Source organism: Maricaulis sp. W15 (assembly GCF_001924955.1).
Taxonomy (GTDB): domain Bacteria; phylum Pseudomonadota; class Alphaproteobacteria; order Caulobacterales; family Maricaulaceae; genus Maricaulis; species Maricaulis maris.
On record NZ_LQXG01000021.1, the window covers coordinates 113,075 to 169,687 of the forward strand.

General features: G+C 61.3%; 56 protein-coding genes, 1 tRNA gene and 1 pseudogene (2 of these 58 only partly in view). 30 read left to right on the forward strand and 28 right to left on the reverse strand.

Going from position 1 to position 56,613, the window contains the following annotated elements:
* Positions 1 to 76, forward strand: partial view of a relaxase gene (locus AWH62_RS15610; RefSeq protein ID WP_075191417.1) — the final stretch only. 1,232 nt of this gene lie to the left of the window's left edge; the window shows 76 of its 1,308 coding nt (coding positions 1,233-1,308); its start codon lies beyond the left edge, outside the window; its stop codon occupies positions 74 to 76.
* A 22-nt stretch (positions 77 to 98) separates the two neighbouring features.
* Here the strand turns inward: AWH62_RS15610 and AWH62_RS15615 are convergent, their stop codons facing one another.
* The 5 genes from AWH62_RS15615 to AWH62_RS15635 are packed head-to-tail and all read right to left on the reverse strand — an operon-like array spanning position 99 to position 5,450.
* Complete coding sequence (locus AWH62_RS15615) at positions 99 to 941, reverse strand: DUF3883 domain-containing protein (RefSeq protein WP_075191418.1); 843 nt, start codon at positions 939 to 941, stop codon at positions 99 to 101.
* On the reverse strand, positions 938 to 2,845 hold the full coding sequence (locus AWH62_RS15620) for a DEAD/DEAH box helicase (RefSeq protein WP_075191419.1): 1,908 nt from the start codon (positions 2,843 to 2,845) through the stop codon (positions 938 to 940). Before AWH62_RS15620 ends, AWH62_RS15615 begins: the two co-directional genes overlap by 4 nt.
* An 8-nt stretch (positions 2,846 to 2,853) precedes the next feature.
* Entirely contained in the window at positions 2,854 to 4,191 is a 1,338-nt protein-coding gene (locus AWH62_RS15625; protein ID WP_075191420.1) for a hypothetical protein, read from the reverse strand.
* Positions 4,192 to 4,203: 12 nt separating this feature from the next.
* Positions 4,204 to 4,668 (reverse strand): restriction endonuclease, encoded by a 465-nt coding sequence (locus AWH62_RS15630; RefSeq protein ID WP_075191421.1) that lies wholly within the window; start codon positions 4,666 to 4,668, stop codon positions 4,204 to 4,206.
* On the reverse strand, positions 4,668 to 5,450 hold the full coding sequence (locus AWH62_RS15635; RefSeq protein ID WP_369823730.1) for a site-specific DNA-methyltransferase: 783 nt from the start codon (positions 5,448 to 5,450) through the stop codon (positions 4,668 to 4,670). The genes AWH62_RS15630 and AWH62_RS15635 overlap by 1 nt, the downstream gene beginning before the upstream one ends.
* A gap of 1,113 nt (positions 5,451 to 6,563) precedes the next feature.
* On the opposite strand from AWH62_RS15635, the gene AWH62_RS15640 reads away from it, so the two are divergent.
* Positions 6,564 to 7,490 (forward strand): hypothetical protein, encoded by a 927-nt coding sequence (locus tag AWH62_RS15640; RefSeq protein WP_143743101.1) that lies wholly within the window; start codon positions 6,564 to 6,566, stop codon positions 7,488 to 7,490.
* A complete protein-coding gene (locus AWH62_RS15645; RefSeq protein WP_075191424.1) occupies positions 7,487 to 9,637 on the forward strand; it encodes a CHAT domain-containing protein in 2,151 nt (716 codons plus the stop codon). Before AWH62_RS15640 ends, AWH62_RS15645 begins: the two co-directional genes overlap by 4 nt.
* 6 nt (positions 9,638 to 9,643) lie before the next feature.
* On the opposite strand, the gene AWH62_RS15650 is transcribed toward AWH62_RS15645, so the two are convergent.
* On the reverse strand, positions 9,644 to 11,110 hold the full coding sequence (locus AWH62_RS15650) for a hypothetical protein (protein ID WP_143743102.1): 1,467 nt from the start codon (positions 11,108 to 11,110) through the stop codon (positions 9,644 to 9,646).
* Between the two features lie 59 nt (positions 11,111 to 11,169).
* Complete coding sequence (locus tag AWH62_RS15660; RefSeq protein WP_143743103.1) at positions 11,170 to 11,565, reverse strand: hypothetical protein; 396 nt, start codon at positions 11,563 to 11,565, stop codon at positions 11,170 to 11,172.
* Positions 11,566 to 11,925: 360 nt separating this feature from the next.
* Here AWH62_RS15660 and AWH62_RS15665 point away from each other — a divergent pair, with 360 nt between their 5' ends.
* The gene (locus AWH62_RS15665; protein ID WP_075191428.1) at positions 11,926 to 12,363 is read left to right on the forward strand and encodes a hypothetical protein; all 438 of its coding nucleotides are present in this window, start codon (positions 11,926 to 11,928) and stop codon (positions 12,361 to 12,363) included.
* Here the strand turns inward: AWH62_RS15665 and AWH62_RS15670 are convergent.
* Positions 12,360 to 12,653, reverse strand: coding sequence for a type II toxin-antitoxin system RelE/ParE family toxin (locus AWH62_RS15670; protein ID WP_075191429.1), 294 nt, complete (start codon positions 12,651 to 12,653; stop codon positions 12,360 to 12,362). The two genes, AWH62_RS15665 and AWH62_RS15670, sit on opposite strands and share 4 nt — an antisense overlap.
* On the reverse strand, positions 12,640 to 12,897 hold the full coding sequence (locus tag AWH62_RS15675) for a type II toxin-antitoxin system ParD family antitoxin (RefSeq protein WP_075191430.1): 258 nt from the start codon (positions 12,895 to 12,897) through the stop codon (positions 12,640 to 12,642). Before AWH62_RS15675 ends, AWH62_RS15670 begins: the two co-directional genes overlap by 14 nt.
* Before the next feature lie 201 nt (positions 12,898 to 13,098).
* On the opposite strand from AWH62_RS15675, the gene AWH62_RS15680 reads away from it, so the two are divergent.
* A complete protein-coding gene (locus AWH62_RS15680) occupies positions 13,099 to 13,899 on the forward strand; it encodes a hypothetical protein (protein ID WP_075191431.1) in 801 nt (266 codons plus the stop codon).
* Position 13,900: 1 nt separating this feature from the next.
* Here the strand turns inward: AWH62_RS15680 and AWH62_RS16905 are convergent, their stop codons facing one another.
* On the reverse strand, positions 13,901 to 14,473 hold the full coding sequence (locus tag AWH62_RS16905) for a hypothetical protein (RefSeq protein WP_143743104.1): 573 nt from the start codon (positions 14,471 to 14,473) through the stop codon (positions 13,901 to 13,903).
* A gap of 188 nt (positions 14,474 to 14,661) precedes the next feature.
* Between AWH62_RS16905 and AWH62_RS15690 the strand changes: the two genes are divergently transcribed.
* Positions 14,662 to 15,246: a recombinase family protein gene (locus tag AWH62_RS15690; RefSeq protein ID WP_075191433.1), complete on the forward strand. Its 585-nt coding sequence runs from the start codon at positions 14,662 to 14,664 to the stop codon at positions 15,244 to 15,246.
* Positions 15,247 to 15,254: 8 nt separating this feature from the next.
* Here the strand turns inward: AWH62_RS15690 and AWH62_RS15695 are convergent, their stop codons facing one another.
* Positions 15,255 to 15,560 carry a hypothetical protein gene (locus AWH62_RS15695; protein ID WP_075191434.1) on the reverse strand — a complete coding sequence of 102 codons (306 nt, stop codon included), beginning with the start codon at positions 15,558 to 15,560 and terminating at the stop codon, positions 15,255 to 15,257.
* A 2-nt stretch (positions 15,561 to 15,562) separates the two neighbouring features.
* Entirely contained in the window at positions 15,563 to 16,084 is a 522-nt protein-coding gene (locus tag AWH62_RS15700; RefSeq protein ID WP_075191435.1) for an antirestriction protein ArdA, read from the reverse strand.
* 699 nt (positions 16,085 to 16,783) lie between these two features.
* On the opposite strand from AWH62_RS15700, the gene AWH62_RS17055 reads away from it, so the two are divergent.
* The 5 genes and pseudogenes from AWH62_RS17055 to AWH62_RS17275 all read left to right on the forward strand — a co-directional run.
* Positions 16,784 to 16,921: a hypothetical protein gene (locus AWH62_RS17055; RefSeq protein ID WP_158025649.1), complete on the forward strand. Its 138-nt coding sequence runs from the start codon at positions 16,784 to 16,786 to the stop codon at positions 16,919 to 16,921.
* Positions 16,922 to 16,988: 67 nt separating this feature from the next.
* Complete coding sequence (locus AWH62_RS15710; protein ID WP_075191437.1) at positions 16,989 to 18,605, forward strand: type IV secretory system conjugative DNA transfer family protein; 1,617 nt, start codon at positions 16,989 to 16,991, stop codon at positions 18,603 to 18,605.
* A gap of 14 nt (positions 18,606 to 18,619) precedes the next feature.
* A complete protein-coding gene (locus tag AWH62_RS15715; RefSeq protein ID WP_083635256.1) occupies positions 18,620 to 18,955 on the forward strand; it encodes a hypothetical protein in 336 nt (111 codons plus the stop codon).
* Positions 18,956 to 19,362: 407 nt separating this feature from the next.
* Positions 19,363 to 19,680, forward strand: coding sequence for a hypothetical protein (locus AWH62_RS15720; protein ID WP_075191438.1), 318 nt, complete (start codon positions 19,363 to 19,365; stop codon positions 19,678 to 19,680).
* Positions 19,677 to 20,717 (forward strand): annotated as a pseudogene (locus AWH62_RS17275) (recombinase family protein); the annotation flags it as partial. The gene AWH62_RS15720 and the pseudogene AWH62_RS17275, both read left to right, overlap by 4 nt.
* Before the next feature lie 493 nt (positions 20,718 to 21,210).
* Here the strand turns inward: AWH62_RS17275 and AWH62_RS15730 are convergent.
* Positions 21,211 to 21,286, reverse strand: a tRNA-Ala gene (locus AWH62_RS15730).
* Positions 21,287 to 21,407: 121 nt separating this feature from the next.
* The gene (locus AWH62_RS15735) at positions 21,408 to 21,860 is read right to left on the reverse strand and encodes a TIGR02300 family protein (RefSeq protein ID WP_075191439.1); all 453 of its coding nucleotides are present in this window, start codon (positions 21,858 to 21,860) and stop codon (positions 21,408 to 21,410) included.
* Between the two features lie 111 nt (positions 21,861 to 21,971).
* Here AWH62_RS15735 and aroA point away from each other — a divergent pair, with 111 nt between their 5' ends.
* From aroA to AWH62_RS15805, 14 genes are all read left to right on the forward strand, one after another.
* Positions 21,972 to 23,315: a 3-phosphoshikimate 1-carboxyvinyltransferase gene (gene aroA, locus AWH62_RS15740; RefSeq protein WP_075191440.1), complete on the forward strand. Its 1,344-nt coding sequence runs from the start codon at positions 21,972 to 21,974 to the stop codon at positions 23,313 to 23,315.
* On the forward strand, positions 23,312 to 23,938 hold the full coding sequence (cmk, locus tag AWH62_RS15745; protein WP_075191441.1) for a (d)CMP kinase: 627 nt from the start codon (positions 23,312 to 23,314) through the stop codon (positions 23,936 to 23,938). Before aroA ends, cmk begins: the two co-directional genes overlap by 4 nt.
* Positions 23,939 to 24,069: 131 nt before the next feature.
* The gene (gene rpsA / locus AWH62_RS15750; protein ID WP_304441960.1) at positions 24,070 to 25,821 is read left to right on the forward strand and encodes a 30S ribosomal protein S1; all 1,752 of its coding nucleotides are present in this window, start codon (positions 24,070 to 24,072) and stop codon (positions 25,819 to 25,821) included.
* A gap of 139 nt (positions 25,822 to 25,960) precedes the next feature.
* Positions 25,961 to 26,266 carry an integration host factor subunit beta gene (locus AWH62_RS15755; RefSeq protein ID WP_075191443.1) on the forward strand — a complete coding sequence of 102 codons (306 nt, stop codon included), beginning with the start codon at positions 25,961 to 25,963 and terminating at the stop codon, positions 26,264 to 26,266.
* An 88-nt stretch (positions 26,267 to 26,354) separates the two neighbouring features.
* Positions 26,355 to 27,146, forward strand: a complete 792-nt coding sequence (locus tag AWH62_RS15760; protein ID WP_198928915.1) for a putative metalloprotease CJM1_0395 family protein — start codon at positions 26,355 to 26,357, stop codon at positions 27,144 to 27,146.
* 160 nt (positions 27,147 to 27,306) lie between these two features.
* Entirely contained in the window at positions 27,307 to 28,263 is a 957-nt protein-coding gene (locus AWH62_RS15765) for a LysR substrate-binding domain-containing protein (RefSeq protein WP_075191445.1), read from the forward strand.
* A 121-nt stretch (positions 28,264 to 28,384) separates the two neighbouring features.
* Complete coding sequence (locus tag AWH62_RS15770) at positions 28,385 to 29,020, forward strand: phosphoribosylanthranilate isomerase (protein WP_075191446.1); 636 nt, start codon at positions 28,385 to 28,387, stop codon at positions 29,018 to 29,020.
* 28 nt (positions 29,021 to 29,048) lie between these two features.
* Complete coding sequence (gene trpB, locus AWH62_RS15775; protein ID WP_075191447.1) at positions 29,049 to 30,281, forward strand: tryptophan synthase subunit beta; 1,233 nt, start codon at positions 29,049 to 29,051, stop codon at positions 30,279 to 30,281.
* Positions 30,282 to 30,339: 58 nt separating this feature from the next.
* Complete coding sequence (locus AWH62_RS15780) at positions 30,340 to 30,624, forward strand: BrnT family toxin (protein ID WP_075191448.1); 285 nt, start codon at positions 30,340 to 30,342, stop codon at positions 30,622 to 30,624.
* A complete protein-coding gene (locus AWH62_RS15785) occupies positions 30,596 to 30,880 on the forward strand; it encodes a BrnA antitoxin family protein (RefSeq protein ID WP_075191449.1) in 285 nt (94 codons plus the stop codon). Before AWH62_RS15780 ends, AWH62_RS15785 begins: the two co-directional genes overlap by 29 nt.
* Positions 30,881 to 31,007: 127 nt before the next feature.
* Positions 31,008 to 31,403, forward strand: a complete 396-nt coding sequence (locus tag AWH62_RS16910; RefSeq protein ID WP_143743106.1) for a hypothetical protein — start codon at positions 31,008 to 31,010, stop codon at positions 31,401 to 31,403.
* A gap of 7 nt (positions 31,404 to 31,410) precedes the next feature.
* Entirely contained in the window at positions 31,411 to 32,205 is a 795-nt protein-coding gene (gene trpA / locus AWH62_RS15795; RefSeq protein WP_075191451.1) for a tryptophan synthase subunit alpha, read from the forward strand.
* A 60-nt stretch (positions 32,206 to 32,265) separates the two neighbouring features.
* Entirely contained in the window at positions 32,266 to 33,180 is a 915-nt protein-coding gene (gene accD, locus AWH62_RS15800; RefSeq protein ID WP_170150466.1) for an acetyl-CoA carboxylase, carboxyltransferase subunit beta, read from the forward strand.
* Positions 33,176 to 34,498, forward strand: a complete 1,323-nt coding sequence (locus AWH62_RS15805) for a folylpolyglutamate synthase/dihydrofolate synthase family protein (RefSeq protein WP_075191453.1) — start codon at positions 33,176 to 33,178, stop codon at positions 34,496 to 34,498. The genes accD and AWH62_RS15805 overlap by 5 nt, the downstream gene beginning before the upstream one ends.
* An 88-nt stretch (positions 34,499 to 34,586) precedes the next feature.
* Here the strand turns inward: AWH62_RS15805 and trxA are convergent, their stop codons facing one another.
* From trxA to tsaE, 6 genes are all read right to left on the reverse strand, one after another.
* A complete protein-coding gene (gene trxA, locus AWH62_RS15810) occupies positions 34,587 to 34,907 on the reverse strand; it encodes a thioredoxin TrxA (RefSeq protein WP_075191454.1) in 321 nt (106 codons plus the stop codon).
* A gap of 80 nt (positions 34,908 to 34,987) precedes the next feature.
* A complete protein-coding gene (gene addA / locus AWH62_RS15815) occupies positions 34,988 to 38,539 on the reverse strand; it encodes a double-strand break repair helicase AddA (protein ID WP_075191455.1) in 3,552 nt (1,183 codons plus the stop codon).
* A complete protein-coding gene (addB, locus tag AWH62_RS15820; RefSeq protein ID WP_075191456.1) occupies positions 38,536 to 41,586 on the reverse strand; it encodes a double-strand break repair protein AddB in 3,051 nt (1,016 codons plus the stop codon). The genes addA and addB overlap by 4 nt, the downstream gene beginning before the upstream one ends.
* Positions 41,583 to 42,305 carry a nucleotidyltransferase family protein gene (locus AWH62_RS15825; protein WP_075191457.1) on the reverse strand — a complete coding sequence of 241 codons (723 nt, stop codon included), beginning with the start codon at positions 42,303 to 42,305 and terminating at the stop codon, positions 41,583 to 41,585. Before AWH62_RS15825 ends, addB begins: the two co-directional genes overlap by 4 nt.
* Complete coding sequence (locus tag AWH62_RS15830) at positions 42,302 to 43,402, reverse strand: aminoglycoside phosphotransferase family protein (RefSeq protein WP_075191458.1); 1,101 nt, start codon at positions 43,400 to 43,402, stop codon at positions 42,302 to 42,304. Before AWH62_RS15830 ends, AWH62_RS15825 begins: the two co-directional genes overlap by 4 nt.
* Positions 43,389 to 43,865 (reverse strand): tRNA (adenosine(37)-N6)-threonylcarbamoyltransferase complex ATPase subunit type 1 TsaE, encoded by a 477-nt coding sequence (gene tsaE, locus AWH62_RS15835; RefSeq protein ID WP_075191459.1) that lies wholly within the window; start codon positions 43,863 to 43,865, stop codon positions 43,389 to 43,391. Before tsaE ends, AWH62_RS15830 begins: the two co-directional genes overlap by 14 nt.
* A 103-nt stretch (positions 43,866 to 43,968) precedes the next feature.
* On the opposite strand from tsaE, the gene AWH62_RS15840 reads away from it, so the two are divergent.
* Positions 43,969 to 44,289: a 2Fe-2S iron-sulfur cluster-binding protein gene (locus tag AWH62_RS15840; RefSeq protein ID WP_075191460.1), complete on the forward strand. Its 321-nt coding sequence runs from the start codon at positions 43,969 to 43,971 to the stop codon at positions 44,287 to 44,289.
* Positions 44,290 to 44,339: 50 nt separating this feature from the next.
* Here the strand turns inward: AWH62_RS15840 and AWH62_RS15845 are convergent, their stop codons facing one another.
* Together AWH62_RS15845 and AWH62_RS15850 are read right to left on the reverse strand one after the other, a co-directional pair.
* Positions 44,340 to 44,750, reverse strand: coding sequence for a DoxX family protein (locus AWH62_RS15845; protein ID WP_075191485.1), 411 nt, complete (start codon positions 44,748 to 44,750; stop codon positions 44,340 to 44,342).
* A gap of 14 nt (positions 44,751 to 44,764) precedes the next feature.
* Positions 44,765 to 45,121, reverse strand: coding sequence for a DUF1801 domain-containing protein (locus AWH62_RS15850; protein ID WP_158025651.1), 357 nt, complete (start codon positions 45,119 to 45,121; stop codon positions 44,765 to 44,767).
* Between the two features lie 68 nt (positions 45,122 to 45,189).
* Here AWH62_RS15850 and AWH62_RS15855 point away from each other — a divergent pair, with 68 nt between their 5' ends.
* Positions 45,190 to 45,714: a MarR family winged helix-turn-helix transcriptional regulator gene (locus tag AWH62_RS15855; protein WP_075191462.1), complete on the forward strand. Its 525-nt coding sequence runs from the start codon at positions 45,190 to 45,192 to the stop codon at positions 45,712 to 45,714.
* Positions 45,715 to 45,885: 171 nt separating this feature from the next.
* Here the strand turns inward: AWH62_RS15855 and AWH62_RS15860 are convergent, their stop codons facing one another.
* Positions 45,886 to 48,375: a PAS domain-containing sensor histidine kinase gene (locus AWH62_RS15860; protein ID WP_075191463.1), complete on the reverse strand. Its 2,490-nt coding sequence runs from the start codon at positions 48,373 to 48,375 to the stop codon at positions 45,886 to 45,888.
* Between the two features lie 269 nt (positions 48,376 to 48,644).
* Entirely contained in the window at positions 48,645 to 49,040 is a 396-nt protein-coding gene (locus AWH62_RS15865) for an energy transducer TonB (RefSeq protein ID WP_075191464.1), read from the reverse strand.
* 256 nt (positions 49,041 to 49,296) lie between these two features.
* On the opposite strand from AWH62_RS15865, the gene AWH62_RS15870 reads away from it, so the two are divergent.
* Positions 49,297 to 51,366 (forward strand): hypothetical protein, encoded by a 2,070-nt coding sequence (locus AWH62_RS15870; RefSeq protein ID WP_075191465.1) that lies wholly within the window; start codon positions 49,297 to 49,299, stop codon positions 51,364 to 51,366.
* Between the two features lie 69 nt (positions 51,367 to 51,435).
* On the opposite strand, the gene AWH62_RS15875 is transcribed toward AWH62_RS15870, so the two are convergent.
* From AWH62_RS15875 to AWH62_RS15890, 4 genes are all read right to left on the reverse strand, one after another.
* Positions 51,436 to 51,711 carry an HPr family phosphocarrier protein gene (locus AWH62_RS15875; protein ID WP_075191466.1) on the reverse strand — a complete coding sequence of 92 codons (276 nt, stop codon included), beginning with the start codon at positions 51,709 to 51,711 and terminating at the stop codon, positions 51,436 to 51,438.
* The gene (locus AWH62_RS15880; RefSeq protein WP_075191467.1) at positions 51,708 to 52,115 is read right to left on the reverse strand and encodes a PTS sugar transporter subunit IIA; all 408 of its coding nucleotides are present in this window, start codon (positions 52,113 to 52,115) and stop codon (positions 51,708 to 51,710) included. The genes AWH62_RS15875 and AWH62_RS15880 overlap by 4 nt, the downstream gene beginning before the upstream one ends.
* 65 nt (positions 52,116 to 52,180) lie before the next feature.
* Positions 52,181 to 53,803 (reverse strand): stimulus-sensing domain-containing protein, encoded by a 1,623-nt coding sequence (locus AWH62_RS15885; protein WP_075191468.1) that lies wholly within the window; start codon positions 53,801 to 53,803, stop codon positions 52,181 to 52,183.
* 10 nt (positions 53,804 to 53,813) lie between these two features.
* Positions 53,814 to 54,524 (reverse strand): response regulator transcription factor, encoded by a 711-nt coding sequence (locus AWH62_RS15890; RefSeq protein ID WP_075191469.1) that lies wholly within the window; start codon positions 54,522 to 54,524, stop codon positions 53,814 to 53,816.
* A gap of 168 nt (positions 54,525 to 54,692) precedes the next feature.
* On the opposite strand from AWH62_RS15890, the gene AWH62_RS15895 reads away from it, so the two are divergent.
* Together AWH62_RS15895 and AWH62_RS15900 are read left to right on the forward strand one after the other, a co-directional pair.
* Positions 54,693 to 56,393, forward strand: a complete 1,701-nt coding sequence (locus tag AWH62_RS15895; protein ID WP_075191470.1) for a hypothetical protein — start codon at positions 54,693 to 54,695, stop codon at positions 56,391 to 56,393.
* Between the two features lie 47 nt (positions 56,394 to 56,440).
* Positions 56,441 to 56,613, forward strand: partial view of a DUF1214 domain-containing protein gene (locus AWH62_RS15900; protein ID WP_083635259.1) — the 5' end (the start) only. Its footprint extends 400 nt past the window's final position; 173 of the gene's 573 nt are visible here — the first part of the coding sequence; the start codon lies at positions 56,441 to 56,443; the stop codon falls past the right edge of the window.

The following is a 56,613-nucleotide window of genomic DNA, read 5'->3' on the forward strand; positions in this document are numbered from 1 at the left end:
GGCGTTTAAGGAGCGGCGTCAGCAGAAGGCGCAGGAGCGTCCTCGTTCGCGTGATGGACCCGAAATTGGGCGGTAGGTTCGCTAGTGGCAAAGCCAAACTACTGCGATGCCGCGATGCCTACAGGAACTTCGGCTAGAGTCCAATTTCCCTTGCCATTATTAGTTGGAATGTGCGGTGCGACCTGATCGACTGACCGAACGTGGAGCTGCGGGGTTTCCGGATTCATATCCCATACGTGGAAGATGTATCTATCACCAACCTTTTCTGCCTGGCGCCACTCATTTCGGGTGATGTAGAACCGTAGCGGCGAAGCTGTCGTGGACTTTACCTCGATCATCTTGCTGACGATGGACGCGTCTCTAATATCGAACGATAGCACGTCGTATCCTGCAAAATTGTCATCCAATCCTGGCCATTCGGGCTGACGATCAATTCCGAGCGAACTTAGCGTCGCTCGCTCATACTCAATGGTCAAAATTTCGGCTTCGCGACCTTGGGCCATCTTTATGTGATCGGTGATGAGGCGAGCGTACCCAGCCGTCTCGTCCCACCATACCAACGTTTCTGAGCATGGCGTCTGCTCCATGAGCCCGGCTGCATGAAATACATCACGGTTATTTTGATCTAGGCCGTCCAAGAAGCGCTTGCGTCCGTGGCGCATTAACTTCGACCAGATTGGTTGTTGAGCGACAAGTACCGCACGTATGCAGTGACGAAAAAACACCGGCCCTTCTAGAGGACAAAGTTGGTCGACTATTTTGTGTAGCTCCAGGGCTGAAAGCATGTCCAAGCTTGCCGCATCGGCATCCACACTTTCTATAAAGGCGACCAACTCAGCGCCACCGTATTCAGGGTACTTAGTTTCGTACGCTCGTAGTAGGCGTAATCCCTCGAAACTCGAGAGTGAGAATAGACGTTCTGTCGGCATTGAGAGCTTCATAGCTCCTCCATGTCGCTTCCCTCGGAGCGCCCCTCGAATTCGGCGATCAGGTCAATTATGTCCTGGAGGTCTACGTCATAATCTACTGGATCATCCGCTTGCTCCTCGTCGAACGCGAGTTCATGCAGATCTGGATCATCCAAAAGCGCCTGCATATTGCGAATTTTTTCGGTCAATCGACGACTTACGGAGTAATCAATGCTGCCTATGATGGGAGGGGCTTTTGACCGGTAGACAAAAATATTGGTTTCATCGGTGGGGCTAAGCCCCAGTCTATGGATGCGGTCTATTGACTGAAGATAATGAGTGGAGACGTAACTTCTATCAGCATAGATGGCATTGTGACAAACTGTGTGGAGACTAATACCTTCCCCCGCTGCAGCAGGATTTGCTACCAGGACAAAACAATCATCGTCTTCATGAAAACGTCTAATTTTCCCTTCTCTTGTATCGGAATCAGACGCGGAGCCAGAGTGAACTCCTCCATGTATATACACGGGATTCAAGTCGCCCAACATTGCCACCAGCCCATGGATCGTTCCAGTGAATATTGTCCAAATTACACACTTCTGACCATTTCGCGCCAGCTCCCGGGCGTGATCCGCTACAGCCTGCATTTTTGCTGAATTCCCCTCGTCCAGAACCTGCTCGACAACAGCAGAAGCGATAGGGGAGTCGTCGTTGGCCATCGCCGCCAGTGCCAGCGTCGGATTCACTGATAACTGCAGCAAACGCATTACAGAACGGCGGGCTTTCGAAAACTGGTTTCCGCTTATCCCGCCGCTCAAATTATTCGCTTGGTTGCGGATGAATTCGCTTCGAACCATCGAGTAGAGCGCCAGTTGGCCCGGAGACATATCTACGTCCAAAAAATGACGCGTTGCTTTCGGAAGGCCAAGCTCTGACTTTGTGGTGCGAACATAGAGGTTGCCCAAAACTTCTCGCGGAGACCTGCCTTGGGTAACTTCGAGGCCGAGTCCGTGCCCCGGCCACAGGAAGTCTAATTGGGATTCGATATCAGTCGCGGATTGCGGCATCGGTGTGCCGCTCAGAATATCACGACGAATAGGGAGCCCTGCGATATTAAGTAAAAATGCTCCACGGAGTGAACGCCACCCTGCCTTCATCCGATGCGACTCATCAAGCACCAGATGAGTTGGAATAGTTGCTAGGTGTTGAGCCACCACATCTTGCTGTCGAATCATCAAGTCGTACGACATGATGAACCGGGTCGCGCCAGAACTCAGAGCTGCACGGGTTTCATTTTCCGAGCCATCAAGGACCGTAAATTTTTCAGATACGCTATTGGGCGCAGCCGGATTCATACAGTCTACTACAACATCTTGCCAGGCTTGGAGAGCAGCCTTGGGCGCAACAATGAAAAAGTGCTGGCTTGGCTGCCTGGTGAGGAGGTGCAGAGCGAAAGTGACGGTCGTTTTTCCAGCGCCGGGGACCGAAAAGTTTGCACCATTCTCGAGAGCAAGAAGGTGGCCGAGGTCTCGAAGCTGAAAAGATTTCAACTGCCTCTTGGTGAACCCGAGGGCCACTAGCCGGGATTCGATCTGTTCCGGGGACAAATTTTCTGTGAGTTTGGTTCGTTGCTCTCGCACGCGCCGAATTTGCTCGGAGAACTCCTTCAGCTTCGCGGTAGCTTCGGCTTGAGGCTTAAATCGAAAGTTCAGTGTCTGCTGATTGATACGCGTTCCGAGCTCTCGGACAGTCGTAAGCGTGTCAGGCCAGGATAGGGTGATGGAATTTCCATCGATTTTATGTTCATATTTTTTTGTTCGTATCGAGAGTTTAAGGCGGGCCCAGATCGGAGAGCTTTCATCGCTTACTCGGAATGAGCCCGCTTGCTTCGCGGAGTGATATTCAATTTCGACAGCAGTTGTCTCGCTCTCCATCGGCTAGGTCACTCCGAGTGAACATTTGCGCTGCCAGCCTTGGCGGCTAAACGCTTTTCGATTTGCTCGTCGATATTGTCCAGCGCAGCTCGGATCGCCTCAACTTGTTTGCGCATCGGAGCTAAGGTGCTTTCGCCGGCGGCAACAACGTCTACCCCTGTGAGCTTCGAGTGAGCTTGAGACAATGCGCGAAGCGCAGCCTTTTCGTTCTTCTGCCCCTTCTCCAATTCGATTGCAGACTCCGCCGCATCCAGGAGAGCCATGAACGCATCGTCCTTGGTCGCCTCATCCTTCAGCGCGCCGATAAGTGTGGAGTAATCAGTTGCAGATTCATCATCATCGATTTCGAACTCAAATTCTTCTGTATCGCCGTCTACATCCCTGACCGTCATGGGGATGTCCATGTTATCAGCAAATAAAGACAGCACTTGAGGTGCCAATTTCCCAAAGGCTGGGTTTAGATTATAGATTCGACCGGATACGCGGCTCCGATTTTCAAATAATGACCAAGCGATTGCGCGGCTAGCGTCTTGTAGAGCAACCTCTTTCCGGGCGATGCTCTTAGGGATGTCACCGAAAATTTGCTTCCCTTCTTCCGCGACCAATTCGTAGCGGCCAGGTTTGTCGACCCATTCAGCAAGATACAAGTCGGCTTCGTCCAGCGCCTGAAGGACATTTTCGATGTCCTGCTTGCTTCTTTTGAGGCGGTCGGCAACCTCCTTGGGTGAACGCCCCTTGCTGACTTGGCGACGAATAAGGCGAGCATCGCCTATCCAATCGTAGTCCAGCTTAGTCTGCGGACGCGCCTGGAGATCCGCCTCAATATCATCAATTTCGTCTCTGGTCGTATCCGCTGGCAACACGGCGCACTTTACATGGCTAAAGCGTTCGTCCACCGACCCATCGGAAGCGCGGTATAGTTCACGCATCGCGCTCAGGCGCCTGTTGCCATTTACTACAACACCGCTGTGCGTAATTAAAATTGCTTCTCTTTGCCCGTCGTCAGACAAGACACTGATGATTGGCGTGACAGAGCCAGACCCTTCTTTCGAGAGTTTCGACAAGATTGAGTGTTGAACTTGCTGCGCACTGGAGAGTTCTTGACCTTTATCAAAAAAGTCAAAGTCGCGTTTGCCGCTTGAAATTTCGGATTGCTGCGCGCTAAACGTTCGACAGTTCTCCATACGGTAAACCAGAAGGTCTATTGGCAGGGAAACCACCTTCGGTCGAAGAACGTCACCTCGAAAATCGTATACTGGGTCACCAAACTCGGTAGACACTTTCAATCGTTGTTCGATCAGCTCTTTGCGCTCTGCAATGGGACGAATTTTGATTTCAAAAGCCATCTCTTTTTTGCCCTACTCAAATGCCACAATCAGAATGGGTACGGTGATTACGCGGTCAAAAAGTTGAAGTTCACGAATCACACGGTCTGCGTTGGCAATGTTGTCACCAATTTTTTTTGCGGCTTCCAACGTAGGCAAAGCCAATGCGGCTGCCGATATGCGCTTAGACTGGTATAAGTATTCCAGTTTGAGAAAGTCGTATGGTGCGCGGCTCATATTCCCAGTTTGTAGTTGGAAAGCCAAATCGTCCTTCTGAGCAAAGACTTTAATGTTGCTTGATGGGTCAAGGGCCACACTGAGTGCCCACCCATCACCAAGAAACTCATTTTCAACATGAGCACGAATTTCTTGGGTGCACCCCTTTTCGATGCGCAAGGACGGGGCCTCAAAGACATCAGTCAGCCATTCCTTCATGTCGCGCCGCATCCACTGCTCACCCGCCGCATGGTGCTGATCGTATGTGTGAGAAAGCTTCATTACTTTCCTTTCGGATTGGGGTCGTAGACGGGCTTGTTCATGGGGCGTGTTCGAAGGGTTCCCGCTCGCAATGCGTGAATTCTATCCCATGCGGTTGCCACGTAACCCGCGTCAAGGTCGCAGCCAAATGCATTACGCTGGTTCTTGAGTGCGGCGATTGCCGATGACCCCACCCCAAGGTACGGGTCGAGCACATTGTCCCCCTCATTCGTAAGTGACAGTACCAGGCGCTCTACCAGACCAATAGGAAACTGACAGGGATGATCCGTCTTTTCGACGTGGTTGGATTTTACATTTGGAATATCCCAGACGTCCTCTGGATTTTTCCCAAGAGGATTGCCTGAAAGTTGACCCTTATTTGGCCCCTTGAAGTGCTTCTTATGTGGATACTTAGAAGGGATACGAACGTCATCCAAGTTGAACACGTAGTCATCTGATTTGGTGAACCACAAGATAGTTTCGTGCCTGCCGGAAAATCGTTTTTGACAATGAAGCCCGTGCCCGAACGTCCACACAATGCGGTTCCGTAGCTTCAAGCCATGGTCTTTAAACTTGGGATACAGGAGAATATCGAGCGGAAATATCTCGCCATCATCCACATGGTTGCCGACTTGCCAACAAATCGAACCGTTAGGGTGCAAGACCCGCACCGCCTCGGCAATGCATGCGACTTGCTCCTCAATGTACACTTCTTGCGAACGGCGCTGCTCGTAGGATTTCCCGATATTGTACGGAGGAGACGTGACGATGAGCTTCATTGACTCATCGGGTAGCGATCTCATGAACTTTAAATTGTCTTCGCATCTAACCGTTGCCGAAGCATCCACCTGCAGCCGAACCACCTCATCCCCTGATACTCGGCTAGTTTTGAGTTTTTGGCCTCCCATTGGTGCGCCCCGCCTCTTTGTTCTTATAACGTTCCAGATGGAATCATGCCAAACTTCGCGCTAAAAGTGAAGTTAAATAACGAGATACAATAAAGTTTGCCGAGGCGGGCACAAGATGTTGTGGCACAGTCATAAGGCCTACTTTGGCCGATGTAAGCTAGAGAATTATCGAGTACGTGACCGCACCGCTCGCTCGTTGTCGAAGCTCAGCCACATGTTGTTGGCGGCCAATCGGCGGACGGTTGGTCGAGGCTTCTAAAGGGCGCGACAGCTCTTTGGTCGATGGGATAGTCCACGGAAGGGTAGCACGAAGGCTCCCTTCCTGGTCGCGCTGAAAGCGTCTCGATGAAATCGTCATGGGGGTGTCGGGGGAGCAGGAACGCTCCACCTGAAGCGTGATCAATCGGCGAAACGATTGCATGGCGTGAGCGGGCTCGAAGCCAGGTCATGCCATTGCCGGGGGTATCCAACAGGGGCGCGCAGCGGGCCCCTTTGGCAAGCGCGTTGTACTACAACGCACAGCTTGCGCGCGCCGAAACCGGCCTAAACTCCCCTGAGCTGGATCAACGCCGCATCAGGCCGCTGACACTACAACGCATGCCTCCAGCGCGTTCACTTCGATCCGGTCTGCATCCGCCCAATTGGATAGAAGCCGCCGGCAAGTGGATCGGCGGGAATATTGCGCTCGGAACGCGTGACTCACGTAACGCTCGAACAACAGGGTTGCTAGACGCCCCGAAAATGGAGCAACTTCACATTGCAGAAACAGGGACGGGCCTCATGGGTTTACCGACAGACGAAGCAGCTCGCACGCGAAAACATCGCAGATATCGAATTCTGAAAACGCCCCGTCGTTTCGCTAGAGCGCTGCAATTGGCGTACAGCCTCACGCTCACTCGGGTCACGCAAAACGATGCTTATGCGCTAACTTGCGAACTCATAACCCTCCTTCGGGTCCTGCCATTCCCAGAGACAGGCACTTTCGGGCGGCAGAGAATAGTTGCGAGCTTGTATGCCTATTCCGCGGCCGTATTGCTCGAAAAGCCGATCGAAAAGACAGAGGCGGAGAAGCGTGTCGTCGCGCGGCATCTACTGCATGCAATCGCGCGTGGACACCCCCAAACGGCGGAGGACGAAATCCGCAAGCTCTTGGAGCTGGCGCTCATACGCCTGGAAATTTATTTGCACGCGAAAGATCGGCGATCATTGAATGTGGCGCTCAGAATGCAGCGGCAAGCAGAAGTGTGTTCAAAGGAGTGCGGTGTCCCGTTGGATGGGGTCTATCTGCTGCTCACCATGGGCCTTCTAGAAAACTTTGCGGAGATCCATGAGGAGAGGCGTGGACCTGAAGGTGCGATCGCTATGAAGCTTGGCGAAGGAATCCTGCGCCAAGTCGGTGGTGTGCCGCCGCCTGAGCTTGCCGTCGACGCCTTAATTCACCTTGCGAGGGTTTATTCGGATTGGCCGGAGGGGGCACCCCAGGAAAATTTTGACGCTGCGGTCACCCTTCTACAATCGGCGATTGACCAGCTAAATGCTATCGGAGCCGATCCCGAAAGGCTCGCAGAAGTTATGGTGGAATTGGCTTATACCTACGGCACGTCCCGAAAGGGGTACGAGCCGGACAACACCGAACTTTCAATTTCGATTTTGGAGGAAGCGCGAGGCCTAGTGCATGGCACGGCCGCAACTCGGCTTCGCGGCAACATCGAAATGTATTTGGGCGATGGATATACCAACCGCGTTCGCGGTGACCGGATTGGGAACTTGCGCGTCGCCGCCGATCATCTCGAAGCAGCGGCAAAGATTTTCCTCGCCACCGGCGTTAAAAACCGTGCCACCAGGGCGCTCGCGCGATTCAATCAACTAACACCCCGGATCGCCGCTCTCGAAACTCAAACCAAAAATCGCTCTGCGTCGGAGGCCCCAGCATGACGACGGCGCCCCCATCCGCGTCTGATCTGGCGCGGCAGCTCGACCGCCCGAATATGTTGTGGCGCACGCTAGAGGAAGAAGCAGAAGCACTCCGCCACCAATTGGCGGCAGGCGATTGGACTTTCGAGCCTGGCTGGTTTCACGAGAAAGAAGGGCTCGCACGCTCTGCAATCGAGAAGCTGACTGAAGCCCGCACGCTGGTCTCCGCTCAATACGATCCCGCAAAATTCGCGCAGACCAGTGAGCATATGGCCAGAACCTACAAACTCATCGCAAGGCTGTCGGTGCTTGATGACGTGGGAGCAAGTGACAGCGCTCGCCTTTTTCAGCCTGAAAGTGATCACCTGTCTGATCGCTCCGTGGCCTACTTAGAAAATGCGATTAACTGTTTCGGCGAGTGCTTGGCGGCCCACAAGGATTATTCCTACCGAAGAACCCAAGAAGGACTCTTAAGCGAGATTGGGGAGGAATTGGTTCAGCTCCGCGACTGGGAGCGCGCCGCTGCGTCGTTTAAAGCAGCCGCCGAAATCGGCCAACTGATCCAGTTTGATGTCGCCGTGAGCCGTGACGAACTGGCCGATCTAATCCGATGGTTTGAGAGTTTCACCGAGTGCGCTGGGTACAGTTTCATTCGATGCGACCGTAAGATGGACGCGCTGGGATACTTGGACGCCGCGAAGGCCCGGCTACTCATCAAGTTTTTCGGCATCAACACGATCGAATTGTCCCAGCGGGATCGCAAAACCCTCGAAGCGTTGCGGCTCGAACAGGCCGAGCTAGAGAAGGCGCTTACCCCACAGGTCGTGAAAGACCGCCGCGCCAAAGTCGAGCGCGTGATGTCGATCAGGGGTGAGTTAGAGGGGATTGCTGGCAAACTGGCTGCTCCACCTCCTGAGACCATCCAAGAGAAACTTGTCGAGCTCCTTGATGACGAAGCCATACTGGCAGCGCCCGTGCTTTCCAGTTTTGGGGGCGAGACTGTTTTCGCTTATCTCCAGGCGGGCAACGTGGAAGTTGGCAGCTCAAGGTCGGTCGATGCGTTGTATTTTAAGCAGGCGGTTCAGGAAGACAGCCAAAGCTGGATACGACGCTACGCAAAATACAAAGCGTCTCGTGGCAAAAGAGGTCTCGAACAAGGCAAAGCGCTCACCGAGGCCATCCGGAGCGCGTCGGCTGCCCTAGGGGACCTCTTTGTGGACGCGCTAGATGACGCGTTGAAAGAGCGCGGGCTCGCGAGCCGCTCTAAGATGCTGATTGTTCCGCATGGAGCCTTAGCGCGGCTGCCCATCGCCTCGGCTAAGCTGTCTGACGGCACTCAGCTCATTGATCGATACGAGCTGATCTACCTTCCGAGCGTAAGTGTCGGGGCCAGCGTCTCGAAAATCAAACCCAGCGCGCACTCTTCCGCCCTGGCAATTGCAAATGTCGCTGGCGAAACGGCTGATGGTCAAAACATGCCTCATTTCAACGACGCAGAGTGCGCGTTGGTTTGCGCTTTCTGCTCTGGCGAGGCCCAATGGCTTACACGCGATCACGCAGCCGACGGCGTGCGCGCCGTTCTTGGCGGTCTCGCAGGAAGCCAAGTTTGGCACTTCACGGCGCATGGCCGTTTTAACGAACTCGACCCTGCCCAATCGCACCTGGACATCACACCGTCGGAAAAGATTACGTTGGGCGAGCTTTACAAAGCGGGCCATCAAACACGGCCCGACCTGGTTGTTTTGAGTGCCTGCGAGACCGGCTTGTACGACTGCGAGGATATCCCCAACGAGTTGATCGGATGGCCCGCCGCGTTCCTTGAGCTGGGAGCGAAAGGCGTCATCGCAACGCAGTGGCCGGTTGCGTCCTTACCGACGGCGTTCTTGATGGCCAAGCTTTATGAGGAAATGTGGGGTGAGACCGGAGCAACCGTTTCCGCCGCCCTTCGTGCCGCTCAGATGTGGATCAAGGATGTTCCCGCAGCGGACCTACCGCCGATTGTTGAGCGATGGGTCGAAGCTGGCCAATTGGATAGAAATAGCGCCGACGACTTGTTGAACGGGCTTGCGATAAGCGGCTGCGCGGCGGATGGCCAGGCCTTCCCTGAACCCATTTATTGGGCAGGCTTTGTCTACTACGGCGACCCAGGACTACGCCTAAGACGCTGATTGCGCCTAGACCGGGCCGTCTGCCTTAACGATGGGAAAAGGTGGAGCGTCGTCCGGGATTCCCAGAAGTTGATTTTCCGTCATTCCAGACGCTTTCGCTTGGTCCAACGTGCGAGCATATAGTTTTTGCTCAATCGGGAGCGTAAAGTTATCTAGCGCATCAGGGTTTTGGAACTGAAACGGGTATCGACCGTCAGGCGTTTTCACCAAAAAGTTGACATCGCTTCGCTGCAGCACCAGCTCAAGCTTGCGCCAAAAATGATGCCCTGCGATGATAGACAAGGGATACCATCCATTGCGGTTAGGAGTATCCAGAGGGGCTCCCCCTTTTATTAGCTCCTCTACGCGCTCGTGCAATTTGTCTCGCTCTGCTATGGCCGACGCACTAAATCTTAGCTGAGCGCGCGGATTGGTAAGCGTATCGAGCGCTTTGTTTAGCTCCACGCCATATTTCTGATCGGTATAATCATTCACTTCATCCCCAACACCGTTATTAACAAATTTATCACCCCCATAGATATCTCTATGCGGTAACTCATTATACATAACTTCATGTTTTTTATCAAGAAAAACGAATCTCAGTGTGTCGCCGGTATTGGCGTCAATTTCAACCCCCGGTGCGAACTCAACGATTTCAAACCCAAAATGGAGGGAAAATTCGTCGCTGGAGTGGATTTCGCTGATGTGCAGCGCGACGGGGCTTGCGTCTTGGCTGCCGATGGCAGGTTGAATGAAACCGATCGATAGGAACTCGGTCTGGAACAACCACCCTTCGAGTTCGAACCGATCCCGGTCACGCCCAAAAAATGAAGACAAAGAATACGAATTATCGCCTGTCGATGGTTGTTGGCGCCAGCTCAGGGCGAAGAGGCCTTCCCGCAATCGCCTCATATTCAGAACGATAATTGAACCGCCCTCCATTTGCCCGAGCGCGGCGCCGTAATTTGCTTCCCCACGCGAAAAACGATCAAGCTTTTGACCAATCGACGCATTCGGTCGGACAACGGACCAAAGGCGGTACGCGTCATCCATGTAGGTTACTGGTCGAAGCAAGTCTTCCGGACGCACTCGTCTTCGCCATACGAGATAGTCCCGAATGAACGCAACGGTACCAATATTGGTCTTGGTTTGCCGTCCTCTGTATGGATCGCCTTCTACGAATTTTTTCAGCAAGTCTGGGGCGACAAGAATTTTCTCGCCAGGCGCGCCCCCCATTTTCCGGGCTCCCTCCTCGAACGCATTGTGGCGGTGTTGGACAGTCTCAGAGTCGCTTTCGGAACTAAGGCCGTAACCAGCAAGAAAACTGAGCATGTCATCACATAGAGTGACGTAGGCTCGGGTGCCCGTAGTGTCGTTCTGTTGCCTGAGGAGGTCACGCAGAGCTATGCGCAGACGAACCCGAACATCACTTGTGATCTCATCCGCCCAATTGTGCGGAAGCGGTGCGCGCAGATATTCCGGTAGTTCGCTCACAAATTATGCCCCCTGAAGTCGATAGCTTCAGGGGGCATAATTTTAGCGCGCGTTTCAAGCTAGTAGTACCTGCCGCGCCACAGGTTGGGGCCGCCTGCTCGGATCATCAGGTCGAGGTATTTCACCCGCTCGCGGGACTTTTTCGGCAAGGTCTGCGTCGGCATCTCAAGCGCATAGCGCATGAAGTCCCGCAGCCAGCTGAAATCCGGATCGTTTTCCGCCCCAAGGATAGTATCCACTTCCGGAAGTTTATAGGGTGAACCGTCAGCCTCACTCAGGGTTCCATCGAAATCGCGCCAAACGTCTGCGCACAGTTCGGGGATGGTACGCCGAGACGCCGGGCGGCCCTCATACTGCAGCATCCACAACATAATCGACACGCGGTAGACAAAGTGCGGATCGCACGTTTGTTCGTCGGTTGCGGCCTTCAGATTCGGTGTCCAGTTCTTCGCCATGTCGTTTGCTCCAGGTTTGCGTTTTCGGCGCAGCGCGTTGCCTGGAGCGAACATGACGAGCGGTGGGCGGGAGGTAGTTTCCCAAATTTCCGCCAAACGCATTTTTCGATTTTTTCGGAAGAGGATCAGTGACGAGATATAGATCTCGGTTCTGCGGTCCAGAGATGACGATACAATGTCGACCGCCCTATGCCAATCTCGCTGGCGATGTCGGACATGGGTGCGGTCAAGCGTCGAGCCTTTGGACGCAACGTTCTGCGCGCGGGCTGCGCGTCCACGGGCACAAAACACCCACAGGATTCAACCCAGCCTGATACGGTTGATTTTGACTAGCGCAGACCGTGCGCCGCATCCTGAAACATGGCCCGCGTTCCGATCACCGATGACATTCACGCCGAGCTTCTTCGATTGAAGGAGCAATCCGGCATGGGGATGATGAAGCTGTTGGCGCGCTCCGGCCCGGTGCCGGAGGGGCTGGATTCCGCGATCATCAACACCTGGCTCAACCGCAAGACCCTCACGGCACGGGCGGATCATCTCGATTTCGTGCTGAACGCCCTGCGGGCTGTAGACCCTATCATCCAGATCACACCAGACATGCGGGCAGCGCTCGACGCCGAATTAGCGCGAACGGGTTACGAACCCACATCGCTTCTCAACCGCATCGGGCCGCATCCGGTCAAGGTCACTCCGGCGCTGATTTCGCGCTGGCGGAAGGGGCAAACCCTGTCCGCCCGTAAAAGCCTTTGGGATTTCGTGATCGAGGGTCTGGCGTCGATCTCCGACAAATCCGCCTAGAAATGGCGGGCCGGGTCCTGCCGTCCACCGAGAACGCGGATAATCAACACATCGCCCGTATCGAGGCGCGTGTAATAGATGGAATGGCTGGTGTGCTCGTAGCGCCGCAGACCGGGAACGATATGGGCGTAGTCATTGCCCCATCCGGGGTTGTCCGCCAGCAGATCAAAACGCGCAAATAGCTCGTCGATATAGGTGCTGGCGGTGGCCAGCCCGAAATTCAGGATGGAATATTCGTAGATCGCATCAATGTCGGCATCGGCCTTTGCCGAAAGCCTATAGGCGGCCATCTGCCTTCAACCGATCTTCAACGCGTTTCTTGATATCGGCGGCGCTGGCATTGCTCGTTCCGCTTTCCAGCCCTTCGGCAATCAAGCCACGGAGCTGTTCTTCGCCCGCATGGCGTTCCTGATCGCGGCGGATCAGGTCGCGCATATATTCGCTGTCATTGACATAGCGACCGGATTCGATGCGCGCCTTTATCCAGCTTTCCATCGCATCGGGGATGGTGATTGTTTTTCGCATCATGGTCATGAGGCATCTCCTTCCCCATAAGAATACCATATGTCGAAAGTATGATGCAAATCATACGACGATCATACTATGGGGACGAATGAAATAGATACAATTTTACTAAAATGCCGTGCAAAATTAAGCGCTTACCAAGTATTTCTGTGTACCATAAAAGCACTAACGAAGCAAAGACTTCGAACGACAATAAATAGGGTGTGAGCAATGTCTCTGGGGTACTCAAAAGAATTCAATGACGCAACGCGTCCGGGCTATGACCCGGATGCGGCTGAATCCGCCATGCGCCGTCAAAAAGACGCGCAGGAAATTGAGGGCCAACAGGCCTTCCAACGCCAATTATCCGGCGCGTCGGCGGACGCGGGTGAGCTATCTCGCGGCCCGGGCGCTGCCCGCCAGATCGCCGAGGACACAGCCAGAGACGGGGAAAAGGAGCGCAAGGAGCGTACCGACCGGGCAGTGTTGCTAGACACCCTCAACAGTGCGCAGGAGTTCGCGGATCGCCGAGCGGCCGATGCCGCCGCGCTTGAAGACGTTTTTGAAGCTCGATTTGGCGACGCATGGCGCGAGGAAATCGCGCTGCGGGTCATGGATGCCGACGATATCCCGGAGCGCCGGCCAGGCGAGAGTATTGAAGATTACCGCGAGCGATTGACCGATGAATTGATCGAACAGATCATCGATCCTGAAACCGGCCAGATCAGACCTGAATACGCGAATGATCCTGAAATGAGCGAGTATGCCGAATGGGCGCTTGCCCGCCACCAAGAGCGCGAAGCACGCGCGTACATTGAACGCCGTTCTGATCCGAACTTAACGCCAGAAGAACAACGCACGATTGACGAGAAATTTGCGGCGACCGCGACTGGAAACGAAATCCGACAGGCGGCGCAGGAAGCAGCCCGAGACGGCGAGAATGTCAACGAAATTGAACGTGAAACAGACTCCCGCAATGACAACGTGACGCAACAGGCATCACTGGAGGCAGGCGCCAATTCCTTCGGATAAGTTAGTTCATGTTTGAGGCGAGCTGTTGGTCAAATCTGACCCTGTTCGCCATCGCTGCAACGTGGTCACGCGCGGTAGCAAGTGGGTATGGGTCAGAGACATAGATGTCAGAATGATATGAAACACCCGTTTCGCCAGCGCCGCCGCGCTCAAAAAAGAACCTCACATTGTGAATACCATTGTTCGCGAAGTCATCTCTAAGCACTTCCTCGACTCGCTCAGCGGCAACCAGCGTGTCTGCTCCGATGCGAACCGCGACTGCCAAGCGGTCTCTGTGATCCACCACCCATGCGTCAGCCTCAAAGTGTGCGTCACTTGAAATTGCAACATTGTGCGAGATCGCGGAGCTTTCCACCAATGCCACTTGGGTAGCCTGTGGCTCGGCGCTTGATCTTCCGTGATCTTCCTGCGCGCAGGCAGGCGCGGCAAATGCGGCTGAAGCCACTGCTACCGCCGTAAATCCCTGTCTCAATCTTCCAAATGCACTCATCACACTAATATTCATGTAATTATATTTGCGCAAACCATAGCATTGATTGCGCAAATACGCAAGAAAATTGCGATGCAGATTCAATGTTCGCAATTCTGCGTCTTGCAAAAACGATCATTTCTGAAATAGTGATGCGATATGCTTCATTCAATATTGAAAATGACGGAATCTCAGGGCATTGTGCGCCCACGCGGCACCGAGGGAGGCCGAAATGGCCGGATTTCAAAACCCATCGTTTTTGAACGGGTTAGGATTTCTTCGGGAGGGCCACCATGATGTTCGGACCGCAGATTGCCCCCTCTGGCCGTTTGATCGGCTATGCGCGGGTTTCCACCAAGTCCCAGAAACTTGATCTCCAGCACGATGCGCTGCGTCGCGCGGGGTGCGAGCGGGTATTTGAAGACCATGGTGTGTCGGGCGCAAAGGCGCGCCGCCCGGGGCTGGATCAGGCGCTGGCGTGTTTGCGCGAAGGTGATGCGCTGGTGATTTACAAGCTCGACCGGCTGGGCCGCTCGGTCGCGCATCTGGCGGAGCTGCTGCGCGTGTTCGAGGAACGCGGCCTTCATCTGTGCTCGCTCAGCGAGGGGATCAACACGCAGACCATCGGCGGCAAGCTGGTCTTCCATATGTTCAGTGCCATGGCGGAGTTTCAGCGTGATCTCATTCGGGAGAACACGCTGGCCGGGCTGGAGGCCGCGCGGGAGCGTGGGAAACGGCCTGGCCGCCCGCGTAAGCTGACGGCGCGTCAGGTGAGCGCGGCGGCGCGCTCCGTGCGGCGGAATGGGGCCAGTATTGCTGCAACCGCACGGCGCTATGACGTCTCGCCCGCCACAATGTGGCGAGCGGTCGCCGGTTAGAAATGGACCTAGAACAATTGGAGTTGCCGCCGCCCCTCGACAAACTTCTTCCATTCCGGCCTGGCGGCCTCAGCGTCCAGCCAGTCGGTGACATGCTCTATCAGGGTCTCGCCGCGATTTTTTGCATTGTGCAGATCGATCATGCCGCGCGGATGGAAATGCGAGCGATAACCCGTGCCGGTGATCGGCAGCGGCTCCCTCTCCGGTGAGAGCGTCTGGATTTCCAGATGGGCGGTGTCGCCAAAATGGTGGGGGTTATAGCGGGCCTCGATCTCGATGCCGCGCCATGTGAAACGGCAGACCTCGTAAGCCATCTCTAATGGCTCCCGAAGATGTGGACTTGCTCGAAGCCGGTTTCGATGACCAGAAGGTCAGACATTTCCCAATCCCGCCCCATCGCCTCGTAGTCGATATAGGGGCGCAGGGCGTCGGGGATGTCGTGGGCGTTCTCAATGGATTCCTCGGCAAAGTCGGCCAGCCGCGCATATTCCCCGAAATAGCGCTCTTCGATGGCCGTGCGGGCGTCGTCCATATCCCCGCCATAATGCTCGATCAACTTACCGCCCAACGCGCCATATTCGGCGATGAACGCCGCCATATTGGCCACGCTCTCGATGCCCTGATACTCGCTGATCGGCGCGCCTTCGAAGCCCTCATAGTCATGGATGGCCCATTCTTCGGAGTCGCTGATCGGTGAGGCTTCCAGCATGTCGGCGACTTCCAATTGAATCGCCTCAAGCTCCTGCGTGGCGTCGATCCACCACCCATGCAGCCAGCCATTATTGTAGGCGGCCAGACAAGCCACATAGATTCTGATCTCCGAGTTTTGCGTCTCCATCTTCAAATCTCCTTTGGATAAGGGTTGCGCATGCAACCCCTGCCTTCCGGCGAGGATGGGTGTGCAAACGGAGACAAAAATCGACGGCGGGCACAGGGCCACAGGCCCGCGCCTCGGGAGACCGTCTATTTTTGGTGAAGCGCGCCGAGGGCAAAGCCCTAAGCCTTCGCACCAGGGATCGTCACCCGTATGGGCCAAGACCCGCCGTGCAGGACTTGGTGGCCCGCGGCCATAGAGCCCGCCCGGATGCCCGTCACTTCTTAGCTCACGCCCAGTCTATTCGACAATTTTGCCGATCTTACCCGGCTGAGCGCCAGAGGGACAACTAAGGTCCGCTCAGACAGCGCCATTCGGGCGGTGTCGCAATCGGAGGGCCTTCAATGAAAGACTATTCTGACCGCCCCAGACGCCGGGGACGCGGGGAGTTGGCCTCGGCATCGAGCCTGTTCTCGTACGTTCTGGCTGGCTCTGTCGCTTTCGTGGCGACCGGCCCGATCTACACCGCCTCGGTGGGATTGCTCCAAGACTTCGCGGCCGCGCAATACGGCTCCTGGATAGCCACCGTAGCAACGCTGGTTTGGGCCGTCGCCGTGCCCGTTGGTGTCTTCGCTCTTACGCGCGCCGCCTTCGCGACCGGTTCGAGGCTTACCCAAGTCCTGCTCGCAGCTCGCATGTCCTAAATAACGAAGGAGACCTGTTATGAAAGTTCGTCATCGTGGCCGTATCGACGTTTGGGAACCTGTCCCGGATCCGAAGAAGAACAATAACGACAACGATTGGATCTGGTTGATCCTGGGTGGCATTTCGCTGCTCTTCCTCCTGAACAGCTGCAGCTAATCGCAGCAAAGTCCACAACTCCAAGGGAGGCCTCGCGCCTCCCTTTTTCTTATTGGGAGGGTTCCAAATGGACCATTTCGATGAGGCAGAGCTGCGCTTTGGAAGCGCCAATATCGCCAGCGGCGAAGACATCCAACGTGCTGGGCTAAACGGCCCTAGCGGGGTGGAGTTAGGTTATTTCAAACGACAGGCTTTGCGCCTGGCCTCGGACGCGCCACTGATCACCTTCGCTGGCGCGGGCTCAGGAAAACTCACAACCGTCATCGCCGGGAACATTTTGAACGGATTGCGTGGAGTGCCCGCGCTCATTTGTGATCCGCGCGGCGAAATCGCGGCGATCAGCGTTGATCACCTCGGCCGTATGGGTGAGCCCGCTTGGTGCTGGGGTCCGCGCCCTATGCATGGCCTGCGGATGGGATCGTGCAACCCTTTCGCCTTTCTCACCCTAGACAACCCGTCATTCCACCTAGACTGCCGGGATGTGATGGCGGGATGGGTGCCGCCGTCTGCTTCATCGAATAGCCGCTATTTCGAGCTTCGTGCGCAAGACTGCCTGACCGCAATAGCGACGGCCCGCGTCGAACAATTCGGACGCACCAGCATGCCGGACCTCTATCGTGTCATCATGTCGATTGAGGGCAACCCGCATACCTGGGCCGATCAGATCGAGTTTATGCTCCAATCACGGTTTGAGCATGTTCAGCAAACCGCAGCCGAGATGCTGACCAAGCAGACGGAGTCTCCGCGTGAATTTGGCTCTGTGATGGGGGAGATCTACGCCAACATCGGTTTCCTGCACGATGATGCGGTGCGGGCGTCGCTCGACGGCGGCGACTTCGATCTCAGCTGCCTGATCGGCTGCGGCCCTGCGCACAAAGTCTTCCTCAATATCCCGGCCGAACATGTCGGGCTCCTCTCGCCCGTCCTGCGCATCTTCTTCACAGTGACGATGATCCTCAAGAGCCGCGCGCCACAAGCGCGTAAGGTTGTCCTTGTGATCGATGAAGCCGGTCAGTTGGGCAATTTTGATGTCTTGCTGCGCAGCTATACCTACGCACGCGGGGGCGGAACGCGCGTCTGGGCCTTCTTTCAAGATGTCGGTCAGATCGAGCGCAACTATGGGCGTGCCGCCATCCAGACATTCCTTGGCTCCGCGCAAGTCCGCCAGTTCTTCGGCGTGCGGGACTATGAGACCGCAAAATTGGTCTCCGACATGTTGGGCCAGAGAACGCTCGAATATGACGATACGCTTCGGCAGGAAGACGCGCGGCGACGCAAGACGCGGATCATCCTGGATGCCCTGAACGGCGGCGACCCCTTCGCTGCAGGCGAAGAGTTGCGGTATCAAAGCATGGCCAGCACGCACGCCACCAAACAGGCGCGCCCCATTCTAAGCGCTGACGAGATTCTCCATCTTCCCGAGAACAAGCAAATCCTCTTCGTCTCGGGTTTGGACCTGCTTCCGATTGTGGGGGACCGGAAGCGGTATTTCGACAGGCGAGATTTGGCCGGGGCCTACGCAGGGCACCCCTTCCATCCACCGGTTGATCGTGTGCAGATCGCAACGCGGTTTGGACGGCGAGATGCGCGCGTTTGCACAATTGCTCCACCAAGCCATATCGCCCACTTCCCCCAGTTTCAGGGACGCGCCATGCGATATGTCGAGGGTTACCCATCCAAATAGGGAGGAGTTTTGCCATGAGCGAAGGACCCGACAGCGCGAAGCTTGGGCGTGAAACTAACGCGGCCCAAAGACAGGGTAAGCAGCCCGAACAACAAACATCTCAGCCGGAACGGTCTCAGCGTCCGACCCATCATGCCTTCTCCGTGCGCGAGGACGCTGATGGCAACAGCCACTTCAACCGCATCGGAGCTGCATTCCGGCACAAAGATGCGAAGGGCTATACGATTGACCTTTCGGCGACCCCGGTCGATGGCCGCGTGGTGCTTCGCTCGCCCCTTGAGCGGTTGGACGCGCAGCGGCAGGGTGAGCGCCCCTCCGTTGCGGATCGTGATCGGAGCCGAGACGAATGAGCGACCGAGACGGGGGAGCCTGTGGGCCTCCCCGTCCGCCTTCGACGCGCGCCGAACTTGATGCGCGTCTGGCGGCCCGCCCAAAGCCTCAACTCCAGCGAGACCATACGCCTGGCGGATCGGATGAAACCGAATCCCACCGCCGCGTGCGCGAAGAAGGCGAACGCCGGATTGTTGAGCTGCGCGAGCGGCTGGAGGCGGCGCGGTCGCGCCTCGATCAGGCCTATGCCTTTCGCTCCCTTGAAGGTCGAGCCAAGGCGGATTTCGGGCGCGAGCGGGGATAAACCAAAAGAAACAGGAATTTATTCCTTTACAGGTCGGTGAATATCGACAATATTGTTCTTCTTTTGTTCTCAATTGGAAAGAGGAACGCGGCGCGAATGATATAAAGAAAGGAGAACGCCACCATGGACGGTCAAACTCAATTTCCGACACAGGATGCGCCCGACGTGGACCTCTCCGAGTTCGCGCCCTATCTCGACGGCCTCGACCTCACCGAGGATCAGCAAACCGAGCTGCTGCAAACCCTGTGGGCGATCATGTGCGCGTTTGCGGATTTCGGGTTCGGTATCGAGCCGACCCAACTGATCTGTGGATGGATTGAGGAAACGCGCGCCCAGGGCGCCATTCCGGCCTCAAATGCGGTAAACTGTAAGGACAAACCGACAACCAGAAACTTCAACGCTGCCGCCGTCTCCAAGGCCGCAGGAAAGGAGACATCATGAACTCAGCACAGGAGAAACCCAGCCCCCGCCAACCGGCATTGATCTATTGCCGGGTGTCGAGCACCAAGCAAAAGACAGAAGGCCACGGCCTCGATAGTCAGGAATTGCGCTGCCGCCAATATGCCGCCCAGCACGGTTATGACGTGGAAGCGGTCTTCCCGGACGATGTGTCTGGGGGCGGAGATTTTATGAAGCGCCCCGGCATGGTGGCGCTGCTGTCCTATCTCGACGCGAAGCCCCACGAAAACTTCATTGTCATCTTTGACGATCTCAAGCGCTTCGCCCGCGACCGGGAATTCCACTTCGCCCTGCGGCGGGCATTCACCGCGCGCGGCGCGCGGCCCGAATGCCTCAATTTTCGCTTCGAAGAGACGCCGGAGGGAGAATTCATCGAGGCTGTCGTTGCTGCCCATGGACATCTCGAGCTTCAACAAAATAAGCGCCAAGTCGTCCAAAAGATGACGGCTTGCGTGGATTCAGGCCGCTACGTCTTCTCCCCGCCCATTGGCTACAAATACGCCGATGTGAACGGCACGAGCATGATCGTGCCGGACGAGCCTAACGCCTCCATTGTGCGCGAGTGTCTGGAGAAATTCGCCTGCGGCGTGTTTCAGGCTCCCGTCGAGGTGCAGCGCTATATGACGGCGCAGCCTTCCACCCCGAAAAACATGCGGGGAAAGGTCAATATGAGCCTTGTCACCAACATGCTGCGCCGTCCGCTTTATGCGGGGCTGATCCGTATCGAAAAATGGGGCGGGCGTCTCCAGCAGGGCAATCACCAGCCGTTGGTGTCGGTGGAAACGTGGAAGCGTGTGCAGGACCGTCTTGAGCGCGGCGCGAATGCCCCGGCCCGCAAGGATCTCAATGAAAGCTTCCCGCTACGGGGCTTTATCCAGTGTGCCGAATGCGGGCAGGCCATGACCGCCGGATTTTCGCGCGGGCGCTCGGCGTCTTATCCGTACTACTTCTGCCAGCAGAAAGCCTGCTCGCAGAACCGCAAATCCATCCGGGGTGAGAAGATCGAGGGCGAGTTCGTCGAACTGCTGCGCACGATGACGCCGTCGCCCAAACTCTTCGATCTCGCGCGCGCCATGCTTTCAAAGACATGGGATATGCGGCTGAAAGCGGCATCCACCCGCCGTGCCCGGGCGAGCGCCGATTTGGCCAGTCTGGAGAGAAAGACGGACCAGATGATGGACCGGCTAGTTGAGGCAGATAACCCCACGCTGATTTCGGCCTACGAGGCGAAGATTAGAAAGATGGAAGAGGAAAAGGCAGTGCTGCGCGATCAGGCACAGCGTGGCCATAACGGCCCGCACCACAGCTTTGATGAGGTTTATCGAACCGCCTGTGCCTTCCTCGCAAACCCCTTGAAAATATGGGAAAACGGGTCGCTGGACCTGCGCAGATTGGTGCTGAGAATGGCATTTGGTGGGAAGCTTAAATACTGCCGCGAAACGGGCTATCCAACCGCCGATATCGCGCTGCCGTTCAGGCTGTTCGGGGCACTTGATGCGTCCCGGTTAGATTTGGTGGAGCCAGACGGAATCGAACCGACGACCTCTTGCATGCCATGCAAGCGCTCTCCCAACTGAGCTATGGCCCCGAAACTCGGGTCACCGTGGGCAATCAGGATCATGCCCTCGGCGAGAGGCGCGGAACCTAGTCCCGGTTTTCACCGGGATCAAGCCTCTTTTGCGCGTCAAATGCAGCGCAACAGCAGAGGCCTAGAGGTCCTCGTCCTTGTCGATGTTGAACTCGCCGAAATCCTCATCATCCTCGTCATCAAGGAGGACGCCGGTGTCGTCGTCATCATCGTCGTCATCATCGTCGTCAACGCCGTCCTCACCGAACCCGTCAGGCAGGTCATCGCTCAGGCCGGACGCGTCATCATCGTCATCATCATCATTGTCGCTGACGAGTACATCCGAGCCGGCATCGACTTCCGGCGTATCGTCCGCCTCATCGCCATACCCGTCATCATCATCGTTCTTGACGACCTTTTTCGGCGCGTCATCCTCGTCGACGGTTTCAAGTTTGGCCTTCAGACGCGGGTCTTCGCGCTCCGGGTCAAACTCATTCCCACACTTCGGACAGCGGGCCGGCCGGCGTCCGAGATCGTAGAATTTGGCGCTGCAGCTGGGGCAGGCGCGCTTGCTTCCCAATTCAGGCTTGGCCATGACATCCCTACATAACCAGTTTTCAATTTCGGCGGGACCCGTTGCCACGATCACCGCGCTCTGTCAAAACCTCATCGCCGTCATGTCACCTCAAACCTTGCCAATCCGTTGATGACCCCTATTTCTTCGCGCCCCGCGGGCGCCATGCGGGCGAAGCCTGCAACGACGCTGTCCGGAACCATCAAAGCCCCGGGAGACAAGTCGATTTCGCATCGCGCCTTCATTCTGGGCGGGCTGGCAAACGGCGTCACCGAAATCACCGGATTGCTCGAAAGTGATGATGTCATAAATTCCGGACGGGCCGCAGCTGCACTCGGCGCGACGGTCATGCATCTCGGCCCGGGACGCTGGCAAGTGACCGGCACGGGCGGGCGATTCCAGACTCCGGCCGAGGCCCTCGATTTCGGCAATGCCGGGACCGGCGTCCGCCTGATGATGGGCGCAGTGGCCGGAACCGGTGCCAGCGCCGAATTCATCGGCGATGAAAGCCTGTCCTCGCGTCCGATGCGACGGGTCACCGATCCGCTCGGCGAGATGGGGGCCCGCTTCTCGACGACTGACGGGCGACTTCCGGCACAGCTGGATGGCGGCCCGCTCAAGGCAATCCGCTACACCCCACCGATCGCCTCGGCCCAGGTGAAGTCGGCCGTCCTGCTGGCGGCCCTGGGCGCGAGCGGCACCACCATTGTGCACGAGCCGCAGATCACCCGCGATCACACCGAAACCATGCTCAGGGCGTTTGGCGTCGCGCTGGATGTTGTTCGCGACGGTGCCGCCACCACGGTCTCACTGACCGGCCCGCAAACCCTGACCGCCTGCCCGGTCGACGTGCCCGGCGACCCCTCCTCCTCAGCATTTGCCATCGTCGCGGCACTGATTGTGCCCGGCTCGGACATCACGCTGGAAGGCGTGATGGACAATCCAGCCCGCACCGGGCTGATCGACACGCTGCGCGAGATGGGCGCCGACATCACGCTGACCTCCGGCCCCGACATGGCGGGCGAGAAAACGACGCATATCCGTGTCCGCCACAGCCGGCTCTCCGGCATCACCGTACCGGCCGAACGGGCGCCGTCGATGATCGATGAATATCCCGTATTGTGCGTTGCTGCCGCCTTCGCTCATGGCGTCACCCACATGCCGGGACTGGAAGAATTGCGCGCCAAGGAGAGCGATCGTCTTGCCGGCAGCGCCGCACTGCTGCGCGCCAATGGCGTTCCGGTCGAAGAGGGCGAGGACAGCCTGGCCGTCACCGGCCTGGGTATCGGCGGCGTGCCCGGCGGCGGCACAACGCTGACCCACCATGATCACCGCCTGGCAATGAGCGGGCTGGTGATCGGCCTTGGCGCCCAGACACCGTCATCGGTCGACGATGTGGCCATGATCGCGACCAGCTATCCCGACTTTTTCACCCATGTCGAAACCCTCGGCGGCACCTTGGAACCGATCGCATGATCATCGCGGTCGATGGTCCCATGGCGTCCGGAAAGGGCACGATTGCCCGCGCCCTGGCGGCGCGGTTCGGCCTGCCCCATCTCGACACCGGCTCACTCTACCGGGCGACCGGGGTGGCGGTGCTGGATGCCGGCATCGATCCGTCGGACGAACAAGCCTGTGCCAGGGCCGCGCGTTCGTTGAAGATCGCGGAAATCGACGAAGTCCGCATCCGGACCGCCGAAGCCGGTGCCATGGCGTCGCGCATCGCGGTCCTCACCGGTGTTCGCAATGCGCTTTTCGAGCTGCAACGTGATTTCGCCACCCAGCCAGGCGGCGCTGTCCTCGACGGCCGCGATATCGGCACCGTGATCTGCCCGGACGCCGACGTGAAACTTTATGTGACCGCCGATAGCAGCACCCGCGCCAGGCGGCGCTGGGAAGAACTGACCGCCTGTGGCGAGACGATCAGTCTCGGCGAAATGCTCGCCCAGACCCGCGAACGGGACCGGCGCGATGCCGAACGGGCCGACGCCCCGATGCGCCCCGCCGACGACGCGACCTTGCTAGACACGTCATCCTTGAGTATAGACGCGGCCGTTGCCCAAGCCGTCTCAATTGTGGAAAAGCGCCAAAAGGCGTGATCCTGTCGATAGCAAGGCAGCAGATAGCCGGGTGTTCTGACGACGGATACCGTGACCCTGCAGGCCACGGACCCGTTGCGGGCGCCCACAATGTTCAAATTCCAACCGGCCGAACCCGGCCAAGCGACGAGATACACACGACCAGATCGAACCTCGTCGCATCGGAGCAACCCTTTAACATGTCTACAGAATCTCTTACCCCGTCGACCGATGATTTCGCCGCCATGCTGGAAGCCAGCCTGGCTGGGCGCGATCTGGCTGAAGGCCAGGTCATCAAGGGCACCGTAACCGCAGTCGAAAATGGCGATGTGGTTGTCGATGTCGGCCTCAAGACCGAAGGCCGTATCCCGCTGCGCGAATTCACCGGTCCGGGCTCTGAAACCCCCAAAGTGGGTGACCATGTCGAGGTTTACCTCGAGCGCATCGAAAACGCCCTCGGCGACGCCATCCTTTCGCGCGACAAAGCACGCCGCGAAGAGAGCTGGGATCGTCTTGAGAAGTCCTTCGACAAGAAGGACCCGGTCAATGGTGCCATCGTCGGTCGCGTCAAGGGTGGTTTCACTGTGGATCTGGGTGGCGCCTCCGCCTTCCTGCCGGGTTCCCAGGTTGATATCCGTCCGGTCCGCGATGTCGGCCCGCTGATGAACCAGGAACAGCCGTTCGCGATCCTGAAAATGGACCGCCCGCGCGGCAATATCGTGGTCTCGCGCCGCGCCGTTCTGGAAGAAAGCCGTGCCGAGCAGCGCGCTGAACTCGTCGGCCAGCTGGCCGAGGGCGAAGCCCGCGACGGCGTCGTCAAGAACATCACCGATTACGGTGCCTTCGTTGACCTTGGCGGCATTGACGGCCTGCTGCACGTCACCGACATGTCGTGGAGCCGCGTCGGCCACCCGTCTGAAGTGGTGGAAGTCGGCCAGACGGTCAAAGTCCAGATCATCAAGATCAACAAGGAAACCCAGCGCATCTCGCTCGGCATGAAGCAACTCATGTCCGATCCGTGGGAAGGCGTCGCTGCGAAATACCCGGTGGGTGCGACCTTCGAAGGCCGCGTCACCAATATCGCGGAATACGGTGCCTTTGTGGAACTGGAAGAGGGCGTTGAAGGCCTCGTCCACGTCTCCGAAATGTCCTGGACCAAGAAGAACGTCCACCCGGGCAAGATCCTGTCGACCTCCCAGGAAGTCCAGGTCATGGTCCTCGATGTCGACGCCGACAAGCGCCGCATCTCGCTGGGCGTCAAGCAGACCCAGCGCAATCCGTGGGAAGTCTTCGCCGAGAACTTCCCGTCCGGTACCGCCATCCAGGGCGAGATCAAGAACATCACCGAATTCGGTCTGTTCGTTGGCCTTGAAGGCGATATCGACGGCATGGTCCACCTCTCCGACATTTCCTGGGATCAGTCGGGCGAGCAGGCCATCGAAGGTTTCAAGAAGGGCGACATGGTTGACGCCAAGGTTCTCGATGTCGACGTCGAGAAGGAACGCGTCTCCCTGGGCATCAAGCAGCTGGCCGGTGATCCGATGGATTCATCCGGCGTTGGCCGCGGCGACACCGTCACCTGCACCGTCACGGAAGTGACGTCGGGCGGCATCGAAGTGTCCTTCGGCGATGACAGCCCGGTCAAAGCCTTCATCCGCAAGTCCGACCTGTCCCGCGATCGCGGCGAGCAGCGTCCGGAACGTTTTGCGGTTGGCGAAAAGGTCGATGCACGCATCACCAATATCGACAAGGGCACGCGCCGCATCTCGCTTTCCATCAAGGCACTCGAGATCTCCGAAGAGCGTGAAGCTGTCGAGCAGTATGGTTCCTCGGATGCCGGCGCTTCGCTGGGCGACATCCTCGGCGCCGCCCTGCGCGAGAACGAAGACAAGTCCGACAGCTAGGATTTGTCTTGCCCTACGGGTCATGAAGAACGGCCGGAGCCCACGCTCCGGCCGTTTTTTATTGACCAATATTATCGGTGTGGATTGACGGCGCGGACGCCAGACGTAAGAATTCGATATTCACTCGCGGAGGGTTAGCATGATCAAGTCGGAATTGATCGACAAATTGGCCGAGGCCAATCCCCATCTTTATCACCGCGATGTGGAGCGCGTCGTCAATACCATCCTCGATGGTGTCACTGACGCCTTGGCTGAGGGAGACCGTGTCGAGCTTCGCGGATTTGGTGCCTTTTCAGTCCGCCACCGTCCCTCCCGGGTCGGTCGCAACCCGCGCACCGGCGAAAGTGTCGCGGTAAAGGAAAAGCACGTTCCCTTCTTCAAGACCGGCAAGGAATTGCGCGAACGCGTCGATGCCTCGCGCGAGAGCAACCCCGAAATCGCCTGACGGAAATCGCCTGGCAGGACTGGCATCCGCGGGCGTTTTACCGTTTCCCTTTACGAGCGTTTAATGCGCCTCCGCGATGATCGCGGGGATGATCGCGTCTTCTGTGTCCTCTGTCGTCTCGACCCCGGCCATTGCCCGGGCCGCAAGGACGATTGCCACCGAGCAAACCAACCGGCTGACGGCCTGCGGGTCGTGCGGCAGTGCGGCGTGCGGTGGCTGTAGCGGCGGCGCCAAGGCAACGGCCCCAGACGCGCTGTCCGACAATGAGCACAAACAGGTCGACGCGCTGAAGGCGCGTGATCGCGAAGTCCGGGCTCATGAACGGGCACACCAGGCCGTCGGCGGGCAATATGCCGGCGCCGCCAGCTACACCTTCCAGAAAGGCCCGGACGGCCGCGCCTACGCCGTCGGTGGCGAAGTCCCCATCGATGCCAGCGAGATCCGGGGCGCCCCGCAGGCCACGATCGACAAGATGCAGCAGGTCAAGGCCGCCGCGCTGGCGCCGGTCGAACCCTCGGGCCAGGATCGCAAAGTCGCCGCGCTGGCCGACTCCAAGATCGCCCAAGCGCGCGCCGAGCTCAGTCGCCAACGCGGCGAAGCAGGCGGTGAGGGCGAGACCGCAGCGCCTGGGGAGAAGCTGCAACCCTCGCTGAACCAGCAGATCGCGGAAATGCGACAGGCTGATACGCAATCGGCAACGTCATCGGCATCAACGGCGCCGACCGACCTCACCGCCTATGCGGCCAATGCCTATCGGCATCAGGCATCGGCCGTATTCAGGGGGCAGGTCTGCGCGTCAGACCTTGCGGTTCCAATCGGCATGGCCGTCCAGCCAGGCAAAGCGCCGAACCATCCAGCCCAACCAGTCGCGGCGCCCTGAATGCCGCGGAATGACCGCGCTCACGAGCCGTGGCTCAGTTGTTTCAATCATCAATTCGGTCAATGTCATGGTCGCCTCCATTTCAAGCGATGACTTGATATAGGGGCCACATCGTGGCACTGACCAACGCGTTCTCAGGGGTCTGACATAAGTAATACTGATGAGTGCAGCGCCAAACCTCCCACCGATCAATGCCATCCGCGTCTTCGAGACGGCGGCCCGGCTGGGCAATTTTACGCGCACCGGCGAGACCCTCGGCATGACCCAGGCCGCAGTCAGCTATCAGGTCAAGCTGCTGGAAGACCGGCTCGGCTTTGCCCTGTTCGAACGCAAGGCCCGCCATGTCGAACTGACCCCGCGCGGCGCCCGGCTGGCGCGCGGCACTTCGGATGCTTTCCGCTTGCTGGAGCGCACCTTCCGTGATGTCCGCGAGGATCGCGACAGCGTGCTCTCGGTCACCGCCCTGCCCACTTTCTGCTCGAACTGGCTGGTCCCGCGCATCGGCGCTTTCCAGCTTGAGAACCCGCAATTGGCCGTGCGCATCGACAGCCGCTCCGACCTGGTCGACATCAAGGCCGGCGAGGCCGATATCGGCATCCGCATCGGCAAGGGCGAATGGCCGGGCCTCGAGGCCCGCCGCCTGTTCGGTGACACCACGGCGCCACTGGTCTCGCGGGCGGCCGCCGAGCGTTTTGGTCCCTTCAATCAGCCAGAAGACCTTTTGAAACTGCGCCTGTTTGGCCCGATGGGCTGGTGGCGGGCCTGGTTCACCCTGGCCGGTGGCGACGCGTCACGCCTGCCCGAACGCCCCGCGCTCGAACTGGAGACCCAGACCATGGAAGTCTCCGCCGCGATCGCTTCGGGCGATGCCGCGACCATGGTCTCGCCAATCTATTTCGCCGAGCAGATCGCGTCAGGCGCCCTGGTCGCGCCCTTCCACGCCGAGCTCGACCAGGACGATGCCCATTACATGGTCTTCGATCCGACCCGCGCCAGAGAACCCAAGATCAAGGCCTTCATCGCCTGGATGCTGTTCCAGCCCATGGCGTTCTGCCTCAACCGCTCCGAACCGGCTTTCCCCGAGGCGGGGAAGGCGGTGGTGAATGGTCAGCCCTAAGAGATATGCCGGCTGAGGCCCGATCATCGCGCGAAGCGCGTACGTCGCCATAGGACAGGTGCCCTGGCCTCGCTTCACAGAAGACTTCCCCCGCGCCCTTGAAACCGCTAACGCTCCGCCCATGACCGATATCAAGTTCTGCGGATTGAAAACCGGACGGGATGTCGCGGCGGCCGAACGGGCCGGAGCGCGCTGGACAGGGTATGTGATTTTCCCGAAAAGCCCGCGGCATGTCTCGCCCGCTCTGGCCGGAGAGCTGTGTCACCTGACCCAATCGAGCGAGACCGTGGCCGTCACCGTCAATCCGGATGACGACCTGCTGGCCCAGATTCGCGACGCCATGCGGCCGGACTGGATCCAACTGCACGGCTCGGAAAGTCCGCAACGCGTCATCCAGGCCCGGGCTTATGCAAAGCGGGGCATTATCAAGGCCTTGCCGGTGGCCGAAGCCAGCGATCTGGCGGCGGCCAAAGCCTATGACCGTGTCGCCGACATGTTGCTTTTTGACGCCAAACCGCCGGCCGGTGCCGATCGGCCGGGCGGGCTGGGTCATGGCTATGATTATGCTTTGCTGAAATCGCTGCAGATTTCCGTGCCCTGGCTCTTGTCCGGCGGGCTTGATGTCACCAATGTCTGCGCCGCTGTCGCGGCTGCCGGAGCCGGGGCGGTGGATGTCTCCTCCGGTATCGAAAGCGCGCCCGGCATCAAGGACACGGCGCGCATTGCCGACTTCGCGGCTGCCCTGGCAGCCTGCTGAGTCCCCTTCCAGCGCACAGGAGCGTGCCATGAGCGAAACCGTCTCTGCCGACACACGACCGAATGCGCTGTCAGCCTGGCCCGACCTGGACGGCCGCTTTGGCGATTATGGCGGTCGTTTCGTTGCCGAAACGCTGATGCCGAACATTCTCGAATTGGAAAAAGCCTATGAGGCGGCCAAGCTCGACCCGGCGTTCAAGGCCGAGATGGACTTGTTCCTGAAGGACTATGTCGGCAAGCCCAGCCCGATCTATTTCGCCGAGCGGCTGACCGAGGACTTCGGCGGCGCCAAGATCTGGTTCAAGCGCGACGAGCTGAACCATACCGGCAGCCACAAGATCAATAACTGCCTCGGTCAGGTCTTGCTGGCCCGTCGCATGGGCAAGACCCGTATCATCGCCGAAACAGGCGCCGGCCAGCATGGTGTGGCGACGGCGACGGTGGCGGCACGCTTCGGCATTCCCTGCACTGTCTTCATGGGCGCCACCGATGTCGAGCGGCAGGCGCCGAACGTCTTCCGCATGAAACTGCTCGGCGCCGAGGTGATCCCGGTGACCGCCGGAACCGGCACGCTGAAAGACGCCATGAATGAGGCGCTGCGGGACTGGGTCACCAATGTCTCGGACACTTTCTACGTCATCGGCACGGTCGCCGGCCCGCACCCCTATCCGGCCATGGTCCGCGACTTCCAGTCGATCATCGGCCGCGAGGCCCGGGCCCAGATGATGGACCGACTGGGCCGCCTCCCGGACGCCTGTGTGGCTTGCATTGGGGGTGGCTCGAACGCGATGGGGCTATTCCATCCCTTCATCGAGGATGAGGAGGTTCGCCTGATCGGGGTCGAGGCTGCCGGCCATGGTGTCGAGACCGGCAAGCATGCCGCCTCGCTGAAAGGCGGCCGCCCGGGCATCCTGCACGGCAACAAGACCTATCTCCTGCAGGATGATGACGGCCAGATCATCGACGCGCACTCGATTTCTGCCGGCCTCGACTATCCCGGCATCGGCCCGGAGCACGCCTTCCTGCACGACATGAAACGCGCCGAATACGTCTCCGCCACTGATGAGGAGGCGATGGAGATGTTCCAGCTCTGCACCAAGCTGGAAGGCATCATCCCGGCCCTGGAACCCAGCCACGCCCTCGCCCGCGTCCGCGACCTCGCAAAAGAACTGGGCCCCGACGGCGTCATCCTGATGAATATGTGCGGCCGCGGCGACAAGGACGTGCCGCAAGTCGCGCGCATGCTGGGGGTGGAGTTGTAGCCAGGGCCACATTCTACAGCGCGGTTGATTGTAGTGACATTTGTAGTTACAATCGACCATGTTCGAATGGGACGAGGCGAAGAACGCGGCGAATATCGCCAAACACAAGCTGAGCTTCCAGGAAGCCATCCAGGCTTTTGACGGACCGGTTTTCACAATCGTCGATGACCGGATGGACTATGGCGAACTTCGCGAAATATCGATCGGACTCATCAAAAGCCGCGCCATCGTCGCCATCGTTCATACTGACAGGCAGGGCCGCACACGCCTCATCTCGGCAAGGCGGGCCAACAAGAAAGAAAGGGCGCTCTATCATGGCCACTATCCGCAAGAAGCTCAGTGACATCCATGTCTCCGAAGCACGGATCGCCGAGATTGAGAACATGCCCGACGAGGACATCGACTATTCCGACATCCCCGAGTTGGACGAGGCATGGTTCGCTAGAGCCGAGTTTCGCATGCCTGTAACGAAAAAACAGGTCACCTTGCGCCTTGACGACGACATCATTGCCTTCTTCAAGGAGAGCGGAAAAGGCTATCAGACGCGCATGAATGCCGTGCTGCGAGCCTTTGTGGATGCGAAGAAGAAGCAGGCTTGAGTGCTATCGTGAAGACGCTATCAGCCAAGACACCCGGGCCTAAAATCGGCCGCGATGAAAAGGGCATGCCGAACAAGACGCGGCGGCTGGGCGCGGAACAGTGATGATTAGACGGATCCTGACCTGCTTGGCACTCGCCGCAGCCTTGCCCGCATGCGCGTCTAATGGCTTTTACGAACTCGCGCCGTCTCGCGACAACGCGGATGAAGCCATTGCGATGGCGCAGGACCACAGGGGGAGTTTGGCACTCTCCCTGAGCACGGGCGAACGAATGATGATGAACCAGCCGTATCGTGAAGCCGATACCATCTGCGGCACAGTCTATGAGCGGTCATCGAACACCGGAGATGACAGCCCGCGAAACGAGTGTGTGGACTTGGCTGAGGTTCAACAAATTCGTGTCTTTGGCTCACGGGTCAGCTTGGAAGGCGCCGCCAACAATGTCGGCGCTCTGGCACTTTTCCCGCTGTATGGACTGATATTGCTGGGCTGTGTGGCCGGCGACTGCGACCCCGAGAATTGAGACAAGAATGACCAACCGCCTCACCACCCGTTTCGCGGAGCTGTCCGCCTATAATCGTGCCGGATTTGTCGCCTATATGATGGCCGGCGATGGTGACAGTCAGGGCTTGTTGAATGCGCTGCCCGCGGCTGGCGCCGATGTGATCGAGCTGGGCATGCCCTTTACCGATCCGGCGGCCGACGGCCCGGCGATCCAGGCCTCGGCGCTGCGGGCGCTGGAGGCGGGGATGACGCTGAACGGCACGCTCGCCCAGGCGACCGAGTTCCGCAAACAGGACAAGACCACGCCGCTGGTCCTGATGGGCTATGCCAATCCGATCTTCTCGATGGGTTGGGAGGCCTTTGCCAAGGCGGCTGCCAAGGCTGGCGTTGACGGGCTAATCTGTGTCGACGTGCCACCGGAAGAAGACGACGAACTGCGCACGGCGCTGACGAAACAAGGCATTGCCTTGATCCGCCTGGCCACCCCGACCACCGATGATGACCGTCTGGCGACCGTGGTCGCCAATACGGCGGGCTTCGTCTATTACGTTTCGACGACAGGGGTGACCGGGGCCGGAACCGGCGTGGTCACCGAGGTGGGTGCCGCTGTCGACCGGGTCAAGGCCGCGTCCGGCCTGCCGGTTGCGGTGGGATTTGGCGTTCGCGAGCCTGAACAGGCCGAAGCGATCGCCAAGCGGGCCGATGCTGTCGTGGTCGGATCGGCCATTGTCGACGCCATGCATGAGGGCGGTGTCGACGGGGCGACCGGCCTGGTGAAACGACTGGCCGCAGCGGTGCATGCCGCACGGCGCCAGGGCTGACGGATAGGCCGTCGGGCCGCAAAGGGTACGGAAGACGCAATGACCGAGAAGTCGAACGGAATGAGCTGGCTGTCGAAGATCACGCCGCCAGGCATGTCGAAGATTTTTTCCAAACGCGACACGCCGGACAATCTCTGGGTCAAATGCCCGATTTCCGAGGAAATGGTCTTCCACAAGGACCTGGAAGCCGGCCTGTTCGTGACCCCGGCGGGTCATCACATGCGCATCGCACCGGCCTACCGTTTCCAGTTCACCTTCGACGGCGATTACACCGAAATCGACACGCCGGAAGTGGTCAAGGACCCGCTCAAATTCCGCGACGACAAACCCTATACGACGAAACTCGCCGCTGCCCGCAAGAAGACCGGCCGCGACGACGCGATGGCGATCGCCACCGGTTCAATCGGCGGCCTGGACGCTGTCGTCCTGGTCCAGAATTTCGCCTTCATGGGTGGCTCGCTCGGCATGGCGGCCGGCGAGAGCTTCATCAAGGCGGCCGAGACGGCTCTGGCCCAGAAGGCACCGCTGATCGTGTTCACGGCTGCAGGCGGCGCCCGCATGCAGGAAGGCGCCCTGTCGCTGATGCAGATGCCGCGCACCACGCTGGCCGTGGAAATGCTGCGCGAAGCCGGCCTGCCCTATATCGTCGTGCTGACCGACCCTACCACCGGCGGCGTGACCGCCTCCTACGCCATGCTGGGTGATGTCCATATTGCCGAGCCAGGCGCCCTAATCGGTTTTGCCGGTCCGCGCGTGATCGAGCAGACCATCCGGGAAAAACTGCCGGAAGGCTTCCAGCGGGCCGAATACCTGCTGGAAAAGGGCATGGTCGACAAAGTCGTGCATCGCGCCGACATTCCCGCTACACTGGCCCGCATGCTGAGGGTCATGATGAAGAAGCCGGGCACCTCCATTCCTGCCGCATTGACGCCCCCGCCGCCTGATCACGTGGTGACCGACGGGGGGAGCCATTAGCACGCGTCGACAAGCCCTCGACGACGCGCTGGCGCGCCTCGCGCGCCTGCATCCCCGGAAAATTGACCTCTCCCTGGGCCGCCTGCAACGGCTCCTGGCGGCGCTTGGCTCGCCACAGGAGCAATTGCCACCGACCATCCATGTCGCCGGTACCAATGGCAAAGGCTCGACCTGCGCCTTCCTCGCCGAAATGGCGCGGGCCAAGGGCGAACGGGTGCATATCTACACCTCGCCGCATCTGGTGAATTTCAACGAACGCATCCTGCTCGATTCAAAACCGGTCGATGATCGCACCCTGATCGAGGCTTTCGCCCGCTGCGAAGCGGCCAATTTCGGTGAGCCGATCACCTTTTTCGAGATCACCACCGCCGCCGCCTTCCTGCTCTTCTCCGAGCATCCGGCTGACCGCTTGATCCTCGAAGTCGGCATGGGCGGGCGGCTGGATGCGACCAATGTGATCGCCAAGCCGGCCCTGACCGTGATCACACCGGTCAGTCTCGACCACCAGGAATTTCTCGGCGAGGAGCTGGCCGACATCGCCCGCACAAAGGCCGGTATCTGCAAATTCGGCGTCCCTGCCGTGGTCGCCAACCAGTGCGATATCGCCGAAGCGGCCATTCTCGATGAAGCCCAGAAGATCGGCGCCCCGACCTATGTCTGGGGTCGCGATTACAACGCCTATATGCAGCACGGTCGGCTGGTGTTCGAAAACGACAGCCAGGTCTGGGACCTGCCAGCGCCCGGCCTGCTCGGACCGCACCAGATCCTCAATGCCGGCGCCGCCGCTGCTTGCGCGGCGATGCTGCAATGGCCCGAAGAAGCGGTCGCCAAAGGCATTGGCGATGCCCGCTGGCCGGGTCGCCTGCAACGGGTCTCAACCGGTCCGATCGGCGATATTGCCCGCAAGGCGGACTCCGAACTCTGGCTCGACAGTGGCCACAATGAAGCCGCCGCGAAGGCCCTCTCCCACGCGCTCGCCGACATGGACGAACGCGAGGACCGGCCGCTTGTCATCATTGCCGGTTTCACACCCGGAAAGGATGTCGAAGCCTGGTGCAGCCAGTTCGCCGGCCTTGCCCGCCGTCTGATCGCGGTCGAGTTCAAGTCAGGGCGCGGCGGCTCACAGTCCGCTGCCGATGTCGCCGCTGCGTGCAAGCGGGCCGGGCTTGAAGCCACCACAGCGGCAGGCCTGCTGCCGGCCATGAAGAATGCGATCAAGGAACGCCCCTCGCCGCGCATCCTGATCAGCGGTTCGCTCTATCTGGTCGGCGAAGCGCTGGCGCTCGGTGATGAACCGCCGCACATCACGCCGGGCTGACACCACCACACAACCGTTTGGCCGCAAAGAAAAAGCGGGCCTCCCACCGGGACGCCCGCCTTTCAATGTCGCGTGGTCGTCAGGACGCTTACAGCGTTTCCTGGACCCACTCGGAAATCTTGCCCTTGGCCATGGCACCGATCTTGGTCGAGACGACCTGACCGTCCTTGAAGATCATCAGGGTCGGGATACCACGCACGCCGTACTTGCCCGGCGTCATCGGGTGATCGTCGATATTGACCTTGGCGACTGTCAGCGCGCCAGACATTTCTTCGGCAATCTCCTCGAGCGCCGGGGAGATTTGTTTGCACGGACCGCACCACTCAGCCCAGAAGTCCACAAGGACCGGGCCGCTGGCATTGATCACGTCACTCTCGAAGGATTCATCGCTGACCGCTTTGGTCGCCATGGGACACTCCTTTGTTGGGGCGAATCCGCGGGGGCGGACTCAACTGATGGCGCGTGAGGTAAGGAGGGCCGGCCCTCCCGTCAAGCCGCTCCCGCGTCGAAGATGTCGTCAAGAACCGCGTCCGGAAGCGGCATCAATCGCGCCGCATCGGTCCACAGAAGGGCGCAACGCACGGATTTTCCGGGATGAACCGCCCGCAGCAGGGCGCGGTAGGTCGCCATTTGGCCGAGATAGACTTTCGCCACTGCAGCAACCTCGCTGGGTGGCGGACGGTTGGTCTTGTAGTCGATGATCAGGACCTCGTTATCGGTAACCACCAGCCGATCGACCTGGCCCCGGATGATGGTGCGATCCGGCAGGCCAGGCGCGTGACCGACGAGGGCGACCTCGGCCCGGCTGCCCGGTCCGAACAGCGGTGCGAAATCGGGATGGTCAAGAATGCCCAGGGTTTCGGTGATGATCTGCGCCCGATCCGCTTCGGCAATATCCGCCCGAACCGACAGGAAACGCTGCGCCGCCGCCTGGCGCCGATCCGGCGGCAGATCGGGCAGGGTCTGCAGCAGTTTGTGGATCACATCGCCGCGCCGGAACCGGTGTCCGCCCGGGTCAGCCAGGGGCGACCGGACGGCAGGCTCGTGCTCATCATCGGCCAGCAGGCTCGACGGCGCAGCGCTGCGGATCATGCCCCCTTCTGCCGCCGCTGGGGCAATCGCCCAAGTCGGGATGTCCGACACACCAGTGCGCGCAAGATCGGCAGTGCCAAGCGCGGTCGGGGCGGGTCCGAAGCGCAGGCCCGGCGCGCAGCTATCGACAACCAGATTCACCGGCGTGTCGATCTCGGCCCAGGTGTCGCCCGTCCAGGCATCGGACAATTGTTGATACCAGCTGTCTTCGGAAATTTGGCCAAGATCACCATGACCCTGGCGCCAACCGCACACGATCAGGCGGTCCCGCGCCCGCGTCAGGGCGACATAGAGCAGGCGCCCATGCTCTGCGAGCTGCTTGTTGGTGGCCGTCTCTCGCAGACGCGCCACGACATCGGGATCCTCGGCCTTGCGTGGTGACCACAGCAAGCCGCATTCGGGATGGGCAAAGACCGGATCGGTCTTGCCTGTGACCGGGCTGCGCGTGGTGTCCGGCAGGATGATCACCGGCCGTTCCAGCCCCTTGGACGCATGCACCGTCATCACCTGGACTTCGTCACGGTCGGCGCTCATCTCGCGTTTGATCTGGGTGTCCTCACCCTCGACCCGGGCGATGAAACTGGCCAATGCCCCGCCTTCATCGCGCTCATGCTGCAAGGCCCGTGCGAGGAATTCCTGCAGCGGGTCGCGTGCCTCTTCGCCGAGGCGGGCATAGATCCGTGCCCAGCGGGTCTCACCGGTTGGCGTGCGATCATTGAGAAATCCGGTGAACAAATCATAGAGCCGGGTCTTGTCGGCCTGGTCGCGCACGGCGGTCAGCGCGATACGGGCATCGGCGAAGCGCGGGTCCTCGCTGGTATAAAGCGCGTTCCACAATGTCCCGCGACGCTTGATGTCGGTCCGCGTGCGCGCGAGGTCGTAAAGCGCCTGCTCGTCAATGCCCGGCAGATCCGGATCCACCGGATCGAACAGGGGCGAACGCAGCACTTCCGCCAGGGCCAGATCATCGCCCGATGTCATTGCAAACCGGCCAAGCGCCAGCAAATCCTTCACCGCCGTCTGATCGCGCAGCACCATGCGGTCAGCGCCGGCCACCGGCACGCCCTTGACCTTGAGCTGACGGATGACTTCCTCGAAGAAGCCGCCGGTGCGGCGCCAAACCAGGATCGCGATGTCGGCCGGTCGCACCGGACGCTGGCAGAATTTTCCGCCCTTTTCCTCCCACACCGCATCGCCGCGCGCGATCATGTCGGCGATCTCGCCCGCCACGGCTTGCGCCAGCACGTCGCGGGAGCTGCCACGGGCGCGCTGATCGACCGGATCGAAAATCGAGCTTTCCTCGAGCTTTTCCGGCTTTGGCACTGCAGGCCATATTTCGACACAGCCCGGCGTGCCGGAACGGGCCGCTCGGTGGCCCTGATAGCGCGCGAAAGGCATGGCGCTAGCCCCCGCCAGGAATTTCACCTCCGGGGCCGGAATTTTCGCGGCAAAGGCTTGATCAACGGCCGCGAGAATTTCCGGCGCCGACCGAAAGGACACGTCCAGGCCCGGTCGCTCGAAGGGCTGCTCCACCGCAGCTGCCGACGCCGCGAGGTGATCGCCTTCGGCCAGGAAACGAGCCGGTTCGGCGCCCTGGAAGGAATAGATCGACTGTTTCTCGTCACCTACCACGAACAAGGTCCGGTCCAGTTCGCTCGCCCCTTCACCGGCAAAGAATTCTGTCGTCAGGCCGCGGATCATGTCCCATTGCCGCGGCGCCGTGTCTTGGGCCTCGTCGATCAGGGCGTGGGCGAGCATGCCGTCGAGCTTGTAGCCGACCCAACCCGAGAACGGATTCTCCGGCGCCAGCAACAGGCCAGCGAGGCGGACAAGGTCATCAAAATCAAGCGCCCGCGCCTGTTCAAGCTCGGCGTCATAAGCCCGGACAAAACAGTCAGCCACCCGCAGGGCGACCGCGCTGGCCCGCGCCATCGCCGCCCGCCCGATCATGTCGCGCACCGCCTCGAACCGCTCAGCCTCGGACTCCAACAGCGTGATGACGTGCGGCAGCGGGTCGGCAATCGCCTTTGTGGCCAGCGCGGCAACCCGCTTTCCCCGCCCCTTGTCCGTAAAGAAGAAAGTCAGGACCATATCAAAGGCCAGGCCGGGATCGGTCGCGGCCAGGGCCTGGCGCAGGATTTCGCCGCGCTTGGCATCGGTCGGCTTGCCGTCATGGCACATGGCATGGGCTGCCGCCTCAAGCCCGGCGCGGGGCAGGTCAGCGACTGCGTCCGCTTTCAAGGCATCCGGATCAGCACCGGCTGGCAGGTCGAGCACCGGCCAGAGCTGGTCGCTGAGCGCATCGACACCGCCGACCCGCTCGATCTCGGCCGCCACATCATGCCGATTGGACCGGGCCCAGCGCAGAATGGTGTCGATCGCCTCGGGCCCACCGGTTTCGATCAGCGTGTTGACCTCGTCCGGCGTCAGCGAGGCGAGCACGCGGCGGCGGGCCGCCTGCAGGGCGCGGCGGGCAGCGGCATCGTCCAGCGTTTCAAAGCCGGGCGGGGCACCGGCTTCCAGGGGGAAGCGGCGCAGCAGGTTTTCGCAGAAGGCATGGATGGTCTGGATCTTCAGCCCGCCCGGCGTTTCCAGCGCCTGGGCAAAGAGTTTGCGGGCCGTATTGGCCTCACCCGGCTTGAGCTCGCGGCCGAGCAGTTTTTCCAATTCTTCGGCAAGCGCCGCGTCGGCGGTGACCGACCAGTCGCCGAGCCGCTTGAACAGACGTTCCTTCATCTCGGCGGCGGCGGCCTTGGTATAGGTGACGCAGAGAATCGTTTCCGGCTTGTGGCCGGCGAGCAGTAGATTGATCACCCGGTCGACCAAGACCCGCGTCTTGCCGGAACCGGCATTGGCCTCGACAAAAACACTCGCTTCCGGCCGCGCCGCAAGTTGTTGGGCGACCGTCGCCGCCTGCATGATCTCGGGGTCGAACCGGGCTTCGCTCATGTCTCTTCCCCCGACGTCTCGCCGGCGGCGGAGGCCCATTCGCCGCGCCGGGCGAGATGGTCGAAATCCCCGTAATCATTCATGTACTGAACCCGGATCTGGCTCTCATAGGCCATCATTTCGTCATCGAAACGGGCGATCCAGCGGGTCAGGTCGGCGACCGCATTGCGGACGAATTCCGCCGCATCGGGCTGGCGGCCGCCATCAATTCTTTCCTCCTTGCCGCCACCGGCATTGCCCGGCAGCGAGACATAGAAGAGGCCCGCCGGATCACCCGCCGCCAGTTCGGGGAAGGCACCGGCCTGGGCCATGGCGGCGGTCAGCGGCAATTGCGGGTCAAAACCGGCGACGATCGATTTGGGCGAAGCGCTGCGCCCGGTCTTGTAGTCGATAATGTCCAGGCGTCCATCCGGGTGGCGGTCGAACCGGTCGGAACGGCCGGTCAGCGTCCAGCTACCCGCCGGCCCGTCAAACGACATGGCGCCGGAAATCTCGACCTTGTCGAGGCGTATGCTGCGCCCCCGGCGCCCCGTCTCCCACGCGATCAGCCACCGCGCCGCGCGCTCGAAACGGGCCCGTTCCAGCACCATCTCTTCCGGCCCGAACCCGGTGGCGGCGAGCTGTGTTTCGGCATGGGCGAGGAGTTGTGCCACGGCATCATCCGGCACTGTCTCACCCCAGCCGGGCACTACGGCCTCGAGCGCGTCGTGCAAAGCCGAACCCCGCTCCCGCGGACCCGGCGGCATGTCGGCCGGATCGAGGCGGCGCAGACCAAGGACATGGCGGGCATAGATGGCATAGGGGTCACGGACCCAGGTGCTGATCTCGGTGATCGACATCTTGCGGGGCCGCACCGCGACCGGCGGACGCGGCGCCGGGCGCGGGGCCGGTTGCGGCGGTCGGCCCGGATCATCCAGCGCCCGCGCCAAGGCGGCATAGTCGCGGGCTGGCTGCAGCGCGGTCTCTGCCGCATCCCCCAGAGCGCCGCGCGCCAGCGTCTTGAGACGCCACAGCCAGCGCGAGGCGACCGTGGGCGCGCCTTCCGACTTTTCTGACCGCGTCATGACCACGCGCGGCGCCGCCGCCAATTGTGCAAAATCATGCGCCGCCAGGCCGTAGCGCCGTTCCGGGGCGCCAAGGCCGACCGTGCGCCGCATTCCCGCCGACAGCCACGGGTCGGCACCGGGGCCGGGCGGCCAAACGCCTTCATTGAGGCCGGCCAGGACAACCCGGTCGGCGGTGATCAGGCGCGCTTCCAAGGGACCAAGCACTTGCAGGCGCGGATGCACACCCAGGCGCGGCGCGACCCGGCGGGAGCGGCACATTTCGCCGAACGCCGCCGCATAGTCGACGAGTCGCATCTCCGGCAGGCTTTCGCTTTCCTCCAGCAGCGAGCGCAACAGGCCGGCCGCCGCTTCGCCGCCTTCACCGCCCCACAGCGCGTCAGCACCCCGTCCCGTCCCGTCCTCGGCCAAGGCCTCGGCGGCCTCGGCATGCGCTCTCGCCCAGACGGCGGCCGGGCGCCGTTCCTCACCCAGCAAGCCGGCAAAGGCCGTATCCAGACGGTCGAGAATGGCAATGATCACGGCCCGGTCGTCATCGAACAATTTGACATGCTTGCCGTCGAGCCGGGCCCGTATCGCGGCGAGGTCCTGACCGGGACGGGCGCCGCGCAGGGCTTCCGCCTCGAACTTGGCCAGCACGGTATGGGCCTGGCCGCGCCTGTGGCCGGCCCGGAACAGGGGTGAACCCCACAATGCGGTCAGCGCGATGACGCTGCCGCAATCGGTCGCCGCGTCGAGCAGGCGGGTGAGGAAGGCGCCCGCCGGCGTCTCGACCAGGGCGGCGCCACCACTATCATCCAGACGCACGCCGAACCGCACCATTTCCGCTGACACCCGCCGCGCCAGCATCCGATCCGGCGTGACCAGGATGGCGGTCTCGTCGGGATGCTCCAAGGCTTCACGTAACAAGAGGGCACAGACCCGTGCCTCGCTGATTTCGTCCGGCGTTTCGATCAGGCTCAACCCGTCCAGGCCGGCGGTGAAGAAGTCGGCGCCATATTGCGCCTCCAGCGTGTCGATCCGGCTCAGCCATTCGTCCGTCGTGTCAGCCGGCCGCAGCGCTTCCGCGATGATACGGCGGCGCCGGGCCGCCGGTGCGGTCTCGGCCGCGCCAGGCCAGGCCCGCACAGCACTGCGCTCGACACCGACATCACGCAGGAAGGTTTTCATCGCCCATTGCGGATGATCATCAGCGATCGAGGCCCAGCCGGTGTCATCAGCATCCCAGTCGAAACCGGGCAGCACGACCGCACCCTGCGGCAGGCCGGCGATCACCGACATCAAGTCACGGGCTGCGGGGATCGAGCCGGTCGAACCGACGGCCAGAACCGGATGATCCGGGGCCTGCCGGCGCCAGCGCGCCACCAGCTCATGCAGGACCAGCGAGCGGCGCCGGGCCGCATCGGTCAGGCCGAGTTCGTCGAGGCGGGCCGGCCAGACGCGTTGCACGATGTCGAGAAACTCAACCGCTTCGCGCCGGTCGGCCGGCAAATAGCTGGTCACCGCCTCCTGCAGGGCCGACAAGTCGCTGACATCCTCGGTCGCCAGATCATCGAGCAGGGCCGCGAGCGCATCGGCCAGCGACAAGGCCCCGCCGACACCGATCGGACGCCCCAGCGCTGCCTCCTTGGCGAGGATGAGACGCGCCAGCTCATAGCGTCGACGTTCCGGCGAGATGGCCGGCGCCGCCAGACCGGCCAGCTCGCCCGGCTCAAACGGCGGATCATCGACATCAACATCCCCGATCGGACGGATCAGGGGCAGCAGGGCGACACCATTGCCAGCCAGATCGGCAAAGACATCCCCCAGCGCCTTCGCGGCCCGCCGCGTCGGGGTCAGGATGAGCAGGCGCGTCAGGGCGTCCGGATTGGCGGCAACATCGAATTCCTCGCGTAGCGTTGTCGCGATGGCGCGCAGGAAATCCGCCTGCGGCGGGATGGTGAAGAGGCTGGGCCCGGGCGTATCGAACAGGCGCGTGCTCACCGTGTCGGCCGGGCCAGTCGCGCTTCAGCCTCGGCCAGGGCGCCAGGATCGCCAACATGCATCCAGAAGGCCGGCAGTGTGGCGCCGTGCAGCCGCCCCTTGGCCGCCAGCTCACGCCACACTTCCATCATCGAGAAACGGCTGACGCTGCGCCCGGCGAGCGCCCGCGGATGCAGGATCTGGACACCGGCATAGGCATAGGGCGCCCGGTCAGCCTCGCCGCGAAACCGGACCTGTCCGCCAGGGTCGAGAAAGGCATCGCCCGGCCCGTCAAAACCCAGCGTCGCGTCCATGGGCGCCAGGAGCAGCAAAGCGTCCATGCGCGCGCCATCCCAGGCGGCCCGCAAACTGTCCAGTGAGGCGGCACCCTCTTCTTCCCAGATCGCATCGATATTGGCGATGAAAACCGGGTCGCTGCCCAGTTCGGGCAGGGCCTTGACCACGCCGCCACCGGTTTCCAGCACCTCACCACGCTCGTCGGAAACCGTGATCCGGGGCGCGCCGGTGCGGGCGTCGAGATGCGCCTCCATCATGTCGGCGAAATGGTGGACATTGACGACGCAGTGCTCGACACCGCCGGCGGCAAACCGATCGAGCGCCCAGTCGAGCAGGGTCTTGCCCCCGACCTCGACCAGAGCCTTGGGGCGGTCATTGGTGATCGGCCGCATGCGCGTGCCCAGTCCGGCGGCCAGCGCCATGGCGTTTCGGATCGCGATCATTTGTGAGCTTCCGCGAAGACCTGGGGCGCGTTCGACTTGATCCACATATGCAGCGGCATCAGGGCCGGGTGCTGCAGGTCGGCAACGAAGTGGCGGGCCACGCGCGGCAACAGGTCAAGATAGCGCTGCTTGCCGTCACGCACCGCCAAGCGCACGAAAATGCCCAGGATCTTGGCATTGCGCTGGGCCCCGAGCACGGCGTAGGCCGCGTCAAATCCCGCCACATCATCAATTCCGGCCTGGGCGACAAAGCGCGCTTTCAGCGGCACTGCCAGCTTGCGTTCAACATTGCGCCGCGCATCCTCGATCAGCGAGACAAGATCATAGGCCGGATGGCCGATCACCGCGTCCTGGAAATCAAGCAGGCCAATCTCGCCCTCAGCCTCGCGGTCCGGCAGGTAGATCAGGTTTTCAGCGTGAAAGTCGCGCAGGACCAGGCCTGGCGCGCAATGGTGCAAACGCTCGAAAGCCCGGCTCCAGATGGCCTGCCAGTCAGCGCGCGCGGACGCGCCAGGCGTCGCGCCTGCATGCTTGTCCAGGAACCAGTCCAGGAACAGGTCTGCCTCGGCCATCAGGGCGGTGTCGTCATAGGCCAGCAGCGGCCAGGACTGGCCGTCACGCTCGACCGCCGCGGGCAGGCTGGAGCGATAGATCGCCGCCAGAACATCGACCGCCTTGGCGTAGAGCGTGCCCTCATGAAGCTCACCGGGCAGCAGGCGCGCGAACAGGTCATCGCCGAGATCTTCCAGCAGCAGGAAGCCGGCCTCGATATCGCTGGCGAGAATGCGCGGCGCCGAGAAACCACGCTCGCACAAGGCATCGGCCAGCCCGGCAAAGGCCACCAGATTGGCGCCGGCGAGGCGGGCGACGGCATTGTAACCAAGCTCGCGTCGTTGCGCCGGATCGGCATCAGGCGGGCAGGCCGGCGCTTCCGCAGCGGCCGGCGCGTCCATCAGCATCGCCCGCGCCTCGCCGCGTTCAAGACGGATATAACGCCGCGTCGAGGCATCGCCGGGCAAAGGATGGTGTTTCGCATCCCCCCATCCGGCTTGGTTGAGAAAGGCGGCGATGGCCGCGTCCCGATCAGATATCGTCAAGGCGTGTCTCCCACTCCCCGAACCCTGTTAAGCCCGCCCGGCGCGGCCTGTCCATGGAATCGCCGGCGCTATCCCCGAGCATTTCCAGATCCAGCTCCAGCCGGTCATCCGGCGCTTGGCCGAATAACCGGTCCGGCCACTCGACCAGCATGATCGCATCGCCGAACGCGTCATCAAGGCCCAGCTCGTCCAGTTCGCTGGCGTCCTCGATCCGGTAGAGATCGGCATGCCACAGCTCGCCGCCGGACCAGTCATAGGTCTGGATCAGCGTATAGGTCGGGCTGGGCGCGTCATCGACGCCGCACAGGGTCTGGATGATGGTGCGTGCGAAAGTGGTCTTGCCGGCACCGAGATCACCGGTCAGGAAGACGGTATCACCAGCCCGGAGCACGCGCGCAAGGCGGAGCGCCAAGGCTTGTGTCGCTGCCAGATCAGGCAAGGAAACAGAGTTCGAATTCCCCATGGACTGCGCTTAGCGAAGCCCGTCGGCATCGGCAAGCGGTGAGGCTGAATCTTGACTCCCCCGTGAACGCTGTTCATGTGCAAGGGACCCAACGGAGACTGGCATGCCGAAGATCACTTATATTGAGCACAATGGAACCGAACACAGCCTTGAGGTCGCCACCGGGCTGACCGTAATGGAAGGCGCCGTGCGCAATCTGGTCCCCGGCATCGACGCCGATTGCGGTGGCGCCTGTGCCTGCGCCACCTGCCATGTCTATGTCGACCCGGCCTGGGCCGAGAAGACCGGCGCGCGCGAAGCGATGGAAGACTCGATGCTCGACTTTGCCGAGGAGGTCCAGGAGACCTCGCGCCTGTCCTGCCAGATCAAGGTCACCGACGAACTCGACGGCCTGATCGTCCGGATGCCGCAAAACCAGGGCTGAGCCTAGACGTGTCCGGCAGGACGCACGATTTCACGACAGGTTGAAACGCCCTAACGGTCAACCAGCAGCAGGGCCCGCAAACGCGGATTTCGCAGAAAAAGGCCGCCCCACGCCAGCAGGCCGAGATACAGGCCAAACAGGGTGTGGCTGAAGAGCGGGCTATCGATACGCAGATGCGAGGCCATCGCGCCCCCGAAAAGGCCGGTGAGAATGATCGCCCCAAGGACCGATGTCCGTGGCACGGCATAAAGCACGACGCCGGTCAGGGTCAGCACACCCAGCCCGCGCGCCAGTCCCGGAGCATACCCCATGGCTTCGAGCGTCTCTCCGACGACCGGGAGCGCCATCAGCTTGATGGCGGCGTCAAACAGGAGAAAGGCGATCAACAAGCCACTCAGCGCCCAGCCGCCCCACACCAGACTGCGGGACTGCGTGTTGCCAGCGCTAGTTCGTTCATTCATTTCAAACTCCTTCATCATGATGAGACCTGTTCGCGGTCGAGGTTGACGGCTGCCTTTACAAGGCGAGCAATATTCTCGGGATCGATGCTCTCCGGGCTGGCGAGCATCATTGTTGCCATGTGCGCACGTCCGGATGGGGTGAGACGCGGGTCCAACCCGGTCAGTGATCCACCTTGCCAGAAGCCCAGGGTGACATGGCGACTGGCTGCCTTGATCAGGCAGACCAGCCCGGCCGCCTGATAGACCGGATGCCCCCACTTGAAAGCTTCCGTGACCAGGCCCGTGGCCAGGACGGCGTCGCGTAACCTGAAGGCAATCGGCCGCGGTGTGTCGGCCAGCCCATCGAAATAATCCTGCGCCTTCCGGTCCATGTGCCCCATCCTTGATGCTTGGAATGATCGAGTTATCTTGATGTCGAGATAAATTGCGAGATATCTTTATGTCAAGACAAATTGCAGACGGCACACCCGATCACATCGACACCCGCCGGGAACAATGGGATCGCGAACTGCCCGACGTGGACACGGTCGGCATGGCCATTCTGGGCCGGGCCCGCTGGATCGCGCTGATGGCCCGGCCGCATATCGAAGCCGTTTTCGCCCGGTACGGGATGGACACCGGAGAGTTCGATGTGCTGTCGACATTGCTGCGGGCGGGACCGCCCTACCGCCTTCGCCCGACCGAACTCTACCGGTCTTTGATGATTTCCTCGGGCGGCATGACCGACCGGCTCAAAAGACTGGAGCGCCGGGGCTTGATCTCCCGCCCCGCGACAGAGGGCGACAAACGCAGCCTGCCCGTCGCACTAACGACCGAGGGCCGCACGCTGGCCGAGCGCGCCTTCCGCGAAGACATGGCTGTCGAGAAGGAATTGCTGAACAGCCTGTCGCGCGCAGACCGGGACCGCCTGGCGGATCTTCTGCGCAAACTCGCGCTGAGCCTGCCATCAAGCGACAAGGAGTAGCGCATCCGCCGGCCGGCACCGCACAAACACAGGCCCGGCAAGGCCAGTGGACGCCCTGCCAGATCAAGGTCACCGACGAACTCGACGGCCTGATCGTCCGGATGCCGCAAAACCAGGGCTGAGCCTGGACGTGTCCGGCAGGACGCACGATTTCACGACAGGTTGAAACGCCTATTCGACGCGGGCCCGGTCACCGGCCAGGCGCGTTGCCGGGCGGCTGGCGAAATCCAGTTCCGGTGGCACGGCGGCGCTGCGCGGCTCGATCGGCAGGTGGCAGGACACCAGCGTGCCCTGCTTGGGTTCGGACTGAAGCTCGACCCAGCCGCCATGCAGCTCGGCGATCTCCTTGACCAATGACAGACCAAGCCCGGCACCGCCGCGCTCGCCACGCGAGAAGCGGTCGAACACGCTGGCCTGTTTCTCCGGCGCGATGCCCTCGCCATCATCCTTGACCCACAGCGTCACATCCTCGCCATTGCGGCGGGCGCCGATCGTCACCGCGCCGCCGGTGGCGACATGGCGGATGGCATTGGAGAGCAGGTTCATCGACACTTGCTTGAGACGATTGCGGTCGGCCCGCAGCAGGCCGAGTCCGTCTTCGACATCGACATCCAGCTTGATCGCATGATGGTCGGCACGGGCCGCGACAAGTTCCGCCGCCTCGCGGGCAACATCGCCGAGATCAACATCACCAAGCTCGAGTTCGAGCTGGCCGGCATCAATCGCGGCGACATCGAGAATATCGTCGATCAGCTTGGCGAGATGCGCCGCAGCCGACTGGATCGCCGACATAGGCTCTTTCTGACGGTCGGACAGTTCACCGGCAAAACCCTGGGCCAGCATGTCGGCATAACCGCCAATCGTGGTCAGCGGCGTACGCAGTTGATAGCTCACATGCTCGACGAATTCGGTCTTGATGCGCTCGGAGGTCTCCAGCGCCTCGGCCCGCTCGCGCAGCGCTTCCTCGATGCGGCGACTGTCGGTGACATCATCCCAGCAGATCAAGGTCGCACCATCGGGCAGCGGGCGTGTGAGATAGGTCAGGACGCGGCCGTCCGAGCGCCGCATCTCGCCAGTGACCTGTTTGCGCGCCTGCGGGCTCGGATCGGTGACGCGGGCCTTGATATCGGTCCACACACGATCATCCGTGAACAACGCGGCGCAGGTCTCGGAGACCGCGTCGAAGTCCGGCTGCCCGTCGAGCTCGTCGGCTTCAAATCCCCACAAGTCCTCGAAAGCGGAATTGTTGAGCTGGAGACGGCCATTGGCGCCAAACACGGCGACCGCTTCGTGCAGCTTGTCGAGCGTGGCCCGTTGGACATTGATCAGCGTGTTGTAGCGGGCGCGCAGGGCCAGCTCGTCGGTCTTGTCCTCGAAGATGAGCATGAGCCCGCCCAGCGGGTGACGCTGGCGGGCGATGCGCAGCGTGCGGCCATCGGGCAGCGGCCACAGCTCGTCCGGCGTTTCCTCGTTCGGCGGCGCGTCATAGCGCGCCAGTTCCTCGGCTTTCCAGGCACCGAAATCGGCCTGTTCCGGCAGCAAACGCTTTTCCCGCATCCGGTCGAGGAATTGCGCGTGGCCGGGGCGATCATTGAGCCAGGCATCATCCAGCTTGAACAGGTTGGAGAAAGCCTTGTTGTGGAAGTTCAGACGCTTGGAACGATCAAAGACAACGACGGCTTCGGCCATATGGTTGAGCGTGTCGTCATGGGCGCGGCGAAAGCGCGCCAGTGCCGCCTTGGCTTCCTCGCCATCGGTGACATCCAGCGCAAAGCCGGCAGCGCCGCCCGAGACCGGGAAGACGAGGAATTTGAGACCGCGTCGGGCACCGTCGATCACGACGACCCGCATCTCCTCCACCGGCTCGCCAGCCGCGGTCGCGCGCGAGGCCAGTTCTGTCATTCCGGGGTCGAGCAGGATCTGCTTGTCGAGCATGACGTCGACACTGTCGCCTTCGACGGCCTTCACATAGGCTTGGTTGGCCCATTCGATCCGGCCGCTGGCATTCATCCGCCAGGCCGGAACCGGAGCGCGGCCGAGCATGTCGAGGAAGGCAAGCGGGTCCTTGGAGACCAGGCGACGCGCCTCCTCGATCCGGCCCCGTGCACCGGATTCCTCGAGTCCGCGGATCGTCGCATCGGACAGCCAGACCACCAGCTGGGTTCCGGCGGCACGGCCATCAACTTCCAGGAAGCGGCCGCTCGGACCGAGAATGGTCAGCGAGAAGGGCTGGCCCTTCTGGCTGAGATCGAGAAAACGGCGACGCAGGGTGGTTTCCTCGCCCCCCGCCGAGCGCGCTTCATAGTCCGCCAGGCCTTCCATCAGGATACCGGCAGGGTTGGGGCCGTCACTGGCCTCGGCAAAACGCAGCAATGAGGCCAGCGCGACCGAGGATCCGAAAATGCGCGGTGCGCCCCAGCTGGCATCGCTCTCGTCAAACGGCGGCTGATCCCAGACCAGGACCAAGCCGGGATGGGCCCCGAACACGCTGTCGGCGCGCGCGATCTTGTCTTCGAGTTCCGCCAGCCGGCGGCGCCAGATGAGCTGGGCGCCGCGCGCACCGGAGGTCAGGCGGAAGGCCCAGATACCCACGGCGAGCGCGAAGGCCACGGCGCCGACGGTGACGATGAGAGTCACGATCTGAAATGTCTGTCCGGTCATCAATGTCGCCCTGGGTGCGGACCCGCCCCCATCACTTGCGGCCCTCACGAATCACCATGATACCGGGGCAGGGACTCGCGGGCGATGCCCGGCCCGGTAAAATTCCTAATAAGTTATATACCCTGCCGCACCGAACCGGGGAAAATTCGGAAGCTGGGAGACCGCAGACCGACGGGATCGCCTTGTTGATGCGCCAGGCCGCCCGCGCCGGTCGGGCCGGAGCCGCAGCAAGGCCTCACTGTAACGGGATGTGGATAGTTGCGCCGCGCTCAGCGGATATGGACTTCGCCGGCCCGGAATTCGAACATCACGACGCAGTTCTCGAGGATGTCGACACCGTCGAGCGGCGCAAACTGCCAGTTCGAGACGGCCCGCTCGGTCGCCCGGTTGAACGGCCCGTCGGGCACGGCGCGGTGCACGCGTGCGCGGTGCACACTGCCGTCGGAATAGACGTGAAACCGGACCACGACCCAGCCCTGACGACCACGGTCCCAAGCCCGTGCCGGATAATCGGGGACACTTGCCGAAACCGCCGCCAGCGTCGAACCGCGACAATCCTCCGGCCCCATCATCCGCTCGACATTGGGCGGCACCGGCAATTCATCGCGCGGAATGAACGGCCCGCGTCCGGGACGCGGCACGCCCGGCAGGTCCAGCGTGGGCATTCCGCCGCAGGCGGTCAGGACAAGGCAGAGGCAAATGACAAGGCTTCGCATGGCGGCAAGCTAGCGGCTCGCCTGCCCCGGCGGAAGCATCCATTCAGCGCGCCCTGGCGGAACGGATGTTGAACATTTCTTAAAGAATGCCGGAAGCCCGTTCTATTTCCGGCATCAAACTTGTAGAGTTGACGGGAAATGGGTGAGGGGCCTGCCGATTTGGGACAATCGGACAGGCATTTTGTTGTTAGAGGTGCGTCAAGCCATGTCTTTGTTACCGACCGCGCATGCAGGCCAGTCCTTCGGGGCCCGCCGGATCGATTTCTATACGGTATCGGGTGAAGTTTCCGCCTCCGATGACGGTACCGGACGCGTCACGGACACCGATGGCATGAGCCATGACGTTCGCTTGCTGGAGCGCTCGAATGCCTTGGCGCCGGGCGATACGGCCAGCGTGCTCCGGGTCCAGGCCGGACCGAACCGCCGCTCGCGACCGACCGCCATCGTCAATCACACCCGCGGCACATGGATGCGGGCCGCCCCCGACGCGACCGGCTTGCTGGCCCGCTCCGGCGTGACCCGTGGCTTCAATTGGTGGCTGTCCGTCCTCGCCTTGGCCTTGGTCGGCATTGCTGCCGTCTGGCCGGCCATCCATGGCTTCCTGACCGAGGTCAATGGCGGGCTGATGGCCTCCGTCCCGGCCTTTGACGTCTTCGCCGAGATGCAGGCCCTGCTGCCGGGCCTGTCCGGCTGGCGTCTGGAGAGTGCCCTGCCGACCGGCTTGCTCGACACCATCGCCTCGCTCGGCCTGGTGCCGATGGCCCAGCTCACCGAATGGGGCCTCGCCCTTGCCGGCGGGCTGGTCGCGCTGCTCGCCTTCGCCGGTCGTTCCTGGCGGTTGATCTATATTCCGGCCCTGGCCCTGCTTGCGCTCGCCACCGGGACGATACTGGGATCTGCCTTGGCCACGCTGGCCGTAATCGGTGGCAGCCTCGGCCTCTTCATGCTGGGCGGGTTGGTCAATCGTATCCGCGATGGCGGTCGCTTCAACGCCCGCGTCGCACGTTTGGCAGAACACGCCTTGCGCAATCCGCCGCATGAGGGTGTGCGTCCCTCTGGCGGAAACGATGCCGCCGGCGTCACCGCATCGGCGGCCATTGCTGCAGCGACAGCCGCTGCTCATGGCGACGAGGCGGAGGTCGCAGAAGCCGATTCCGAGACGGCGGAAATCACGGAGATCGGGGAGACCGACACCGACGCGCCAGACACCCGTTCCGCGAACGACAGCACCGCCGCACCGGCGGAGGATGACGCGGCGGCCAATGCGTCCGGCGAAGCCGAAGCCCCGGCCCAGGACGACCTCCTGCCGGCCGCCCCGGTCGCCGCCAATGATGACGCTATGGACAGCGACAGCGCCGAAGCTGCCATCCCGGAAGACGCCGGCGAAACTGAAGCGGCTGCCGACGCCGCAAGTGCAGAGATCGAATCGCCGGAAGCCGCAGACGAACCAACCCCGGCGATTGTTGAAACCGACGTGTCCGACACCGTCGCAGCAAGCGAGGCCGTCGAGACGAGCGAGACGGTTGCGACAAGTGAGGCCGTTGAGACAAGCGGAACAGTTGAGGCCGTTGAGGCAAGCGAGACCGTTGCGGCAAGTGGGACCGTTGCGGCAAGTGAGGCGGGTGAGACAAGCGAGACCGTTGCGGCAAGTGGGACCGTTGCGGCAAGTGAGGCGGGTGAGACAAGCGAGACCGTCGAGACAAGTGAGAACAACGCCATAACCGGCTCGCCTGCCGACACACCGGACACGCCCGAAGAGACAGCAATCGTCGCGGCGGTCGACAACGAAGTCGGCGGTGATCCGGAAGACGACGCTGACGTTAGCACCGAAGTCGAGCTGGATGATGACCTGCCGAGCCTCGATGATGTTGCCGCGGCCGCAGCCCTGACGGCTGCTGAAACGACGCCGTCGGAAGCCGCCAGCGAGGCCGACGAATCCGCGCCGCTGGCAGCGGCCGATCTCGATGATGAACGCACCATGCCGGTCGCACCGCCGCCGCCCATGCCGGGCAATGACGAGGCCGAGGCTGCCAGAACCGACGCGGCCGACGAGTCCATCAGCGATGATGAGGCCGCCGAGCTTTCCCCGAGTGCGTCCGAAGAGGCCGACACTGTCACGCCGCCGCCGTCTGCTGCCGCCAGCGACGACAGCGCCACAATCGTCGATGATCCACTGATGGATTTGGCCGAGGACCCGATGATGACATCGGAAGGACGCAATGACTATGCGCCCGGGGCGCCGGAAATCGACCTGGACCGCACGCCGGCCGAATAGCCGCCACAACGAAAAAAGCCCGCCAGGCCGGCGGGCTTTTTTCTGTGCGCTGTGTCCGCGAGTATCGGCCTATTCGTCTTCGTGGAAACGGGCTTCAACCAGCTCGGTCAGACTGTCAGCAGCGCGTTCCGCGTCGGGCCCTTCGGATTCAATCCCGATAACGGAACCCTTGGCGGCAGCCAGCATCAGCAATTCCATGATCGAGTCGGCATTCACCGTCTCGCCATCGCGCGAGACGTGGATCGTCGCGTCAAAGCCCTGGGCCAACTCGACAAATTTTGCCGCCGCCCGGGCATGCAGGCCACGCGCATTGCAAATGGTGACCTTGCGCGCGACTTTCGTCACTTGCCGGCGCCTTCAAGGACATTGGAGGCAATCGCGATATAGCGCTTGCCGGCGTCTTCGCCCATGCGCGACAAGCTGTCCAGGTCGGCCCGCGAGCGCGCTTCGGCCAGCTTGATCAACATCGGCAGATTCACACCTGCGATCACTTCAACCTTGCCAGGCTCCAGCAGGGAGATGGCGAGATTGGACGGCGTGCCCCCGAACATGTCGGTCAGGATCAAAACGCCTTCGCCGCGATCCGCGTCCTCGATCGCCTGTTTGATATCATCACGGCGCTTTTCCATGTCATCGTCCGGGCCAATGCAGACAGCCAGCAACGCATCCATCGGACCCACCACATGTTCCGTGGCAGCGACAAATTCATCGGCCAAACGGCCATGACTGACGACGACGACTCCGATCATGTGATCATCTAAACGCGGCTTGAGTTGAGGGGGAAGCGTCTTTTTGCAATGCGGCGCTCAATTTGTCAGTCCGCATCGGCGGCCGGAAGCTCGACGGTGAAGCGGGCGCCGACCACATCGCCGGCCTGGTTGCGACGATTACGTGCCAAGATGGTGCCACCATGCGCCTTGACGATCTGACGCGAGATCGCCAGCCCGAGACCGGAATGGGTGCCAAAGGCGGCACCCTTCGGCCGCTCGGTGTAAAAACGTTCGAACACGGCTTCCAGATTGTCGTCGGGAATGCCCGCGCCCTGGTCATCAACATGGATTTTCAGGCTGGAACGGCCATCCAATTGGCCGCGCCGCAGGGAAATCACGACCTCGCCGCCTTCCGGCGAGAAGGTCAAAGCATTGTCGAGCAGATTGCGGAAGACCTGCCCCAGCGGATCGCCACGTCCGATGACGAAGGCCGAGCGGAGCTGACGGTCGAGCCGGATCATCGCCGGCTTGTCACCGGCTTCATTGTAGGAGGTCGCGAGATCGGCCAGCAGATCGGCAAGATCAAAGCGGCTGACATCCTCGCGCGCCAGTTCGGCATCGACCCGGGAGGCGCGGGAGATATCGGTGATCAAACGGTCCAGACGCCCGACATCGGCACTGATCACAGCCAGCAACCGGTCGCGCCGCTCCGCATCTTTCGCCTTGGGCAGAACCTCGACGGCGGACCGGATCGAGGTCAGCGGGTTTTTCAGCTCGTGGGCGACATCCGCGGCAAAGCTCTCGATCGCATCAAGCCGGTCATAAAGCGCCTCGGTCATGTCCGAGAGGGCGACGCCCAGCTCGCCGATCTCATCATTGCGGCTGCGCAGGTCAGGCATGGTCACGCGTCGTCCGCCGGCCCGACGCGCTTCGCGCGCGGCTCGCGCCAGGCGCCGGATCGGCCGCGCAATGAAGACGGTCAGGGCCAATGAGGACATCGCCGTCACCAGTGCCGCAATGATCATGAAAGGCAGCAGCGCGCGCCGTTCGGCCTCGATCAGCGTATCGAGATCATAACTCTCGATCGTCACCACACCGACCACCGCCCGGACCGGCTGGATCGGCAGCGAAACCGAAACAACGCGCCGTCCGTCCGCCTCACGCCGGACCCCGCCCACGGTCTCGCCATTGATGACCTGGCGGACTTCATCACGCAGGTTCCGGCCCATCGCTTCGCGCTCTTCCGACGAGCGCAGGAGATTGGCGAGGGCATCGAGCAACTGCACCGGCAGGGAGCGGGCACTGTCGGTGATCGGCGCCCGCTGGGCGCCCGGCGGCGGCAGCAGGGTGGTCTCGAACACATCGGCCAGCAAATGACTGTCGGCAACGATGGAGGCGCCCTTGTCGAACACGATGACCCGCGATTCCTCGGGCACATAGAGCTGGCGCAGGATGGCGCGGGCATCCTCGTTTCGCAACGCCGGTGCCGGCGCTCCGTCGGAAGCGCCCTCGGCCAGAACATTGGCAATCAACTCGCCCTGCGCCCGCAGCGAATCCAGCTTGGCATTGACCAGGCCGCGACGGGTCTCGGTCAGCGCCAGCATGCCGACAACAAGCACGCCGAGGGCGACGAAATTCGCCATCAGGATCAGCTGGGCCAGACGCGAAGACGGGCGCGGCGCGAGGCTGCGGAGCAGCGCGCCGGCCCGCCGCAATCCCGACGTCACAGAGCTCGTCTCAGTCTTCTTTATAGCGGTAACCCACGCCGTACAGCGTCTCGATCGCGTCGAAACTCTTGTCGCCTTCGCGGAACTTCTTGCGGATACGCTTTATGTGGCTGTCGATCGTCCGGTCATCGACATAGACCTGATCATCGTAGGCGGCATCCATCAGATTGTCCCGGCTCTTCACATAGCCGGGCCGGGTCGCCAGGGCCTGCAGGATCAGGAATTCGGTCACCGTCAGACGCACCGGCTCGCCTTTCCAGGAACAGGCGTGACGGTTCGGATCGAGCAGCAGGCTGCCGCGCTCGAGCGGTTTGCTGTCGCCCGGCTCCAGGCCGATCGTGCCGACCGGATCGCCGGACAGGCGGGCACGGCGCAGAACGGCCTTGACCCGCTCGCCCAGAAGACGCTGGGAGAAGGGTTTGGCGATATAATCGTCGGCGCCGAGATTGAGGCCAAGCGCCTCGTCGAACTCGTCATCTTTCGAGGTCAGGAAAATCACGGGCAGGTTGGAGGACTGGCGCAAACGACGCAGCAATTCCAGACCATCCATGCGCGGCATCTTGATATCGAAGATGCCAAGGTCCGGCGGATCCTCGGTCAGGGCGGTCAGCGCAGAGGCCCCGTCATTATAGGTCCGCACATGATATCCTTCCCCTTCGAGAAAGATCGAAACCGATGTGATGATGTTTTCATCATCATCCACGAGTGCAATCGTCGCCATGCCATCTCCGCGCGTTGACCCGGACAAATCCGGTCGGAATTGATCCGCGTGCCGGAACCATAGCCGCGGCCGGGTCGACACGCCAAGCTCCCTTGATGAATCAGGAGCATGGTTCACTCGGTTTTAAGCCTCTTTGTGCCATCAATAAGGCTCCAGGGGAGTTGGTGCATGCCCGGCGATATCCATTACGAAGTCTTCTTCAAGAAAAACCGCAAGTCGGGCTGGACGCTCAGCGAGGCGCGCGATGATCGCGACCAGGCCATTCGGCTGGCCCATTCGCTGATCGCCAAGCAAAAGGACGCCTCGGTCCGCGTGACCAAGGAAACCTTCGACAAGGAACACCGCAAATTCCGCTCGGTGCCGATTTTCGAGGGCGGCGCCGAGACCATGGGCGTGGAGAAGGAAAAGACCGGCGAGGCACGCTTGCCGTGCCTGACACCGGATGACCTGTCCAAACCGCATGCCCGCGACACGATCCGCCGGGTGCTCACCAACTGGCTGGAACGGGTCCAGGCCATCCCGATGGAACTCCTGCACCGGCCGGACCTGGTGGAGAATCTCGAAGCGTCGGGCACCGAACTGCAACACGCCGTCCAGAAAGTCGCCATCGCCTCGGCCAGCGACAGCGATGCCGGCGTGCATGGCTATGTCAAACAGCTCAATGAGCTGGTCCAGAAATCACTGGCCCGCATCTACAAGGATGGTCGCGACAACCGGTTGCCGGAATATCCCAAGAAGGCGAACTTCGCCGATATCGCGGGTGAGATTCACAAGCGGGACCGCCGCGCCTATTCGCTGCGCGCCGCCATGGCCGACCGGCTGCGCCATGAGAAAAAATATGGCGACAAGCTGGAAGCCCTGCTCGACATGGGCGACAGCCTGCCCGAGGCCGAAGACGCGCGGAATTTCGCGCTCGACGAGGTCGATCACTATATCGCCGAAGTGATCGCCTTTGATGCCGGTCGCGAAGCCCTGCTGGGCAAATGCAAGGATCTCGGCGAAACGCTGGAACGCCTGGCCTGCCTGTTTGATGGCGACCATTCCGCAGACGCACTCAATCTCGCTCCCAGCGCCGCCAAACGCCTCGCGAAAAAGATCAAGGGCAGGGCACTCCCCGCCTGCCGGGCGGCCATAGCGGCGAATATCCTCAAGGACCTGGAACGCCCCAAACGCCTGCGCCCGACCAGCGTGCGCGACGAGGTGCGCCTGGCGCGGGATCTGGCCAGCCGCCTGGTCATCTGCGCCGACAGCACGCTGCCGGCCGACGCCCTGATCAAGGCCTTCGCCTCCCGTTCGGCCCGCCTGTTGCAGCCGGAAATCATCGACGAGCTGCTGCGTCACTCACGCGGTGCCGACGAGGATCTGGACCGGCTCATTGCGCTGGAGGAAAATCTGGTCGGCGAAGCCAACAAGCAAAAACTGGCCGGTTATATCCGCTCGACCCTGGGATCGCCGAACGCCGATGCCTGGTATGTCCGCGGCGATGCGAAGCCGCTGGAACGACTGGCCAAGCTGACCGCCCAGCAGGCGAAAATCCTCAAGGGCAAATATCCGGAGCGCGACAAGCTGGAGCTGGCGGCCAATTTCGACGCGCTCGGCATGAAGATCGTCGACGACAGCAAGATCCTGAACATGGTCGAGGCCGGCGACCGGCCAGCGCTGGACAAGGCGACCGGCCTGTTGCGCCTGGCCACGGGCGGCGCCCTGCCAATCGGAAATTGCTCGGCCGACGCCCAGGCGCGCGCCCTGCGTCATCTCAAGTCGGCGGTCGGCCTCAGCGAAGCGCAGGCCGAAGATGGACGCCCCAAGCTGCGCCAGATCCAGGGCATGCTGCAGGAACTCAGCCAGCGACAAGCCAAGGCGAGCTGACGGGTTTTGGCTTTCCCGTCCTGTGGCAATGCGTCTAGGGTCCGGGCATGACCCTGCGGCATGTTCTGACATTTCTGATTGGTTTGGTTTGCGGCGCCGTATTGGCGGCGACCCTGGTCTTCAGTCCGATCGAGATCGGCGGCGTCAGCAATGGTCCGTGGATCACCAATCCGCATATCGGGTCAAGTGACGCCAATCCGCTGACCCGTGCACTGGTCGC

Coding starts and splice junctions, on each gene's coding strand:
- AWH62_RS15615 (WP_075191418.1), bottom strand. CDS start 941: ATGAAGCTCTCAATGCCGACAGAACGTCTATTCTCACTCTCGAGTTTC.
- AWH62_RS15620 (WP_075191419.1), bottom strand. CDS start 2,845: ATGGAGAGCGAGACAACTGCTGTCGAAATTGAATATCACTCCGCGAAG.
- AWH62_RS15625 (WP_075191420.1), bottom strand. CDS start 4,191: ATGGCTTTTGAAATCAAAATTCGTCCCATTGCAGAGCGCAAAGAGCTG.
- AWH62_RS15630 (WP_075191421.1), bottom strand. CDS start 4,668: ATGAAGCTTTCTCACACATACGATCAGCACCATGCGGCGGGTGAGCAG.
- AWH62_RS15635 (WP_369823730.1), bottom strand. CDS start 5,450: ATGAGATCGCTACCCGATGAGTCAATGAAGCTCATCGTCACGTCTCCT.
- AWH62_RS15645 (WP_075191424.1), top strand. CDS start 7,487: ATGACGACGGCGCCCCCATCCGCGTCTGATCTGGCGCGGCAGCTCGAC.
- AWH62_RS15660 (WP_143743103.1), bottom strand. CDS start 11,565: ATGGCGAAGAACTGGACACCGAATCTGAAGGCCGCAACCGACGAACAA.
- AWH62_RS15665 (WP_075191428.1), top strand. CDS start 11,926: ATGGCCCGCGTTCCGATCACCGATGACATTCACGCCGAGCTTCTTCGA.
- AWH62_RS15670 (WP_075191429.1), bottom strand. CDS start 12,653: ATGGCCGCCTATAGGCTTTCGGCAAAGGCCGATGCCGACATTGATGCG.
- AWH62_RS15675 (WP_075191430.1), bottom strand. CDS start 12,897: ATGACCATGATGCGAAAAACAATCACCATCCCCGATGCGATGGAAAGC.
- AWH62_RS15680 (WP_075191431.1), top strand. CDS start 13,099: ATGTCTCTGGGGTACTCAAAAGAATTCAATGACGCAACGCGTCCGGGC.
- AWH62_RS15690 (WP_075191433.1), top strand. CDS start 14,662: ATGATGTTCGGACCGCAGATTGCCCCCTCTGGCCGTTTGATCGGCTAT.
- AWH62_RS15695 (WP_075191434.1), bottom strand. CDS start 15,560: ATGGCTTACGAGGTCTGCCGTTTCACATGGCGCGGCATCGAGATCGAG.
- AWH62_RS15700 (WP_075191435.1), bottom strand. CDS start 16,084: ATGGAGACGCAAAACTCGGAGATCAGAATCTATGTGGCTTGTCTGGCC.
- AWH62_RS17055 (WP_158025649.1), top strand. CDS start 16,784: ATGAAAGTTCGTCATCGTGGCCGTATCGACGTTTGGGAACCTGTCCCG.
- AWH62_RS15710 (WP_075191437.1), top strand. CDS start 16,989: ATGGACCATTTCGATGAGGCAGAGCTGCGCTTTGGAAGCGCCAATATC.
- AWH62_RS15715 (WP_083635256.1), top strand. CDS start 18,620: ATGAGCGAAGGACCCGACAGCGCGAAGCTTGGGCGTGAAACTAACGCG.
- AWH62_RS15720 (WP_075191438.1), top strand. CDS start 19,363: ATGGACGGTCAAACTCAATTTCCGACACAGGATGCGCCCGACGTGGAC.
- AWH62_RS15735 (WP_075191439.1), bottom strand. CDS start 21,860: ATGGCCAAGCCTGAATTGGGAAGCAAGCGCGCCTGCCCCAGCTGCAGC.
- aroA (WP_075191440.1), top strand. CDS start 21,972: ATGACCCCTATTTCTTCGCGCCCCGCGGGCGCCATGCGGGCGAAGCCT.
- cmk (WP_075191441.1), top strand. CDS start 23,312: ATGATCATCGCGGTCGATGGTCCCATGGCGTCCGGAAAGGGCACGATT.
- AWH62_RS15755 (WP_075191443.1), top strand. CDS start 25,961: ATGATCAAGTCGGAATTGATCGACAAATTGGCCGAGGCCAATCCCCAT.
- AWH62_RS15760 (WP_198928915.1), top strand. CDS start 26,355: ATGATCGCGTCTTCTGTGTCCTCTGTCGTCTCGACCCCGGCCATTGCC.
- AWH62_RS15765 (WP_075191445.1), top strand. CDS start 27,307: ATGAGTGCAGCGCCAAACCTCCCACCGATCAATGCCATCCGCGTCTTC.
- AWH62_RS15770 (WP_075191446.1), top strand. CDS start 28,385: ATGACCGATATCAAGTTCTGCGGATTGAAAACCGGACGGGATGTCGCG.
- trpB (WP_075191447.1), top strand. CDS start 29,049: ATGAGCGAAACCGTCTCTGCCGACACACGACCGAATGCGCTGTCAGCC.
- AWH62_RS15780 (WP_075191448.1), top strand. CDS start 30,340: ATGTTCGAATGGGACGAGGCGAAGAACGCGGCGAATATCGCCAAACAC.
- AWH62_RS15785 (WP_075191449.1), top strand. CDS start 30,596: ATGGCCACTATCCGCAAGAAGCTCAGTGACATCCATGTCTCCGAAGCA.
- trpA (WP_075191451.1), top strand. CDS start 31,411: ATGACCAACCGCCTCACCACCCGTTTCGCGGAGCTGTCCGCCTATAAT.
- accD (WP_170150466.1), top strand. CDS start 32,266: ATGAGCTGGCTGTCGAAGATCACGCCGCCAGGCATGTCGAAGATTTTT.
- trxA (WP_075191454.1), bottom strand. CDS start 34,907: ATGGCGACCAAAGCGGTCAGCGATGAATCCTTCGAGAGTGACGTGATC.
- addA (WP_075191455.1), bottom strand. CDS start 38,539: ATGAGCGAAGCCCGGTTCGACCCCGAGATCATGCAGGCGGCGACGGTC.
- AWH62_RS15825 (WP_075191457.1), bottom strand. CDS start 42,305: ATGATCGCGATCCGAAACGCCATGGCGCTGGCCGCCGGACTGGGCACG.
- tsaE (WP_075191459.1), bottom strand. CDS start 43,865: ATGGGGAATTCGAACTCTGTTTCCTTGCCTGATCTGGCAGCGACACAA.
- AWH62_RS15840 (WP_075191460.1), top strand. CDS start 43,969: ATGCCGAAGATCACTTATATTGAGCACAATGGAACCGAACACAGCCTT.
- AWH62_RS15845 (WP_075191485.1), bottom strand. CDS start 44,750: ATGAATGAACGAACTAGCGCTGGCAACACGCAGTCCCGCAGTCTGGTG.
- AWH62_RS15850 (WP_158025651.1), bottom strand. CDS start 45,121: ATGGACCGGAAGGCGCAGGATTATTTCGATGGGCTGGCCGACACACCG.
- AWH62_RS15855 (WP_075191462.1), top strand. CDS start 45,190: ATGTCAAGACAAATTGCAGACGGCACACCCGATCACATCGACACCCGC.
- AWH62_RS15860 (WP_075191463.1), bottom strand. CDS start 48,375: ATGACCGGACAGACATTTCAGATCGTGACTCTCATCGTCACCGTCGGC.
- AWH62_RS15865 (WP_075191464.1), bottom strand. CDS start 49,040: ATGCCCACGCTGGACCTGCCGGGCGTGCCGCGTCCCGGACGCGGGCCG.
- AWH62_RS15870 (WP_075191465.1), top strand. CDS start 49,297: ATGTCTTTGTTACCGACCGCGCATGCAGGCCAGTCCTTCGGGGCCCGC.
- AWH62_RS15880 (WP_075191467.1), bottom strand. CDS start 52,115: ATGATCGGAGTCGTCGTCGTCAGTCATGGCCGTTTGGCCGATGAATTT.
- AWH62_RS15890 (WP_075191469.1), bottom strand. CDS start 54,524: ATGGCGACGATTGCACTCGTGGATGATGATGAAAACATCATCACATCG.
- AWH62_RS15895 (WP_075191470.1), top strand. CDS start 54,693: ATGCCCGGCGATATCCATTACGAAGTCTTCTTCAAGAAAAACCGCAAG.